This is a genomic window from Herbiconiux sp. FW305-C-125 (assembly GCF_058783455.1).
The window spans coordinates 1-49,191 of the sequence record NZ_JBYSYO010000016.1 but is presented as its reverse complement, the minus strand read 5'-3'; the positions used below and the strand labels follow the sequence as shown (position 1 = coordinate 49,191).

Genomic DNA, 49,191 nt, shown 5'->3' with positions numbered 1-49,191 from the left:
CTCGATCTCCCGCGACAACTCCGCGAACAGCGGGTTGCTGCTGTCCGGGAGGAGCAGGCCGAAGGTGCGGGTGCTGCCCCGCCGTAGTGCTCGAGCAACGGCATTCGGGCGATACCCGAGCACGGTGATGGCTTCGAGCACCTTGGCTCGGGCGTGCGACGAGACCGGCCGGTCACTGTCGTTGAGAACGTAGCTGACCACGGCCGGGCTCACACCCGCGTGGCGAGCCACGTCGGCGCGCGTGACCGCCATGCGTCGTGGTGCGGCTGGGTCTCTCGCCATACTCATCAACTCTAGGAGACGGCTTGCCGCGACGACGCATCGCTGAGGTGCGCCGGTGGGGAGCCGAGATCGGGAATGGTGAGACGCTCGCCGTTGCGGAGGGCCGACTCGTGCGCGATCACCCCCGGTAGGGTGAACCGAGCGGCGGTCCAGGCATTGATGGGCGGCAGGGTGCCTTCGTCGACGGCCGTCGCGAAGTCGTCGACGAGGAAGTGGTGTGCGCCTTCATGGCCGTTGGGGGCGTTCTCGAACTCCCGCGGGAGACGGGTGAGGTCGTGGATGGGGGCGTGCCCCGACACGAAGGCATCCCGGAGAGCTTCGGGAACTCCCGCCAGAGCGGGGTCGTCGAGACTCATCGAGGCGTGTGCGCGGAGGAGTTCGGAGACATCCGTGACCGTGTTCTTGTCCTGCCAGACCGACACCGTGGCCAGCTGCTCCAGCGAGCCTTCGGTGCCGAAGAACCGGAAACGCGACTCCTTGATGTGGGCGGGATACCCGACACGTCGCATCTCGTTGGTGCGCATGACCCCGCCGTCGGCGAGCTCGAAGAGGGCCGACGCGTTCGAGAAGTCGTTGTCGAACATGCTGACCGCTCGATCGAAGACGCCGTCGCCTCGCTGGTCGGACACACCGATGGCACTCACGGAGACGGCGTGGGTGGGCAGTGCTCCGAGCACTCCGCCGATGGAGTGGGTGGGATAGAGCAGCGGAGGGTAGCTCGCCGTCGTCTTCCACTCCTCGCCGCCGCTGTAGCGATAGGCGTCGTAGAAGCCGAGATCCATGTCGTGCACGTAGTCGCCTTCGGCGTAGAAGACGCGGCCGAACGCACCCTCCGCCAGTTTCTGTCTGGCGTACACGGTCGCCGGGTTGTAATAGCTGGTCTCGCCCATCATGTAGGTGAGTCCGGTCTCGGCGACCAGCCGGGTGATGGTCTCCATCTCCTCGACGGTGATGGCCATCGGCACCGCCGAGTAGACGTGCTTACCGGCCCGAAGCGCGCGCTCGACAATGGGACCGTGGGTCCAGCGCTGGGTGAAGACGGCGACCGCGTCGACGGCGCTCGACGCGAGCATGTCATCGAGGCTGCTGAACGTTCCCGCGAGCCCGAGGCGGTCGACCAGGGCCGCAGATCGTTCCGGCAGCAGGTCGGTGACGGTGATGTCGCCGACCCGGGGATGCAGGGCGAACAGCTTCGCGAATTGACCCGCGAACTGGCCGGCACCGACGAATCCAAGAGTGAATGGCATGTGTGTGATCTCCAGAGTGATGGCTGTCAGTGGGCCGCGAGGGCGGGCGCCGCGTCGAGGATGCGATCCAGGGCCGCCGCTGCGACCTCCGGAGGGCAGGCGAGCGAGATGAAGCGATGTGCGCCACCCGCCAGGGCGTGGAACGTCGTCCGTCCCGTCGCGTCGATCTCGACCCTGCCGGGCGCGCTCAAGCGGTACAACTCGGGGTCGTCGGTGATGGCCGCGTGCATGGCGAGCAGATCCCAGCTCTCCCGCCCGGTGCCGGCACCGTTGTACGCGCGATACGCGTCGCCGATCACGCCATCCTGCGTGGAGATCCGCTTCCCCGTCACGACCGGCGCCCCGACCTCCCAGCCGAGGAAGTCGACCGGCGTGGGCCAGGTGTCGACGAACGCCTGCGCGGCCGGGATGTCCTCCGTGATGTTGTACTCGTGACCGGTCGGGAAGTAGCCGCCCATCACGACGGCGCGTCGGACCTTCTGGCCGACCAGCTCGCGACCGTCGAGCGGGCTGTGCTCGTCGGGTGCCGACTCGAGCAGATCGCGGAGGTTGTTCAGAAATCCCAGCGAGACGACGGTGACACTGCCGTCGTCGCTCTCGCTGAGCGCCCGCCGGTGCACCTGCACCGCCGGGAGAGGCTCCGTGCGCTCGCCCTCGGTCGCGTGCGTCTCCGCGATGATCTTGGCGTAGTCCAGCTCGAAGACGGAGTCGTCGAGCGGGAGCAGACCGCCGACCGGAATCCCGGGTCGCCCGTACCACCGGTTGACCACCCTCACCGTCTGACTTCCGAACCGGCTGGGCGTGTTGACGCCGATCGCGATGATCTCGCATCTGCCGATGTCAGCGAGGTGGTGAGCGACGGCGAGCGCCCCGACGTCGTCGACGTCGCCGAAGACATCCGTCTCGACGAGCAGGCGAGCATAGCTCTGCATGAATTTCTCCTTCGAAGTACGCAACTCGTGTCATCTAACCATATGGAGCGCCCAATGCGCACAAACACTGAAATGAATTCGAGAGTTGTGATTTCTACGCAACTCGTGTCACTATCTGTTCCAGTCAACTTCGACTCGACCCGCAGCGCTCAAAGGAGATCGTGAATGTCCACAGCCAGACGAACCGCCGCCCTTGCGGCCGGTGCCGCCACCGCCCTGCTCCTGGCGGGGTGTTCTTCCTCGAGCGGCAGCGCCGCCACCACCGATTGGTCGATTCCCGACACCGATCCCACCGCCACGGTGACGGTGGTCAGCATCGCCGGCCTGGGTGACGACACCGACGGCATGCAGCACGTGGTGGACGCCTTCGAGGAAGCGCATCCCACGATCACCATCGACTGGCAGACCGTGCCGGGTGACCAGCTCAGCAGTGTTCTCGAGACCCGGCTGGGCAACAAGGAGACCTCGCTGGACCTGTACTGGGCCGACCAGCCCCGCATTCCGGCTCTTGCTTCGCGCGGTTACGCGCTCGACATCAGCAAGCAGTTCGGCGAGCTCTCGGATGCGTGGCAGCCGCCGGCGACGGAGGGCTCCTCCTTCGACGGCAAGCTCTACGGGGCACCGCTGGCGACCAGCACCCAGCTGCTCTACTACAACAAGGCCCTGCTCGACCAGGCAGGTCTGCCGGCCCCCTCGGCCGACCCGGAGACCCGCATCACCTGGGAGGAGCTGACCGCCGACGCCAAGAAGGCTCAGGCTGCCGGCGCCACCTACGGTCTCACCTTCGGTCAGGTGAACACCTACTACCAACTCGAGCCGCTGCCGGTGTCGCTCGGTGGCGGACCCGGTGCCGACGGCGACGGCAACCTCACTCCGCAGCTCACCAACGACGGCTGGGAGAAGGCCATGACGTGGTACGGCTCCCTGTTCGCCGACGGCGTCGCGCCGCGAGGTGTCACCGACAACGCATCCGATTTCCTCGCCGGAAAGACGGCGTACTTCGTGGAGGGGAACTGGATGCTCGACCGCCTCGCCGCACAGGACTCCGTCGATTGGGGGGTCGCCGCGCATCCGATGTTCGAGGGCGGCGAAGCGGCCACCCCGACCGGCTCGTGGTCGATGGCCATGAACCCGTTCTCGGCCAACAAGGAAGCCGCCTCGATCTTCATGAAGTGGATGACCATCGATGACGGCGGCAACTACAGCCGTTACCGGCCGGCACCCGAACTCCCGGCGAACCCCGACGGTCTCACCACGTACCTGGAGAAGGACATCTTCCAGACCGACGAGGGCAAGAAGGCTGCGGCACTCATCGACTACGAGACCACGAACACCGGCGTCCCCCGTCTCCAGACCGTCGGCTACCTCGAGTTCGAGAGCATCATCGGCTCGGCGTTCTCCGACATCAGCAACGGCAGCGATCCGGCCGGCACACTCGAGAACGCCTCGGCCGAACTCGACAAAGCCTGGGCGAAATACCAGAAATAGGAACTGAATCCGTGCCAATCACGAGGCGCACATCGATGCGTCGGCGCGAGGTCATGTGGGCGATCGCCTTCCTCGCGCCGACGCTCGTCGTCATCATCACCCTGCGGCTGTGGCCGATCATCGGCGCCACCCTCACGAGCATGCAGTTCGGTCTGCCCGGGGGCCTCGTCGCTCCCGAATGGGTGGGGCTCGACAACTACGCCGGACTGTTCAGCGACCCGGCCTTCCTCGAGACCCTCTGGCGCACCGTCGTCTTCAACCTGATCATCAATCCGCTGCAGGTCATCCTGGCCCTCTTCCTCGCCGTCCTCCTGGTGCAGCGGGTCGCGGGCGCACGCTACTGGCGGCTGCTGATGTTCATCCCGTGCCTCATCCCGATCGCCGGCTCGTCGGTGGCCTGGGGCATCGCACTCCGGCCGGACGGGCCGGTCAACCTCATCCTGGGCGCCATCGGCATCGGGCCGCAGCCCTTCTTCACCTCCCCGTCCCAGGCCATGGGCAGCATCATCCTCGTCGCCTCCTGGGTCGGCATCGGCTACTGGATGATCTTCCTGATCGCCGGTCTCAACGCCATCCCCACCGAGTACTACGAGGCGGCGCGGATCGATCGGGCGGGACCCATCCGCACATTCGTGTCGGTCACGATCCCGCTGCTCCGGCGGCCGTTGCTGTTCGTCATCGTCGCCACCACGATCGCCAACTTCGTGCTCTTCGTCCCCATCCAGGCGCTCACGAACGGCGGACCGGAGAACAGCACGACCGTCCTCATGTTCGAGGCGTTCCGAACCTCCTTCACCTACGGGGACCGGTACACCGGCTCCGCTCAGGTCATGTTGCTCACCGTCGTGATGTTGATCTGTGTCGCACTCCAGTTCCGGCTTCTCCGAGAGGACGACGACAAGCGATGACGATCTTCCGATTCCCCCATCGCGCCGCGACCCTGAACGGCGGAATGCGGCGCCGATCCCGGCGACGCGTGAACGTTCCGCTCACCATCCTCGCGGCCGCGCTCGGTCTCCTCTTCATCGTTCCGGCGGTGTGGATCCTGTCCGGTTCGGTGCGGCCGTCCACCGAGATCTTCGGCAGTCTCACCTCGCTGAACTGGGGGATTCTCGTCCCCGGCTCGGTGACGTGGGAGAACTACGCCGGGATCCTGTCGACCGGGTTCGCCCGCGCGTTGGCGAATTCGCTGATCGTCTGCCTCGGCACGGTGGCGATCGGACTGGTGATCACGGCCACGGCCTCCTACGCGCTCGCGGTGCTTCGGTTCCCCTTCCGCAACCTGGTCTTCGGCATCGTCGTCATCAGCTTCATGGTGCCGTTCGAGGCCATCGCCATTCCGCTGGCGCAGCAGTTCTCCGACTGGAACCTCACGAACACCTTCATCGGGCTCATCCTGCCGGGTATCGGCAACGGCCTGGCGGTGTTCAACCTCCGTCAGTTCTTCCTGAGTGTGCCCCCGTCGCTGCGCGAAGCAGCTCTCATCGACGGGGCGTCCGAACCGCGGATCATGGCATCCGTCTACCTGCCCATCAGCGGGGCGGCCCTGGCGAACACGGCTCTTCTGCTCTTTCTCGGGCAGTGGGGTTCCTACCTCTGGCCGCTTCTCGTGGTCACGAACCCCGACATGCAATTGGCGCCCGTGGCGCTCACCAAGACCGTGTCCGAACACGCCACCGACTACGGGCAGAACTTCGCCGGCGTGATCCTCCTCACCATCGTCCCCGCTGTCCTCATGCTGTTCCTCCAGCGCTACTTCACCAGCACCACCCTCGCCGGCATCGAACGCTGACACCAAGGAGATCTCACTGATGCGATCCATCGTCACCGCCATCGCCGCCGTCGCCACCGTGGCGTCGGCGGTCGCCCTCACACCGGTCGCCGCCACGGCCGCCGTGAGCGGCACCGTCCAGACCGTCTTCCCGACGGCCACCGAGGTCGCCCCACGTAACCCCGACCAGGGGTGGACGCTCGTCGACTACGCCCTCCCCGCATCCGACGACGACAACCGCGTGTCGCTCGGCCCCTACTGGCAGCGCATCACCACTCACGAGCAGACGCTGCCCTCGGTTCCGAACGTCGCGATCGTCTCCACCTGGGACGAACTGGAGCCGAGCGACGGGGTCTACGACTGGGACCTCCTCGATCAGACGATGGACTACTGGTCCGAGCAGGGCAAGAAGATCCACTTCCGCATCAGCACCGAGCCGTACACCTACTCGCTCGAGCAGGGCGGAGAGCTGGTCTGGGACTACCACGGCGGGGCGCCCGACTGGCTGCGCGAGGCGAAGGGTGCGAACGGCGATCCCGCGAACATCGCCTACACCGTGCGGTCGGTCGACGCCGACTACTACTACGACCTCGGCAACCCCGTCTACCAGCAGAAGTTGACGGCCTTCGTGACGGCCCTTGCCGACCGGTACAAGGACGATCCGCGGGTCGCGCTGGTGGATCTGCGCGGGTACGGCACGTGGGGGGAATGGCACTCGGGCTACGACGGCTTCGGGAGCATCGCCGCACGAGAGGATGCACTCGCATCCGTCATCGACATCTGGACGGCGGCGTGGGGGTCGAGCAAGATCCTCGCCCTGTCCAACTCGTACGAGTTCCTCGACGGGCTGAACCCCGACGTCAACGACCCCGCCTCGCAGGCGGACTACGAGAGCTGGTCGGCGTTCGACCACGCGCAGACGAAGAGCAACCTGACGTTCCGGCGCGATGGGGTCGCCGGAGCAGTTCGACCCTTCGACATGGCCCTGCTGCAGTCGACCTTCGCGAATCGGCCGACCCTCCCGGTGATCACCGAGTTCTGGCGTGGGTACGACGAGTACAAGCAGCCGGGAGGGTACAACCGCTCGTACTCACCCGATACCGCCCTCGACGACGCTCTGAAGTACCGCCCCAACTACGTGACCCTGATGGGCTGGGATGCCGACTCGAGCGCCGACGAGTTCGTCTACGAACGCCCGGATCTCATCGCCCAGGGCACGGCCGGCATGGGCTATGCCCTGACGCCGACGCGGATCGCGCTGCCGACCACGATCGCAGCCGGCTCGTCGTTCACGCTGTCGAGCGACTGGATCAACACCGCTCGCGGCCGTGCGTTCCGGGATGCCGACCTCACGGCCTCCCTCACCGACACGAGCGGTGACACCGTCTGGTCCGGTGCCGACTCCTCTTTCGAGACCCACGACATCACTCTCGGGAGCCCGCAGAGCTTCACGTCGACCTACTCGGTTCCGGCCACCATCCCGCCGGGCACCTACGAACTGCGCATCGCCATCACCGATCCGTCGGGCCGATCCTCGATCGCCATCGCCGCTCAGGGCAGCGACGAACTGAACCGGCTCCGGGTGGGAACGCTCACGGTCACCGGCTCGTCCACGCCCGCTCCGTCACGACCGTTCCTCTCCGAAGACTTCGAGACGGCGCCGAGCTGGTCGGCGCTGAGCGGCACCGGGAGCTTCGTCACCGGCTCGAGCGCCCTCGCTGGGACGACGAGCGTTCAGGGTTCGACCGTCTCCGGGCAGGCGACCTTCCTCCGCACCGACAACGATCGCCTGCGCCTGCGCCCGTCCACCGGGTACACGGTGTCGTTCGAGCACGCCGTGACGGCGGCCGCGGGCGGGGCGCTGCAGCTCGTCGCGCGCAGTCCCCGCCTCGGCTCGGCCGGGGATGTCGTCGTCGCCACGGTCACGCAGCCCGACGGCACGACGAGCGCGTCGTTCACGACGGGCGCCGCCGACGACTACCTGCTCGAATGGCGAACCACGGGTCAGGCGACCGCGCGAGTCGACTCGATCGCCATCGTTCCCGCCAGCGCCCCCGGCGTCACGGGCCGGCCCGACACCGAGGGCTTCGAGTCCGGCAGCTTCGCCTCCTCGAGCTATGTCGCGGCGTCGCCGGCCGGGACCATCACGTCGGCCGCGTCGGAGGTCGTCGCAGGAGCTTTCTCGGCCAAGGGGAGCACGACCTCGGCGGGTTACACCGAGTACCTCTACTCCGATCCCGCCAAGATCGCGCTGAAGCCCCTGCACGACTACGAGGTCAGTTACGACTACTTCGCCCACGGCGCCGGAACCTTCTACTCGCTGGCACGGTCGGCGGGCGGCGGCTCGAGCCTGGACAGGGGGTTCACCCAACGCACCTTCGCCGCAGGCGATGTCGGATCGCAGACGTTCTCGTTCAGGACCGGAGATCGTTCGGACTACTTCCTCGTCTGGGGCATCCTGAACGGCGGAGACATCGCTGTCGACAACATCCGAGTGCGCGAACTCGACGTGATCCAGGCGGACTTCGAGTCCGGTTCGTTCGCCGGAAGCGGCTTCACGAACGGCTTCAACAACTACGGCACCATCACGAGCGGCAGCGATCGGGTCGCCGGTTCCTACTCCGTCTCGGGCGCGAACGACGGCAGTGTCGAGTGGTACGAGTTCCTCTACTCCGACCCCTCGGCCGTGAAACTCGACGGCGGAAAGCGCTACAAGATCGAGATCGCCTACCGCCAGCTGGAGGCCCCGCTCCCGGGCGGCGCCTACTACACCCTGGCCCGCACCCCCTCGGGCGGGAACGGCAACGACGTCGGATTCGTGCAGTGGTTCGACGAACCGGAGACGATGGGCATGACGACCACGCGCACCTTCACCTACGACCTCGAGAACTACAGCGACTACTTCATCATCTTCGGTCTCCACAACGGCGGGAAGCTCAGCATCGACGACATCACCATCACCGAGTATTGACGCCGCCGCTACAGCCAGTGGTTGCGTTTGAAGACCTTGTAGAGCAGCACCGCCATCACCACCATCCCGGCGAGCGCCGCCGGGTACCCCCATACCCAGTGCAGCTCGGGCATGTAGTCGAAGTTCATGCCGTAGATCGCGGCGATCAAACTCGGCGCGAACAGGATGGCCGCCCACGCCGAGATCTTCTTCACCTCGTCGCCCTGCTTGATGCTCGCCTCGGAGAGCTTCCGGGTGTCCTCGGCGAGCGTGAGGTTCGCCTCCGAGATGCGGCGCATCTCCTCGTTCTGCTGCTGAGTGGTGAGCGTCGAATGAACCGTGAGCGCGTTCTGCAGCGTCGCCCTGAATCCGTCGGCGTGCCCGACGATGGCGAGCACGTGGTCGAGCACGTCGCGAAGGCCCCGCTGAACCTCGAGATCGACCCGGTACTTCTCGGCACCGCGCAACAGACCCTCGAGCATCACGGCGAGCGGATGCACGGCGCGCTGAAAATCCATCACCTCACCGATCAGGTCGTAGATGCGCCGCGACACGTCGAGGTCGCCGCCGAACAGCTGCTTCTCGATCTCGTCGATGTCGTTCTGCAGGCCCGACACCACCGGCCAGTACTCGTCGACCACCTCGTCGAGGATGGCGTAGAGCACCGCTTCAGGCCCGAGCGCGAGCAGCTCGGGGTTGCCCTCGAGGCGGTGCCGCACCGCGCCGAGGTTCGGCGACTCGGCGTGCCGAACCGTCACCACGAAGCCCGGGCCGATGAACACGTGCACCTCGCCGAACTCCACCTCCTCGGCGGCGTCGAGGTAGCGCGCGGGGCGCAGCACCACGAAGAGGGTGTCGCCGTACCGCTCGAGCTTGGCGCGCTGGTGCCCGATGAGCGCGTCTTCGATCGCGAGGTGATGCAGCCCGAACTCGGTCTCGATGGAGTGGATCTCCCGCGCATCCGGCCGGTAGAGCCCGATCCAGGCCATGCCGCCGAGCCGGCGCATGAGCTCGTAGGTCTCGTCGAGGCTCTTCGGGTCGTCGGTGCGGTGGCCGGCGACGTACACCGCGTTGTCGATGAGGGGCATGGATGCCGACCATACGACCGGTCGGTGAACGGATGGTGACAGGCGCGCCGCGGGCGGGCATCCGGCGGGCGCGCCGCATCGTCACGGGCTAGGTCGTGGCAGGCTGCCGGTTGGCGAGCACCGGATGCGGCACCGCACGATAGGCCGCCACGCAGGTGAAGGCGAGCCACGCCCAGCCGGCGACGACCGCCACCCAGAGGAGCGCCACACCCGCCGGCCCGGCCGAGAGCGCCCCGCCCGCCACGAACGCGACGATGACGAGGATGCCCGCCACCAGCGACCACACCGCGCCCGATCGTGACCCTCGGCGGCGGAACCAGCCCGACGCGACGATCGCCGCGACCCCGAGCGCGACGAACCCGATGCCGCCGAACGCGAGATGCAGGATGCCGCCGACCGTGGCCGTGCCGCTGCCCGGCCGGTCGGGCGCCGCGAAGGCGCTCAGCACCAGCCCGAGACCATAGACCCCGACCAGAATCGCGGCCGTGCGCGACCAGCCCGGCGTGCGCCACAACCCGACAGCGGCGACCACCGTCATGAGGCCCGCGAGCACGAGATTGAGTGCCTGCAGCCAGCCGGCATCGCCGAGCAACAGGATGCTCAGCGCGTCACGCCCGAGGTCGAAGCCGGGCCGCGTGAGGGCGAGGATGAGCCCGAAGACGAGGTAGAACGGGCCGGCCACGACGCCCCAGCCGAGCATCGAGCGGGTGACGGCTGCAGCACGGTCGAATCCGGTGGCGGTGGCTGCGGTCATGTCGACTCCTTCATGCACTGCTGAGTACAGTAATGCACTCATCAGTGCACGTCTTGTCAGTGCATAATGGCAGCATGCGCGGCACGACGGCAAGTGGGAGCGCGGCTCCGGCCGCACCCGAGCGCGCCGACCCTCGAGTGGTTCGCTCGCGCGAGCTCGTCCTCGACGCGGCGCGCGGCGAATTCCTCACACACGGGTACCTCGCGGCCACGGTCGACGGCATCGCCGAGGCGGCGGGCGTGGCCAAACGCACCGTGTACAACCTGTTCGTCAGCAAGGACGAACTGTTCCGGGCGGTCATCGGCCGCGCCACCGACACCGCCGAGCGGTTCGTCGCCGAGCGGGTGAAGGCGCCGGTGGGGGTGCGACCGGTCGAGGAGGAGATCCGCGACTTCGCCGTCGCCCACGCGCGCGCCGTGGTCACGCCGCAGGTCGTCGCGACGCGGCGGCTGCTGATCGGGGAGGCACAGCGCTTTCCGGAGCTCGCGGCCGAGTACTTCGAGCGGGTGCCGCACGCGGTGATCGTGGCCATCGCCGAGCGTCTGCGCCGGTACGACGAGAAGGGGTTGCTCGCGGTTCCCGACCCCCCCATGGCCGCGGACCACTTCGCCTACCTCGTGCTCGGCGCCGCCCTCGACCGCGCCCTGTTCGATCCCGCCGCCCTCGCGCCGGCGGCGCGCGATCGCGCCGCGCGGGCGGGTGCTGCCGCCTTCCTGCGCGCCTACGCCGTGCCGCGCCGGTGAGCCACCAGCAGGTCCGGCCGGTCAGCCGACGGCGCTGAGCGCCTCGGAGAGTTGCACGAACCGGCGGTGCCGATCGCGCACCAGCGGCACGAGGCGCGCATCGGGCTCCGCGAGCTCGGCTGACGCGGTGTCGGCGGCGGCGAATTCGTCCGCCCACGACGCGGCTTCGGCCGCGATCACGGCCGCGCCGAAGGAGGAGTCACGATCGGTGAACACCACCGTGCTCTCGAGCGCCGTCGCGATGACGGTGCGCCAGCGGGCACTGCGGCCGCCGCCCCCGCCGAGACGCACGGTGCCGTCAGCCGTGGGCAGTCCGCCGATCGCCGCGCCGAGGCGGGCCAGCTCGAACGCCACGCCCTCCATCGCCGCGTAGGCGAGGTGTTCCGCGGTGTGCTGCGCGGTCAGCCCTACGAACGAGCCCGGCGCACCGCCCGCCGCCTCGCGGTGGCCCTGGAGGTAGGGCAGGTAGATGGGCGAGTCGCGCGCACCGGCCGTCGTCGCGGTGAGCTGCGCCACCGAGGATCGCGTGATGCCGGCCAGCCAGGTGAGCGAGAGGCCCGCCGCGTGCGTGGAGTCCAACGCCAGCCACACGTCGTCGTAGGAGTGGCGGAAGGCGCCGGCCCGGGGCGCGCCGTCGCCCGCGAAGGCCACCCCAGAAGTGCCGAGCGACAGTCCGAGCGTCCCCGGTGCGGTCACGCCGAGAGCCACCGCCTGGGTGGCCTGGTCGCCGCCGCCGCCCACCACGGGCACGCCGGTGAGCAGGCCCAGCAGTTCGTCGTCGAAGGCGCCGGTCGTGGTGACGACACCGCTCACGGCGTGCGAGGGCAGCACCGCCGGCAAGATGCTCGCATCGACATCGGCTGCCGCAGCCACCTCCGCCGACCACGACCCGGAGCGCGTGTCGAAGAGGCCGGTGGCCGAGGCGTCCGCGGGTTCGGTGGAGACGCCGGCGCCGAGCCGGCGGCGGATGTCGTCCTTCGGGTTCAGCACGAGGCGCACCCGCGCGAAAGTCTCCGGTCGGTGCCGGCGCAGCCACATCAGGTGCGCCACCGTGAAAGCCGGCATCGGGGTGTTGCCGGTGATCTCCACGTAGTCGGGCACTGCATCCTGCAGCATCCGGCACTCGGCCACGGCCCGCTTGTCGCTCCAGAGCAACGCCGGATGCACGACCTCGCCGAACTCCCCGAGCAGTACGCTCGTGTGCATCTGGCCGGTGAGGCCGATGGTGGTGGTGTCGGGACCGATCACCGCTCCGGCGGCGACCAGGTCGGCGAGCAGACTCCGAGCGGCCTCCGTGACGGCGCGCCACCAGTCGTCGGGGTCCTGTTCGACGGCACCCTCGAACGGGATGGCGGTGGGGTAGGGCGACGAGCTGGCGAGGAAGACGCGGCCGGACTCGGTGAGAGCGGTGGCCTTGACCGAACTCGTACCGACATCGAAACCGATCGCGATGCGGCCGAGCCCCGCGTCGGCCGCCTGGCCCGCTGGGCCACTCACCACAGGGTGTACCCGCCGTCGATCACGATCACCGAGCCGGTCATGAACGACGACGCCTCTGACGCCAGGTACAGGGCGGTGGGAGCGATCTCCTCGACCGAGCCGTACCGCTGCATCGGCACCTCGTCGCGCCAGTAGTGGCGGTAGTCCTCGTACTCCGTCGACGCGATCTCGGTCTGCACGTAGCCGGGAGCGATCGCGTTCACGCGCACGCCCTTGGTCGCCCACTCGGCCGCCAGCGAGCGGGTGAGGTGGTGCACCGCCGCCTTGGAGATGCCGTAGGGCGAGTGCCACTGCGGACGGTTCACGATGAGCCCCGACATCGAACCGACGTTCACCATCGTGCCGGAGCCGTTCGCGGTCATGGTGCGGCCGAAGATCTGGCTGGCCTTCCACACCGCGTCGAGGTTGGTGTCGAACAGGCGCCGCCATTCGGCGTCGTCGAGTTCGAGCGCGTCGGCGTGGAAGCCGATGCCGGCGTTGTTCACGAGTACGTCGACGGTGCCGAAGCGCTCGACGACCTCGTCGTGCAGCGCCTGCAGCGAGTCGCGCTCGCTGACATCGGTGGCGATGGCGACCGCCGCTCCGCCCGCGGCCTCGATCTCGGCGACCGCCTCGGCCGACTTGGCCTCGTCGCGGGCCGCGATCACCACCTGGGCGCCGGCATCCGCGAAGCCGTCGGCGATGCCCCGGCCGATGCCGCGATTGCCGCCCGTGACCACGGCGACCTTCCCGGCGAGGGAGAACTTCTCGAAGATGGACATGCTGTTTTCCTTCTGGCTAGATGCGACAGTGCAGGCGGTGGATCGGGGCGATCAGGGCGTGGCGGGCAGGCGCAGTGCCGACGCGACATCCGTGCCCGGCAAGGCGCCCGTCATCACCGCGACGACGTCTTGCATGGAGGTGACCTTGGGGTCGACGACCGCCTCGCGGCGGCCCAGGCGGTGGATGTGGATGCGATCGGCCACCTGGAAGATCTCGGGCATGCTGTGGCTGATCAGCACCACGGGCAGCCCGCGTTCCTTGACCCGGAGGATGAGGTCGAGCACCTGCCCGGTCTCGCGCACGCCGAGCGCTGCGGTCGGCTCGTCCATGATGACGACGTTCCTCGCCCAGGCCGCCGCGCGCGCCACGGCCACGGCCTGGCGTTGACCACCCGAGAGGGTCTCGACCCGCTGCGTGATGGACTGCACCCGGATGCCCAGATCGGCCATGTGCTGCGCCGCTTCCTTGCGCATGCGGGCCTTGTCGAGGTTGCGGAAGAGCGCACCGCCGATGCCCGGCTTCCGGAGTTCACGGCCGAGGAAGAGGTTCGCGGCGATGTCGAGCTCGGGCGCCACGGCGAGTTCCTGGTAGACGGTCTCGATGCCGGCGTGCCGGGCGTCGAGCGGAGTCTTGAACTGCATCCGTTCGCCGTTCAGCCGGATCTCGCCCGCATCCGGGATGAGTGCTCCGGTGAGCGCCTTGATCAGGCTCGACTTGCCCGCTCCGTTGTCGCCAACCACCGCCAGCACCTCGCCTTCGGCGAGCTCGAAGTCGGCGCCGCCGATGGCGGTGACGTGCCCGTACTTCTTCTTCAGCCCGGTCGCCTGGAGCACGATCCCGTCGGTCATGTCCGCTCCTTCCGTCGCACGATCTGGTCGACCAGCACCGCGATGATGACGAGCGCGCCGGTGGCGATCTGCTGGTAGAGGGAGTCGATGCCCGCCTGCGTCAGTCCGTTGGTGAGCACGACGACGATGAGCGTTCCGATCAGGGTGCCGATCACGCCGCCGCGCCCGCCGAACAGGCTCGTGCCGCCGATGACCACCGCGGTGATGCTGTCGAGGTTGGCCGTCTGGTAGGCACTCGGATCGGCGATCGGGGTGCGGCCCATGGCCTGCCAGGCGGCGAGTGCGTAGATGAGGCCGGCCACCACGTAGACCGAGAAGAGCACCCGGCCCACCTTGATGCCGTTGAGCTTCGCGGCGTTCGGCGAGTCGCCGACCGCGTAGACGTGTGTGCCCCACGCGGTGCGGGCGAGTACGTAGGCGACGCCTGCCGTGAGACCGAGCCAGAGCAGCATGCCCCAGGTGACGGTGAAGCCGCCGAAGCTCGGGCCCTGGCCGAGCACCGTGAGGAGTCCTCGTTCCACCGGCAGCGACTGCGAGTTCGTGAGCAGGCGCGCCGCGGCGGTGAGGATGGTGAGCATGCCGAGCGTGACGATGAACGGGGGCAGCTTCCAGCGCGAGACGATCCAGCCGTTCAGGGCGCCGGCGGCCGCGCACAGCACGAAGCCGAGCAGCAGCGCCACCACCACGTTGCCGCCGGAGGCGAACTGCGCGATGACGATGGTGCCGAGCACCATGATGGCGCCGTTGGCCAGGTCGATGCCCGAGGTGAGGATGATGAGCGTCTGCCCGATGGCGAGCGTGCCGATCACGACCGACTGCTGCAGCATGAGCGAGAAGTTCGGCGCCGTCAGGAAGGTGTCGGTGGCGACCGAGAAGACCACCACGGCCACCACGAGAGCCACCAGCGGACCGGCTAGCTGCGTGGCGAAGAGCGCCCGCGACCGGTCGCGGAGGCCCTGTCTCTGCGTCGACGGCTCGGGGCCGGGGCTGCCGTGCGGCCCGGCGGCCGCGGGCCGGGCTCCGGCGGGAGTGGTGCTCACCAGGTGCTCCTTCGTTCGGGGTGGGACGGGAGCCGGCCGCGCACGTCGCGGCCGGCCGGTCGGGCTACTCGCCCCAGCAGTTCTGCAGGCCCCACTCGCTCGTCTCCGACTCCACGCCGTCGACGGGCTGGTCGGTGATGAGGGTGGTGCCGGAGTCGACCACGCCGCTCGGCTTGGTGCCGTCGGCCACGTAGTCCATGATCGCCTGCACGGCGAGTTCGCCCATCTTCGACGGGAACTGCATCACGGTGGCGCCGATCTCGCCGTCGGCGACACTCTGCACGCCCGAGCAGGAGCCGTCGATCGACGTGATCTTCACCTGATCCTGCTTGCCGGCGTTGCTGATGGCGATGTAGGCGCCCTGCGCGGCGGGCTCGTTGATGGTGTAGATCGCGTTGATGTCGGGGTGGGCCGACAGCAGGTTCTCCATGGCGCTCTGGCCGGTCTCGACGTTCGCCTTCGTGAGCGCGGTGCCCACGATCTCGGGCGAGTCATCCGTGAGCCCGAAGCCCTTGAGGAAACCGTCGTGGCGGGCGCCCGCCGTCTTGTCGGAGAGGTCGTAGTCGAGCATCGCGATCTGCGGCTGCTCGTCGCCGAGGGCGGCCTTGGCCCACTGGCCCATCAGCTCTCCACCGGCGAGGTTGTCGGTCTCGAACGAGCCGTCGGCGGCATCCACCGGGTCGAGCGAGGTGTTGACGGTGACGACCAGGATGCCGGCGTCGCGCGCCTTCTGCACCACGTCGACGAGCGCGCTCGCGTTCGCGGGGTCGAGCACGATGCCCTTCACGCCGCGGGCGATCATGTTCTCGATGGCGGCGACCTGGGTGGCGGAGTCGCCGGCGGTCTTCGACTCGGCGGTCATCACCTCGAGGCCGGCGTCTTCGGCGGCGGCCTTGGCGGCCTGCTGCAGCTTGGCGAAGAAGGGGTTGGCGAGCTGCTGCTCGACGATGCCGATGGTGTAGCCGTCTCCGTCGCCCGCCGCAGCGGTGGAGTCGGCGTCGCCGCCCCCGGAACATGCGGTCAGGGCCAGACCGGTGGCCAGGACGGCGGCGGATGCGAGGCCCAGGCGCAGCGTGCGGCGCGCCCTCGATGTGCTGCGAAGCGTCATTGCTTTCTCCTTACGTCGTTGTGGTGCAGGGTGCGTGATCGGCACCAGCCTCCCATCACTTATGCAGCTTGTCAAACCTTATGGGGCTTCGTTATGTAAATGGGTTTACCATAGCTAGACTCCTGGTCACGGAGTCTGAGCAGCGCCGCTGGGAATGGAACAGACGTGAACGACAGGCAGATCCCCTCGACCAACGCGGGGCCGGGGGCGGTGCTGGCCACCATCATCCGGGGCGAGGCGACGACCAAGTCGGCCATCGAGGCCGCGACCGGGTTGTCTCGCCCGACCGTGGCCGAGCGCGTGCGAACTCTGACCGAAGCCGGCCTGGTGAAGCAGACGAACCGGCGGATGTCGTCGGGCGGCCGGCCGGCCACCGTACTCGAGTTCGACCCTCGGGCAGCGGTGACGCTCTGTGCCGACATCGGGGAGGAGCGGACGCGGGTGGCGATCGCCGACCTCCGGGCGAGCATCATCGTCGAGACGGTGCTCGAGGTGGCCGTGGGAGAGGGGCCGCAAGCGGTTCTCTCCGCCATCGCCGCCGCGGGGCGGACCCTGCTCGGCGACGACGAGGTGCGCGGTGCACCCCTGGCCGGCGTCGGCGTCGGGCTGCCCGCTCCCGTCGACTTCGGCACCGGGCGCACGGTGGGCTGGTCGGTGATGGCGGGCTGGGACGGCTACGGCGTCAAGGAGCACTTCGCCCGCGAGTTCGGCGTGCCGGTGTACGTCGACAACGACGTGAACCTGCTCCTGCTGGCCGAACAACGACTCGACTGGCCGACGCAGTCGCACCTGCTGTTCGTCAAGATCGGCACCGGCATCGGCAGCGGGCTCGTCGTCGACGGGCACATCAACCGGGGAGCGTTGGGTGCGGCCGGCGACATCGGGCACGCGCACGTCTCGGGCTACGGCGACCCGCTCTGCCGCTGTGGCAACCACGGCTGCCTGGAGGCGCTGGCCGGCGGCTGGGCGCTGGCCCGCGATCTGCGCAGCCGCAACCCGCAGTACGCGGGCGTGACGAGTGCCCGCGACGTGGTCGCGACCATCCGCCGAGGCGATCCGGATGCGGTGGCCCTCATCCGTGAGGCCGGGCGCATGCTGGGCGAGGCAGTCGCCTTCGCCACCAGCCTGCTCAACCCCCAGGTGATCGTGGTGGGCGGCGAGCTGGCGAAGGCCGGAGATCAGCTCATGGCGGGCGTGCGCGAACTCGTCTACCAGCGCTCTTTGCCGCTGGCCACGAAAGACCTCGTCATCGCACCGAGCCGCCTCGGCGAGGAGGCCGGCGTGATCGGCGCCGCCTTCCTGGTGTCCGACGCCCTGCTCGATCCCGACCGCATCGACCGGATGCTCAGCGTCGCCCGACCGTGAGGATCGCCTCCCGCACCCGGTCGACCGTCATACCGCGCGCCGCGAGCGCCTGATCGGCCGGGGCGGACAGGCCGAAGCCGTCGATGCCGACGATCACGCCCGCCGGACCGGCGACGTCGTGCCACCCGAAGGGTGTTGCGGCCTCCACCACGACGCGTGCGGTGACGGCGCGGGGCAGCACCTCTTCCCGGTAGCCGTCGCTCTGCTCGTCGAACCACTCCCGGCAGGGCATGGAGACCACGCGCACCCTGCTGCCGCTGGCGCGCGCCTCGGCGGCTGCCGCCCGCGCGAGCGCGACCTCGCTCCCCGTGGCGACGACGATCACGGTGAAATCGTCGTCCTCGTCGACGACGTGCGCGCCGCGCCGCACCCCCTCCGCGACGGCGGCGCCGGATGCCATGGTGACCGACACGGCCTGACGAGCCAGCACGATCCCGGCCGGCCGGCCCCGCTCCAGCACGGCGAGCCACGCCGCACCCGTCTCGGCGGCATCGGCCGGGCGCACCACGGCGAACCCGGGCAGTGCTCGGAGCGCTGCCAGATGTTCGATGGGCTGATGAGTGGGCCCGTCGCTGCCGAGGGCGACCGAGTCGTGGCTCCAGAGGTGCACGACCGGTAGCTGCATGAGTGCGGCCAGACGCAATGCGGGCTTCTGGTAGTCGCTGAAGACGAGGAAGGTGCCCGCGAACGCCGGCGCCCGGCTCGGGCCGGTGGCGAGGGCGATGCCGTTGAGGGCCGCCGCCATGGCGTGCTCACGCACACCCCAGTGCACGTTGCGGCCCGTGCGCGACTCGGGGAGGAAGCTGCCGGCGTCCGCGATGGCGGTGCGGTTGGGTTCGGCGAGGTCGGCGGAACCGCCCCAGAGGCCCGGCAGCGCCGCGGCCAGCGCCTGGATGCTCGCTCCGGAGGCATCCCGGGTGGACACCGACTGCCCGGCCTCGTACCGGGGCAGCACGGCGGCGAGCTCGGCGAGATCGTCGGGGCCGAGGGGGCGGCGCTCGCGATCGACGGCGGCCGCAGCATCCGGATCGGCCTCCGCCCACGCCGCGCGCACAGCGCTCCAGCGCTCGTGCTCAGCGCGGCCGCGTTCCCGGGCACGGCGCGCGTGCGCCACCGCCTTCTCGTCGAGGGCGAACGGAACCGGGCTCGCCCCCAGAGCCTCGCGTACGAGCGCTGCTTCGGCACCGCCGAGCGGAGCGCCGTGAGCGGCCGCGGTGTTGCGGGCGTTGGGTGCCGGCCACGCGATCTGCGACTTCAGCACGACGAGCCGCGGCTTGCCGGCTTCCCGGGGTGCGGCGAGCACCTCCGCCAGACGGGCGAGGTCGACGTCGCCATCGGCCGCGAGCGCCACGTGCTCGACCTGCCAACCCTGCGCGGCGAATCGCGCCCCCGTGTCCTCGGCACTCGTGAGCGACGTGTCGCCGTCGATCTGGATGTCGTTGTCGTCGTAGACGACGGTGAGGTTGTCGAGTCGGTGGCGGCCGGCGAGCGCTCCGGCCTCGGCCGAGATGCCCTCCTGCAGGTCGCCGTCGCTCGCGAGCACGTACACCTGCTGGTCGAACGGGGTCGGTGCCTCCGGATCGATCGCCGCCGGGGCTCCGGGGGCGAAGCGGGCACGGTCGCGGGCGAACGCGAGCGCCATGCCCACGGCGGTGGCGAAGCCCTGACCGAGTGGTCCGGTGGTGGTCTCGACGCCCGGCGTGTGACCGAACTCGGGGTGGCCCGGCGTCAGCGAGTCGAGGGCGCGGAAGCGCTTGAGCTCGTCGAGTGGCAGCTCGTACCCGGTGAGGAAGAGCTGGGTGTAGAGCAGGATGCTGGCGTGCCCGCAGGAGAGCACGAAGCGATCGCGTCCGGCCCACCCGGGGTCGGCGGGGTCGTGTCGCAGCACCCGCTGGAACAGCAGGTGGGCCACCGGCGCGAGGGCGATGGCCGTGCCAGGGTGCCCCGAGCCCGCCTCCTCGACCGCGTCGAGGGCCAGCAGCCGGGCCTGCACGATAGCGGCGGCGTCGAGTTCGGCATCGCTGCGAGGGGTGTTCTGGTGGGCACGGTCGTTCGAGGTCATGGCACCGACGGTAGGCGACTCATCATGACGTCATAATGAATCAAGACGACTGGCCTGGGGGTGACGGATGCGCGCGGGACTCGCGAAATACGTCGCCGTTCGCGAGGCCCTCGCCGAACGGCTGCGATCGTTGCCGGTCGGCGAACGCCTGCCGGCCGAGCCGGTGCTGTGCGCCGAATACGGCGTGAGCCGCATCACCCTCCGGCACGCCGTCGATGCGCTGGTCGACGCGGGCCTGGTGCGGCGGGAGCACGGGCGAGGCACCTTCGTCGCCGGCACGACCGCTGTGGTGCGGTATCCCGAGCGCTTCGCGCGCGGAGTCACCGGGTTCCACACGCAGCAACGTGCCGAGGGGCGAACGGTGCGTTCGGTGGTCGACCGGCAGCACGTGACACCGGCGTGGCCGGAGATCGCCGCAGCGCTCGACCTCGCGCCGGGCGCCCCCGTCGTGGCGCTCGAGCGACGTCGCAGCGTGAACGGGTCGCTGCATCATTTCGCGCGGAGCTTCGTCGCGGCCGACCGCTTCCCGGCCATCGCGACGCATGACTTCACCGACGCGAGCCTTCTGGAGTTCCTGCGCGCCGAGTACGGTGTCGCACCGCAGCGCAACGACGTCGTCGTGTCGCTCGGAACCATCGGCGCACGCGAGTCCGAGGCGCTCGGAGCCGAGGTGGGTGCCGCGGTGCTGGTCGCGCGGTCGACGGTGTTCGACGCCGCCGGCCCCTTCCTGCACGGCATCGCGTCGTTCGCCTCCGGCAGCAGTCAGTTGGCCTTCGGCCTCTCGGTGGATTGACCTCCGGCGCGCGCGGGCGCCCGCCTCATCGCTGCGCCACGAGCTTGGCGGAGATCGTGTCGCGAAGGGCTCGGGCATCCGGGTCGGCCGGGGAGAGCTCGACGATGCGGTCGAGGGTTGCGAGTTCGGCCGTGAGGTCGCCCTGTGCATCCTGGGCGGCGGCCAGCGCCCGGAGCGACGGGATGGAGTCGGGCGTGAGCGTCAGCGAGCGTTCCGCCCAGGCTGCGGCGAGCGCCGGGTCGACGCCGGTCTGCAGCGCCGCGTTCGCGAGCGATTGCGCGGCGATGGATGCGACATCCGCGTCCCATGGGCGCAGCGTCGCAGCGACGTCGAACGCGGATTGCGCGGCAGCGCCGTCGCCGCTCGCAGCCGCGACGACGCCCTGCTGCAGCGGGATCTCGGCCACCGCCGTGATGGTGAGCGCCAGCGCCCAGAGCGCCAGCGCCCAGAGCGCCAGCAGCGAGGTGCGCACGAGTGCGGGAACCCGCCGTCGGGGCGCACTCGGTGTGCCGGCCGGCTGCGTCAGCCCGTCGGCCGCCGAGCGGGTGGGGGCCGCGACCAGCACGCCGGCCAGCACTGCGCCCAGGATGCCCGTCGCCGGCACGGTGAAGCTCGTCAGGAGGGCCACCGCGAGTGCCGTGAGCGCGGCGAGGGCGCCGGCCAGAACGGTGGTGTGCGCACCCGCTCGGTCTCGTGCGGGATCGCCGCGGCGATCGTCTGCCGCACCGCGCGCGGGCAGGGTGCGCCACCAGGCGCGCGCGCCGACGGCGAGCACGGCGACGCCCAGTGCGACCACCGCGAGCGCCAGCAGCACCCCACCGCCGAGCGCGGCCTGGAGCACCACATTGTGCGGCGAATCGAGCACCGTCTGGCTTCCCACCACCTCGAACCACGCCACATCGTGAACCGCCGGCACGGCGTCGACGAAGGAGTTGGGGCCGAGTCCGGTGAGCGGTCGCTGGGCGAGCAGGATGATCGCGTCGCGCCAGATCGCGACGCGGTCGGACACGCTCTGCGCCGAGAACGCGTCGGTGCCGAGCAGCCGCTCGCGGGTCGCGGGGAGGGCGAGCGCCGCGGCCACGACGACGAGCAGCCCGCCGACGGATGCGCCCAGCATGGCGAGCATCCGCGCGACGCCGCACGACACGGGGGCCGGCGCGGCGCGGCGCAGCCGCAGCACCTCGAGCACGATCAGCACCACCGCGCCTGCCGCGAAGCCGAGCAGCGCACCCCGCGACGCCGAGAGCACCACCGACACCACGCCTCCGGCCGCGCCGGCGACGGGGAGCAGCCAGCCCGAACCCCGCGGCCGGCTGCCGCGAGCGGGTGTCGCCGCCACCCGCGCGACCACGACCCGCACTGCGACCGGCGCCAGCACGAGCGCGAACGCGGCGCCCACGGCGCCCTGATCGGTGGCGCTGCCGAGCAGCGCACCGGGCCGATCGAGGTTCGTGGGGATGGGCTGGAGCCCCAATGCCTCGAGCACCCCCACGACGCCCAGCAGAACGGAGGCGGTGGCGACGGCGGTGTGCCAGGTCATCCGCCGCCCGGCGCTCGCCCCCGGGCCGAGGAGTCGCGCACCCAACCACGCTGCACCGATGTAGACCGGAAGCGTGACCGCGCCCTCGTAGCGGGGCCACCGACCCCAGAACGCCGCCCACGGGGTGTCGGAGAAGGCGACGCCCACGAGCAGGAGGGCTGCGACAGCGGCGAGGGCGCCGACGAACCATCGCGGCAGCCGGCCGGCGCCGAGGGCGAGGCTGGCCGCGACCACGGCGAAGGCGGCAACGGCGTCCTTCGGCAGATACCAGCGGGTCATCGCCTCGGGCAGGAAGACGATCAGCGATGCCACCACGAGCCAGAGCCCTGCCCGCGCCCAGGCGAGGTCCCGCGGATGCTCGGCCACCGAGCCGCTCGCGCGTTGCGTCGAGGAGCGGCCGGGCGCCGAAGACGAGCGACGGCTTCGCGGCGGTGCCCCAGCGGGCGACGGAGCACGCTTGGGGGAGGGCGAGCGCGAGGATGCGCGTGCTGCCATCGTCGCCTCCCCCGGTGCCGTGCGGTGCTCGTCGCCGCGGCGCGCAGCCGGCGCGGTGTGGCGCCGCACGAGAACGCTACACGCTCCGCCCGCGCGCGAGCGCGCCCCCATTTGGGCGGGCAGGCGCTGGATCGTCGCGGTCAGGCCGCCACGCCCGCGCCGGTGACGGTGAGGGCGATGAGCACGACGTTGAGGGTGACGATGAGAGCGACCACCGTCCACGCGACGATGCGCACGGGCATCCGGTCGGCGAACTCGCCCATCAGCGCCCGGTCGCCGGTGAGCCGGATGAGCGGGATGAGTGCGAACGGGATGCCGACGCTCAGCAGCACCTGGCTGAGCACCAGCGCCCAGGTCGGGTCGATGCCGGCGCCGAGCACGATCAGCGCCGGCACGAGCGTCACCACCCGGCGCGCCACGACCGGAATGCGAACGCGGAGCAGGCCCTTCATGATGACCGATCCGGCGTAGGCGCCCACCGAGGTCGACGCGAGGCCCGAGGCGAGGAGACCGATTGCGAAGATCGTCGCGATGACTGGCCCGAGCGCGCTCTGGATGGCGGCGTAGGCGCCCGGGATCGTGTCGGTGCCGTCGACCCCGCGCAGGCTCGACGCGGCGAGCAGCAGCATCGCGATGTTGACGGCGCCGGCGAGCACGAGCGCGATCACGACGTCGGCGCGGGTGGCGCGCAGCAGCCGGCGCAGCCGCGGCGCCGACACGTCGAGCTGCGGCGCGACCGACGGCGCGTTCGTGAAGTCGGTGGTCTCGGCGAGGGCGGCGAACTCGACGTGGTGGCGGTCGCGCGCGAGCGCCGAGTGGAGGTAGATGGCGTGCGGCATGACCGTCGCGCCGAGCATGCTGGCGGCCAGGAGCACGGTGGGGGCGCCGTCGAAGCGCGGCACCAGGCCGTCGGCGGCGGCGGGCCAGTCGACGTTCGAGACGAAGACGCCGGCAAGGAAGCCGAAGGCGATGACGGCGAGCAACCCGATGATGAGGAACTCGAAGGTGCGCTGCCGCCGGGCGTTCTGCACGAGCAGGAGGGCGAGCGAGACGACGCCCACGATGAGCCCGCCGAGCACGAGGGGCACGCCGAACAGGAGGTTGAGCGCGATCGCGCCGCCCAGCACCTCGGCGATGTCGGTCGCTGCGGCGACGATCTCGGCCTGCACCCAGTACGCCCGGCGCCCCCAGCGTCGCGTGCGCGCGCCGACGTGCTCGGGCAGGGTCTTGCCTGTGACGATTCCGAGCTTGGCCGACTGGAACTGGATCAGCACCGCCATCGCGTTCGCCAGCACCAGCACCCACACCAGCAGGTAGCCGTACTGCGCGCCCGAGGTGAGGTTGGCGGCGACGTTGCCGGGGTCGACGTACGCGATCGAGGCGACGAAGGCCGGCCCGAACAGCGCGAGCGCGTGCCACCAGCGGGGCCGCGCGCCGGCAGGGTCGCCTGCCCGCCCCACCCGCGGCGCCGTCGCATTTTTAGGCATGCCTAAAAGTAGCACAGCAGCGCTATCGATCCGTCACGTGTGGTTGGTATGAGCGGCCGATTCCAACCACACGTGACGGGTCGGTGCATCCGCTCGCTGCGATACTGGCGGGATGGAGCTGCTGACCGACGAGGGCATGGAATTCGTGCGCGATCGTCACCTCGCGACGCTGTCGACCCTGCTGGCGGATGGCTCGCCGCACGTGGTGCCGGTCGGGTTCACCTTCGACGGGGAGACGGTTCGCATCATCACGAACGGCCCGAGTCAGAAGGTGCTCAACGTGCGGCGTGACCCGCGCGCGAGCGTGTCGCAGCTCGACGGCGGACGCTGGGTGACGCTGAGCGGGCGGGCGCGCATCCTCGACGATCCCGCCTCCGTGGCCGACGCGGTCGCCCGGTACGCTGTGCGCTACCGCCAGCCGCGCGAGAATCCGCTGCGCGTCGTCATCGCCATCGACGTCACCCGCGCGATGGGGTCGGCCGGCCTCGTGCTGCCGCGCTCGGGGCGGCCGCAGTCGGCGGGCACGGCCTAGGCTGGAGCGGTCATGTCGAGCCCAGCATCCGCATCCGGTGCCCCCCGTTTCGTCGCGGGCCGGGATGTCGCGGCCGAGAACTACCTCAAGACCATCTACGCGCACACCGAGTGGCAGCCCGACCCCATCACGCCGTCGGTGCTCGCGGCACGGCTGGGGGTCGCGCCGTCGTCGGTGACCGAGATGGTGAAGAAGCTCGCGGCGGGCGGGTTGCTGGCGCATGTGCCGTACGGTCCGCTGACGCTGACCGAGGAGGGGCGGATGCGCGCCACCGGCGTGGTGCGCCGGCACCGTTTGATCGAGACCTGGCTCGTGCGCGAGATGGGATACGAGTGGGACGAGGTGCACGACGAGGCCGAGGTGCTCGAGCACTCGATCAGCGACCGGTTGCTCGACGCGATCGACGAGCGGCTGGGGCGGCCGGCGCAGGACCCGCACGGTGATCCCATCCCCACGGCGACCGGCGAGGTGCCGGTGTTCGCGGCGGTGCAGCTGACGGATGCGGCGCCCGGCCACGAAGGACGGGTGGTGCGCATCGCGGACCGCGATCCGGCGTTGCTGCGGCACCTCGCGGGGTGCGGGGTCGGGCCCGGCACACGGGTGCGGGTGCTCGGCGCGGGCGCCGGTGCGGGCGCGGCGCGGGCCGTTGAGGTGCTGGGCGATGGGCCGGAGCGGGTGCTCGAGGTGGTCGAGGTGTCGGCTCCCGAGGCGGTGTGGCTGAGCGCGTGATGCCGCCCGCTGCTGGCGGCGCGACGCGCTGAGGGCGCGAGACCGGAGTCCGAGCTGGATTGGCCGCGCTGCAGATCAGGTTGGCGACGGGACGATCCCGCGAGCCCAGAACGCGCGAGCGATGGAGCGCGCTGAGGGTCAGGGTGCGGGCGGGTCGGCGTCCGACGCCCGGAGGGCCGCGAGGGCGCGCGCGAGACCGGTGAGCTGGGCGGCGCGGGTGGCGTCCTCGCGGTGGAAGACGGCGAGCGCCTCATCGGCCCGACGACGGTCGGCCTTCGAGTCGGGGCGGGCGAACGCGGTGCGGGCCAGCTCCGTCATGCGGGCCCGGTCGGCGTCGCGGGCGGCCGGGTCGTCGACGCGAGCGAGGTATTGGCGGAGCACGCCCACGGCCTCGCCCGGTCCGTCGTAGGCGGCCACGAAGGTCGCGCGCGCGGTCGCAGAGCGAGTCACCGTGTCGAGCGCCGAGCGCGCGGCACGAACATCCACCGCGGCCGTAGCCGGCCCGGCACCCCGCGACCCGACCGCGTCACCCACCGCCCCGTCCGACGGCGGGTTCTGGCCCGTGGGCGATACGACCGCACCGCCTTCGCCGCCATGCGTCGCTGCCGCCAGGGCCACTCCGGTCGCCGCCCGTCCATGCGCGAGCCCGTCCGTCCCAGACGCATTCGGATCGGACATGCTCCGATGCTAAGCCGCGCCGTCATCCCTCCTACCCTCAGCCACCAGTCGTTCACCGAGGCTTCGCCCAACCGATGCCCGCGCCCACCCGCGAGGGGCGGGGAGGGGCGAGGCGAGGTGCGCGCGGGGTCAGCGGAGCGCCGCGAGCGCAGCGACGGACTCGCGCAGCGCGTGCGCGGCGGCGGCGAGCTCGTCGCGCGTCGTGTCGGGCGTCAGCGTGAAGCGCACCGCCGTCTGCGCGACCTCGGGCGCCAGCCCGATCGCGAGCAGCACGGGCGACGGGTCGTCGCTGCCGGCCGCGCAGGCCGAGCCGCTCGACACGATCACGCCGCGCTCCTCGAGCTGCAAGAGCACCGCCTCGCCGCTCGTGCCGGGAAAGCAGAACGAGGCCACCGAGGGCAGCCGGAGCTGCGGATGCCCGGTGAGCCGCGCATCGGGAACCTCGCGCAGCACCACACCGATGAACTCGTCGCGCAGCGCACTCGTGCGGGCGGCCGCAGCCGCGACGAGAGCCGGTGACGCCGCGCGCACGGCCGCCGCGAGCCCCACCGCGAACGCCACGTTCTCGGTGCCCGAGCGGCGCCCCCGCTCCTGGCCGCCGCCGTGCACGACGGGCTCGAGCAGCAGACGTTGCCGCACCGCGAGCGCCCCGACGCCCTTGGGCGCGCCGAGCTTGTGCCCCGAGATGCTCAGCGCATCGACGCTGAGCGAGTCGAGCCGGACGTCGAGCCACCCCGCCGCCTGCACCGCATCGCTGTGGAACGGCACTCCGGCGGCCCGCGCGATCTCGCCCAGCCGCGCGATCGGCTGCACCGTGCCGATCTCGTTGTTCGCCGTCATCACCGTCGCGAGCGTCGTGTCGGGGCGCAGCACCTCGGCGAACGCATCCGGGTCGACCTGCCCGTACCGGTCGACCGGCACCACCGACACCGCGAACCCGTGCACCCGCTCGAGGAATTCGACCGATTCGACGACGGCCGGATGCTCGACCGCACTCAGCACCACGTGCCGGCCCCGAGGGTTCCCCAGCGCGATCCCCTTCACCGCGAGGTTGTCGGCCTCGGTGCCGCCGGAGGTGAAGACGACCTCGGCGGGCCGGCAGCCGAGCCACTCGGCGAGCGTGCGGCGGGCGTCGGCGAGCGCCCGCGACGCCGACTCGCCTACGCCGTGATGGCTCGACGGGTTGCCGAACTCACCGGTCAGGTAGGGCCACATCGCCTCGAGCACCTCGCGCTTGACGGGGGTCGTCGCGGCGGCGTCGAGGTAGATCATGGCGCGAAGCCGATGTCGAGCCCGAGGTCGAGCGAGCGCACACTATGTGTCAGGGCGCCCACCGAGATGATGTCGACGCCGGTGGCCGCGATCGCCGCCACCGTGTCGAGGTTCACCCCGCCGCTCGCCTCGACGAGTGCGCGGCCGGCCACCTGCACGACGCCTGCCCGGAGGTCGTCGAGGCTGAAGTTGTCGAGCATGATCGTGTCGACGCCGGCGGCGAGCACCGCCTCGATCTGGTCGGGGCGGTCGACCTCCACCTCGAGGTGGGTGGTGTGCGACATCCGTGCCCGCACCGAGCGGAGCGCCGCCGTCACGTCGCCGCCGTGCTGGGCGGCGAGCACCGCGAGGTGGTTGTCCTTCGCCATCACGGCGTCCGACAGCGAGTAACGGTGGTTGTGGCCGCCGCCGTCGCGCACCGCGGCGCGTTCGAGGGCGCGGAGCCCGGGCGTGGTCTTGCGGGTGTCGACGATGCGCGCAGCCGTTCCCGCGACGCGCGCGACGTACTCGGCGGTGAGCGTCGCGATGCCGCTCATGCGCTGCGTGAGGTTGAGCGCCACCCGCTCGCCGCGCAGCATGCCGCGGGCCGGGCCGGTGACCGTGGCGAGCACGGCGCCGGCCTCGAACGGCGCACCGTCGGGCTGGTGCAGGGTGGTGCGGATGCGCGGGTCGGCCGCCGCCATCGCCGCCGCGAACACCGCCCCGCCGCTGAACACGCCGGGCTCACGCGCGTCGAGGGTGGCCTCGACCTCGGCGTCTTCGGGGATGAGCAGCTCGGAGGTGATGTCGCCCCAGGGCGCGTCCTCGGCGAGGGCTCGGGTGACGACGTCGTCGATGAGCTGGGCGGTGAGCATCACGCGGGAACCTGTTCGTCGGGGGTGGGAGCGAGCGCGGACTCCAGCGTGCCGGTTGCCGAGGCGGGCGATGCGGTCGGAGCGGTGGGGACGCGAGAGAAGCGGGGCACGGAGGCGCTGGCGGCATCGGGCGCAGACGCGAATGCGAGCGCCGGCGCGGGAAGGTCTGAACGCGTTCCCGCCGGCCCGTGGGCCGTGAGGTGGTGGGCGAAGCGCGGCTCGGTGGCGGGGTGGTCGGCCCGGAAGTGGGCGCCGCGCGACTCCTCGCGGGCGAGCGCGGCGTCGACCAGCACGCGGGCCAGCTGCAGCAGGTTGGCAGTCTCGCGGCGGTCGACCGGCGAGCGCTCGTCGAGCGAGAGCTCCCAGCCTGCCAGCACGTCGCGGGCGTCGCGCAGCCCGGCGGCGTCTCGGTGTACGCCGGCGGCGCGCCACATGAGCGCGTGCAGCTCGGCTCGGGTGGGTTCGGTGGTCTCACCGCGCCGCGCCCGCTTTGAGCGCGTGCCCGACAGCAGCGCGACCGAGTTCGGCAGTCCGGCCCAGGTGCCACCGGCGACGGTCGAGCGCCCCGCGTCCGCGTCGATCGCGGCGGCGCAGCGGTGCGCGAACACGAGCGACTCGAGCAGCGAGTTCGACGCCAGCCGGTTCGCCCCGTGCACCCCTGTGCACGCGACCTCGCCCACCGCGAACAGGCCGGGCACCGAGGTGCGCGCGTCGAGGTCGGTGGCGACCCCGCCCATCCAGTAGTGCGCCGCGGGCGCCACCGGCACCGGCTCGCGCGCCCAGTCGAAGCCGTGCTCGCGGCTCGCGGCCGAGATCGTGGGGAACCGCCGCTCCAGCTCCTCGGCCCCGATCGCGGTGGCGTCGAGCACGACCGGCGCACCGGTGCGCTCCATCTCGGTCGCGATCGCTCTGGCGACCACGTCGCGCGGCGCCAGTTCGGCCAGCGGATGCTCGCCCACCATGAACCGCTCCCCCGCCGCGTTGCGAAGCACGGCGCCGTCGCCGCGCACCGCCTCCGACACCAGGAAGGCCCCCGGCACCGCGAGCGCGGTGGGGTGGAACTGCACGAACTCGACGTCGGCGAGCACAGCGCCGGCGCGGAAGGCCGCCGCAGCACCGTCGCCCGTCGTCACGGCGGGGTTCGTGGTGTGCGGGTAGAGCTGCCCGATCCCCCCGCTCGCCAGCACGACCACATCGGCCTCGAGGGTCTCGGCGCGGCCGTCGCGCAGCACCACCACACCGGTCGCGTGCCCGTCGCGCACCACGATCTCGGCCAGGAACGTGTGCTCGAGCATCCGCACCGCCGTCGCCCGCACCGCACGCACGAGCGCCCGTTCGACCTCGAAGCCGGTGGCGTCGCCGCCCGCGTGCAGGATGCGGTGGAACGAGTGCGCTCCCTCGAGCCCGGCGTCGAACGCGTCAGGGTCGTCGGCCGCACGGTCGAACTGCACGCCCCAGGCGATCAGATCCCGGATGCGCGCCGGCCCCTCCGTGCAGAGCACCCGCACCGCCTCGGGGTCGCTGAGCCCGGCGCCGGCGGCCAGCGTGTCGGCGATGTGCGACTCCACGCTGTCGCCGGGCATCACGGCAGCGGCGATGCCGCCCTGGGCGTACCGCGTGTTGCCCTCGTCGATCGTCGACTTCGTCACGACGGTGACGTCGTGCCGCTCGCCCAGCGTCAACGCGGTCACGAGCCCCGCGACACCGCTGCCGACGACGACCACGCGCATCCGCCGCGCCCCGGGCCCGCGGCCGACTGCATCGGCGCTCATGGGCGGGCCGCGAGCATCCGCTCGAGCGCCACGCGCGCCGGCACCGCCACGTCGTCGCCGACCGTGATCTGATTGACGACCCGGCCCGCCACGAGCTCCTCGAGCACCCAGGCGAGGTAGCCGGGGTGGATGCGGTACATCGTCGAACAGGGGCAGATCACGTCGTCGAGGCAGAAGATGGTGTGCTGCGGGTACTCGTTCGCGAGGCGCTGCACCAGGTTGATCTCGGTGCCGATGGCGAAGGTCGACCCGGCGGGTGCCGCCTGGATGGCCTTCACGATGAAGTCGGTCGACCCGGCCGCGTCGGCGGCGTCGACCACGGGCATCGGGCACTCGGGGTGCACGATCACGCGCACGCCGGGGTGCTCCGCCCGGGCCTTCTCGATCTGCGCCACCGAGAAGCGCTTGTGCACCGAGCAGAACCCGTGCCACAGGATGACCTGCGCGTCGACCAGCTCGTCGACGCTCGAACCGCCGAGGGGCTTGCGCGGGTTCCACATCGGCATGCGCTCGATCGGCACACCCATCGCCTTGGCGGTGTTGCGGCCGAGGTGCTGGTCGGGGAAGAACAGCACCCGCTGCCCGCGCTCGAACGCCCACTCCAGCACGGTGGCCGCGTTCGACGAGGTGCAGACGATGCCGCCGTTGCGGCCGCAGAAGCCCTTGAGGGCGGCCGAGGAGTTCATGTAGGTGACCGGGATGAGCGGCACCCGGCCCTCGGCATCCGGCTCGGTTCCGTAGATCTCCTGCAGCTGCGCCCACGCCTCCTCGACCGAGTCGATGTCGGCCATGTCGGCCATCGAGCAGCCCGCCGCGAGGTTCGGCAGGATGACCGACTGCGACGGCTTCGCGAGGATGTCGGCCGTCTCGGCCATGAAGTGCACCCCGCAGAACACGATCGCCTCGGCCTGCGGCACGGTCAGCGCGGCATTGGCGAGCTGGAACGAGTCGCCCACGAAGTCGGCGTACTGCACCACCTCGTCGCGCTGATAGAAGTGGCCGAGAACGACGACGCGGTCGCCGAGCGTCTCTTTGGCGGCACGGATGCGCGCATCCAGTTCGTCTTTCGACGCCGTCTTGTACTCCTCGGGCAGCTGGCCCTGGCGCGGCGCCTCGGCGGGGATGGGGTCGGCCATCGAGGCGCCCGGCCCGTAGGAGGGCATCGGGAGGGCGTCGAACACCCACGGGCCGTCGGCGAGGTCGGGCGTGCACGCCTCGGCGGTGACGGCGGGGTCGCCGGCCACGATGAGCTGGATCTCGGTGTCGACCGACATCGTCGCGGGAGTGTTCATGAGAGTGCGGCTTTCTCGCGGAGGGGTGATGCGCCGACGGGCCCGCGGGCGAGCGGGTCGAGGGCGCTGTTGTAGCGGTAGAGCTTGGGCGGGCGGTGGCGGGTGCCGGCGACGACGTCGCCGGTGGGCACGATGGCGCCCGCCGATTCGAGCTGGCGACGGAAGTTCGCCGGGTCGAGCGAGCGGCCGAGCACCGCCTCGTGCACCTCGCGCAGCGCCGCGAGGGTGAACGTCTCGCCGAGGAAGGCGTGGGCGATGCGGCTGTACTCCACCTTGTTGCGCAGCCGCCAGACGGCGTACTCGACGATGGAGTTGTGGTCGAAGGCGAGCGGTGGCAGATCGTCGACCGAGAACCAGGCGACGTTCTCGCTCGAGTTGCTGCCGGCCGACTGCGTGACCTCCGCCGAGTTCACCAGGGCCCAGTAGACGATCGACACCACCCGTTCGCGCGGCTCAGGCGCCTCGCCGGGCCGCTCGTCGAGCGGCGAGCGGTCGAGGGTGCCGAACGCGTAGAGCTGTTCGAGGTAGCTCGGCGCGAGCGCGGTGGTCGCGGCGAGGGTGCGGGCGGCCGAGGTCTCGAGGTCTTCGTCGGCTCGCAGCGGCCCGCCGGGCAGCGCCCAGTGCCCCTGATAGGGCGGCCGGATGCGCCGCACGAGCGGCACCCAGAGCGACGGCAGCGCGGTCGGCCGGTCGGGCCGGAGCGCGAAGATGACCGTCGAGACGGCAAGTGTCACGCCGGCGTCGTTCGCGGTCATCGCGCTCTCCGATCTAAAGGTTGTTCTGACTATAACCCTTAATGTCGTTCGCACCAAAACCACGCAAGCTGCGATAGGCGCGTCCTTATCTCGGGTTAGCTTGATAACCCGAGATAGCGACGCACCGCACGGCGCGCTGGAGTTGTCAGTGCCGGAGGTCGCTCAGCAGCCGGGCCCGTAGGGCGGAAACAGCTCCTGGTGGGTCTCGCCCGTGACAGGGTTGGTGGCCTGCGTCGCCTGGTGGAAGCCCTCGACGTCGGCGGCGATGCGGGCCTCGTCGACGGGAGGCGAGGCCTGACTGGCGGCCGGACCGCTCGCCTGCGAGAGCTGCACCACGTTCACGTCTCGCTCGAGGGTCTGCGTCGCCACGTCGAGCTGCGTCCGCGCCTCGACAGGCGCCAGACCGTCGGTGCCGCCCACGAGCTGGTGCCCCGCCTGCACCATTGGCGCGGCGAGCGGGCCGGCCGCGCCCGAGAACTCTGCTCGCTCAGGTGGCCGCTGTACCCTGGACACCAGCCGGGTGAGAGCCGGGCACGAGCGGGAGGAGTTGCTGATGGCGGGGCGCGACGAGATCGAGTGCTGGCTCACCGACATGGACGGCGTGCTCGTGCACGAGAACCAGCCCATCCCGGGGGCGGCCGAGCTCCTGCAGCAATGGCGCGACCAGGGCAAGCCCTACCTCGTGCTCACCAACAACTCCATCTTCACGCCGCGCGATCTCTCGGCGCGGCTGCGGGCATCCGGTCTCGAGGTGCCGGAGGAGTTCATCTGGACGTCGGCGCTCGCCACCGCCGCCTTCCTCAAGGACCAGATGCCGGGCGGCAGCGCCTTCGTCATCGGCGAGGCGGGCATCACCACGGCCCTGCACGAGGCGGGGTTCATCATGACCGAGACCGCGCCCGACTACGTCGTCATCGGCGAGACGCGCAACTACTCGTTCGAGGCGATCACGAAGGCCATCCGGCTCATCGGCAACGGGTCGCGGTTCATCGTCACCAACCCGGATGCGACGGGGCCGAGCTCCGAGGGCCCACTGCCGGCCACCGGGGCGATCGCCGCACTCATCACCAAGGCGACCGGCCGCGAGCCGTACGTCGTGGGCAAGCCCAACCCGATGATGTTCCGGTCGGCGATGAACCGCATCGGTGCCCACTCCGAGAACACGGGCATGATCGGCGACCGGATGGACACCGACGTCGTGGCGGGCATCGAGGCGGGGTTGCACACCATCCTCGTGCTCACCGGCATCAGCGACCAGGCCGAGATCAACCGCTACCCGTTCCGCCCCGACGAGGTCATCGACTCGGTCGCCGACCTCGTGCTCCCCTTCCCGCTCGAGACCGAGCTCTGACGCGGGCCACCCGCACCGCCGCGGGCTGCGACTCGGCGCTCGGCGCAGCCCGCGGTGGGGGCGAGGTCAGGGGCGCGTGAGGGCAAGGGCGAATCCGCCCGCCGGCACGCGGATGCTCGTGGGCGACGTGATCGTGCGCTCCGACACGAGCGCGCCCGCGGCGTCGTAGGTGCGCAGCGTCTGCGTCGAGCCCGACACGCCCACGGTCACCCGCTGCGGCACGGCGAGCACGTTCTGCGCGAGCTGCGCCGACGCGCCCCCGCCCGACGCCGAGAGAGTGCCGACGGCGGGCCGCACGAGCAGCGCGTCCACGTCGAGCTCGCCGGCGAGCGCCCGCACCTCCACCGAGCTGCGCGACGCGGGCACCGGCACGGTCAGCCGCTGCGGCAGCAGGGCTCCGGATGCTGCGGTGATGCCCTGCTCACCCACCGACGACGAGAGCACACCGAGCGGCAGCAGCCTCGCGTGCCAGAGCGAGACGGGCGTCGGCGCCGTGCCCTGTTCGACCTGCCAGATCACCGGCTCGACCACCCGCGGCACTCCGGGAGTGCCCGCGCCGAGGTCGAACCTCGCCTTCTGGCCCTTGCTCAGCGCGAGGTACGAGCCGCTCCACGACGACTCCTCGGTCCAGCTCGACTCGGGCGTGACGACACTGCCGGTGGTCGACGTCGCATCCTCGGCCTCGACGACCCGCAGGCCGTCGCGCGCGTCGAGGGTGGTCACCGACTGCGCGATCGCCGAGACCTCCGGATGCGCATCCAGCGCCAGCATCGACAACAACCCGTGGATCGTGCTCTCCGCCCCCGAATTGCGGTTGATCGACCCGTCGGGCTGGATGCCGTCGAACGTCACGCCCGTCGCGGGGTCGTACATCGGCTCGCCGGCCGGGTTGAGGCCGAAGTACCAGGCCGCCTGCAGCCCCGCGAGGTCGGCGAGCCCGGGCAGCTGGGCCGCATCCGCCGTGGCGAGCAGGTTCTGCAGCCGCGAGTCGGCGCCGTAGGCGATCTGCACCCGTTCGGTGGGCGAGGGGTACCAGGCGTTGTCGGGGCCGCCCGCGGTGAGCAGCGTCGGGGCGAACTGCGCCGACTCGGTCACCGCCGGCTGCAGCAGTTCGGCGTCGTCGAGAGCGACGGATGCGCGTGCGAGCGCCCCGGCCATCTGCGACGACCACGCGTGCCACATCGACCGCGACTCGGCCCACGGCAGAATCGCCCCGTACGGCCAGGCCGCGGCGGCTGTCCGCCCGACGAGCGGTGCGCCGCCGCCGAGCCCGCTCGCGTCGGCCGCCGCCGCGGCCCCCGCGCTCGCATCCGCGCTGCCCGCACTGCCCGCACCCGCAGCGTCCGCGGCCGGGTCGGCCGGCGCGGCAGGCTTCGCACCCGAGCCCGGCCCCGCGGGGTCGGTGGTGGGCGACGCCATCGCGGCGACACCCTCCGCGAGCTTCGCCAGCGTGTCCCGCGTTCCCGCGTCGTCGGGGGCGGCCGCGGTGTAGGCCGCGAGTCCGAGCACGGCCTCGGCCGTCGCATCCGCGCCGTCGACGATCAGCCAGGCCGGAACCTGCACGCCGTCGGCGACCGCGTAGCTGCCGTAGGCGTCGAGGACCTCCCGGTCGACGGCGCCGACCCCGAGTCGCAGCCGCTCCTGCAGGAACGACGCGAACGCCGGATCGGCGTCGCGGAACGCCGCATAGCCCTCCCCGAACGCCCACAGCGAGCGCGCCAGCCAGTAGCTCTCGGCCGAGTCGCTCGGGTCGGGCAGCTCGACGGGCTCGGCGCTCGGGTTGAGCAGACCGTCGGGCTGCATCCACAGCACGACGTTGCCGGCGTCCTCCCCGGTCGTCGTCTGGAAGTACGCCAGCGCGCGCAGCACCTCGTAGGCCTTGTCGCGACTGGCCGCCGAGCCCGTCAGCTGCCAGTGCCGCAGGTACACCACCGCGGCCCGCGCGACGTCGTCGCTGTTGAACGCGCCCTGGGCGTAGTGCCCGGTGCTCGCATCCAGCGGGCCGCCGCCGACCCGCTCGAAGGTGCCGCCGTCGCGGGCGTCGGCGTAGGTCCAGGGCAGCGTGAGCGCGGGCTCGGTGTCGAGCCGGTACGTCGTGCGCCCCGGCACCGCCGCCGGCGAGACGTCGTCGAGCAGGAAGTCGAGGTGCGCCGTGTTGGTGAGCGGCGCGGGCGCACCCGTGTCGGTCGGCGCGCCGGCTGCGGAGGCCGCGCCGGCCGCCCCGATCGAGACCGATGCGACCACGAGGGCGAGGCTGGCGGCTGAGGCGGCGATCCGCCGGCGGAATGAGTTCATCGTCGAGCTCCTGTTCGAGGGCGAGTGCGGGAAGGCGGCGCGGATCAGGTGTGCACGAGGCGCGCGACCCCGATCTTCGAGTCGGCCATGCCGTAGAAGACGTAGTGGGTGCCGTCGATCTCCTCGATGGCGGTCGGGAAGACCACGTTCGGCACGATGCCGCTGCGCTCCTCCTCGGTCTCCGGCGCGAGCAGCGGCTCGGGCGTGCGGGCGATCACCCGCGACGGGACGTCGGCGTCGAGCAGAATGGCGCCGGCGGCGTAGTTCACCTTCTGCTGCTGCGAGAAGGCGCTGTCGATCACCCCGGTCACCCCGTGGTGGATGAGCAGCCACCCCTCCGGCACCCGCAGCGGCGCGGGGCCGCCGCCGATCTTGAGCTCCTCGAACGGGAACTCCGGTCCGGCGAGGAAGCGGTGCCGCGTCCAGCGGGTGAGCTCCGCGATGTCCCGTTCGACGGCGGCGACCGGCACGTAGCTGATCCAGATGCTCTGCCGCGCATCCGTCACCCCGGCCGGCAGCCGCACGCCCTCGCCGGGCTTGGTCTCGCCGAGATCCCACATCGGCCGGTGCAGCACCGCGAACGACGGCGTGCCGTCGGGCGCCGTCACCGGCTCCGGGAAGAACACCGTGTCCTTGTTGTGGAACAGACCGAGGTCGATCGACAGCGCGTCGTCGTAGGCGAACGTCGCCGGGCCGAGCCGGGTCCACTCCCGGAGGTCGGACGAGACGGCGACGGCCGTTCGCGGCCCGAGCGGCCCGTACGCGACGTAGGTCATGACGTGCAGCCCGAGCGCGGGGATGAACGTCACCCGCGGGTCTTCGACCCCGGAGTTGTGCGCTCCGCGCTCGAACTCGCGGTCGGGCGCCAGCACGACCCCCTCGCGGTCGACGCCGGTCGGGACACCCTCGGGGGAGAGCAGCACCCGCGCGAGACCGACTCGCGACACGTTTCCGGATGCGACGAGTCGCGGCAGCAGGTACAGCGTGCCGTCGGGGGTGCGGCCGGATGCCGGATTCAGCACCCCCTCGGCCTCGAGCTCGTTGCCGGGCTCGGGTTCCATCACGATCCCAACCCGCTCGAGGCGGTAGGGCACGGTGGACACGGTGGTGGTTTCGGGGGTCATCATTATCCTTTCACTCCCGATCCGAGGTCGTTCGAGACGAAGTAGCGCTGGAACACGATGAACAGCACCACGACCGGAGCCGCGAGCACCACCGCGCCGGCGAGGATCGCCCCGAACGGGTTGTCGGTCGACGCTGCGACCGTTGAGATGTAGTTGGCGAGGGACACCGCGAGCGGCTGCAGGGCCGCATCCTTGGTGATGAGGAAGGGCCAGAGGAACTCGTTCCACGGGCCGATGAAGGTCAGCAGCACGGCGGTCACGAGCGCCGGCCGCACGAGCGGCAGCGCGATGCTCCAGAGCAGGCGGATCTCGCCCGCCCCGTCGATCCGAGCGGCCTCGAACAGCTCTTTGGGCAGCTGCAGGAAGTACTGCCGGAAGATGATCACGGCCGTCGAGTTGATGGCGAACGGCAGGATCATGCCGACGTGCGTGTCGGCCAGCCCGTAGTCGCGCGCGATCAGCACGTAGAGCGGGATCTGCAGCAGCTGGAACGGGATGACCTGCACCAGCAGCGCCAACGCGAACGTCGCCTTGGCACCGCGCCACTTCAGCATCGCGAGGGCGTAGCCCACCAGAACCCCGAAGACCACGGTGCACAGCAGCACGCCGCCGGTGAAGATGCCCGAGTTGATCAGCCCCGTACCGAGGTTGATCCGCTCGTTGACGTTGACGAAGTTGTCGAAGGTGAGGTTCGACGGGTTCGGGAACGCACCCGCGATGGTGGGGTCGGGGTCTTTCTGCAGGGCCCCGATGACCATGTAGTAGAAGGGGAACAGGAACACGATCGCCCCGAGCCCCAGCACGACGCCGCGGATGACGGTCTGCGTGCGCGACCAGCCCGTCGGCCGGGTGTGGCGCATCCGGCCGGCGCGTTCTTCGGTGATCTCGGCCATCAGTCCCTCTCCCCCACCAGTCGGTTCTGGATGAATGCGACGATCAGCACGCCGATGACGAGCACCACGCCGATCGCGGACGCGACATCCGGTTGCCCCTGCTGGATGCCGAGCTGGTACATGAGCAGCACCGGGCTGGCGGATGCGCCGTTCGGGCCGCCGCCCCCGGTGAGCAGGTACGGCTCGGTGAACAGGTTGGCTCCCGTGACGGTCGAGACGAGCAGCACCAGCAGGGTCGCGGGCCGCACGCCCGGCACGGTGACCGAGAAGAACTGGCGGATGCGCCCGGCGCCGTCGGTCGCGGCCGACTCGTAGAGCTCTTTGGGCACGTTCTGCAACGCCGCGAGGTAGAGCAGGATGTAGAAGCCGAGCTGCTTCCAGGTGACGTAGATCGCGATCACCGGCATGGCCAGGTTCTCGTTGATCAGCCACGACGGGTCGGGCGCGAGCGGCCCGAGCACGGTGTTGACGAGACCGTTGCCGTTGAACAGGAACAGCCACACCGCCACCACGGCGACACTCGCCGTGACGTAGGGCACGTAGAAGCTCACCCGCAGGAAGGTGCGGGCGTGCACCACCTTATTGAGCGCGCTCGCGAGCAGGAGCGACAACACGACGGTGAGCGGCACGTTGATCAGCAGGAAGATGCCGACGTTGCCGAACGAGCGGATGACCGCGGGGTTGCTGAACGCATTGATGTAGTTGTCCAGGCCCACGAACGGCCGCTCGGGGTTGGCGCCGGGGGCGGCGAAGAAGAAGTCGTGGAACGAGATCCAGACCGAGTAGACGATTGGGAAGGCGAAGACCGCGATCACGAACACCAGGTAGGGCGAGCTGAACAGCAGGCCGAGCGGCTGGCGGCCGAAGATCCGGTGCGAGAGCCGGCGCTTGGCGCGCGGCCCGGAGGCGGGGGCGGTGGAGCCCGGCCCCGGGGCCCCGGCGCGTGCGGGCGCCGGGGCTCCTGGGCTGTCGACGGCGGAGGTCATCGCACGGCCTACGGCTGCGACGCCAGCTGGTCGATCTTGTCGGCGGCATCCTGCAGCGACTGCTTCACGTCGCCCTCGCCGAAGATCACCGACTTGCCCCAGGCGTCCCGGAACGCCTGCATGATCTGCACCGTGTTCGGGCCGCCCGGCACCTCGACGGTGCGGCTGGCCTGGTCGCCGAAGGCCTGGTAGTCGGGGTTGGCGGCGAAGTAGTCGGCGTAGACGGTCGGCAGGTCCTGGCGCAGCGGCATCTGCCCGGTGGTCTCGAGGAACTTGCCGTCCTGCTCCTGGCTGGTGGCGAACTTCAGCACGTCCCAGGCCGTGCCCTTGTTCTTGCAGGCACTGAACAGACCGATGTTCTTCGCGTCGCTGAACGTCCAGACATCCTTCGGGTCGGTGGCCTCGGGCGTCGGAACCGGCACGGAGCCGAAGTTCACCCCGTCGTAGACCGAGATGGCCCACGGCCCCACGATCGCCATGGCGGCCTGGCCGTCGGCGAAGGCATCGCCCTGGTACTGCTCCTGGCCGGCGAGCTTCTGGTCGTACATGTCGCGCCAGAACTGGGCAACCTCGTCGCCGGCGTCGTCGGCGAAGGTCGCCTTCCCGTCTTCGATCAGCGGGGTACCGCCGGTCGCCGCGGCGTACAGCGGCATGAAGTCGAACTGCATCTGGAAGAACTCGCTGGTCGGCGCGGGCTGGATGGCGTAGGGCGCGACACCCGAATCCACCAGCGTCTTGGAGGTGGCCAGGAAGTCGTCGTAGGTCGACAGCTTCGGGTTCTCGGGGTCGAGGCCGGCCTTGGCGAAGAGGTCCTTGTTGTAGAAGATGACGACGGGGTTCGACTTCCACGGGAACTGGTAGTAGTCGCCGTCGGCGTTCTGGTACTGCTTCGCCAGGTCGCCCGAGCGCTCCTCGATGTAGGAGGCACCGTCGTCGAAGTCGGAGAGGTTCACCAGCCCGCCCTGCTTCTCGAACTGGCCGACCGCGCTCGGCGCGGTGTTCAGCACGAGGCAGGGTGCGTTGCCCGCCGTGATCGCGGCGCCGATCACCTCTTCGCTCGACTTGCCGGCCGGGATCTCCTGCGCCGTGATCTTCTGGTCGGGGTTGGCCGAATTCCAGGCCTCCACCATCTGCTTGCCCCACTCGAGCTCGGCGGGGTTGTTCGAGTACCAGAGGTCGATGGGCCCGGTGGCGGTGAGGTCGCCCGAGCTGCTACCTCCGCCTCCGCCGCCGGAACAGGCGGCGAGGGCGATTCCGGCGGCGACGGCGACGGCTGCCGCCACGATGCGCTTCGACCTCTTCACTGAGGGTGTCTGCACGATGGTGCTCCTTTCGATGGCGGTCGGCTGACCGCGGCTGGTCAGGCCCGTACGGGCCCGGTCGAGGCGCGCGTGATGACGCGCGCGGGTTCGAGGTCGACGTCGTCGGCGTGACCTGTGGTGGTGAGGCGGAGGAGGGTGCGCGCCGCCGCCTCGCCCCAGAGCAGCGGATCGGTGCGCACCGACGTGAGCGAGGGGTAGACGAAACGCGCGAGCTCGGAGTCGTCGAAGCCCGTGATCGAGAGGTCGTCGGGCAGACGAAGGCCGCGCTCGTGGGCGACGCCGATGGCCGCGATGGCCATCGGGTCGTTGCCGAAGACGATGGCGGTGGGCCGGTCGGCGAGATCGAGCAGGTGCTCGGTGGCGGATGCGCCTTGCGCGGCCGTGAAGTCGGTCTCGACCACGAGGTCGGCCGGCAGGCCCGCGGCGCGGAGGGTGTCGACGAAGGCGGCGTTGCGGCGGGTCGCGTGCAGCATCCGCCGCGGCCCGATCACATGCGCGATGCGACGGTGACCGAGGTCGATGAGGTGCTGCACGGCGGCCACGACGCCGGGGGTGTCGTCGAGGGACACCGCGGGGTAGGGCGCGTCTGCGGGCTCGGACCCGCTCGTCTCGGGGTGGCCGAGCGTGACGGCGGGCATCCCGAGGCGTTGGAGCAGGGGGATGCGCGGGTCGTCGTGCCGCAGATCGGTGAGGAAGACGCCGTCGACGCGGGCATCGGCGGCGAGGCGCTGGTAGGCCGCGGCTTCGTGCTCGTCGTCGCCCACGACACTCAGCACCAGCGCTTGGCCCTCGGTCAGCAGGGCACGTTCGACACCCGCGATGAACGAGGGGAAGAAGGGATCGGCACCCAGGATGTCGGGGTCGCGGGCGATCACGAGACCCACGGCGTAGGAGCTGCGGGTGGAGAGTGAGCGAGCCGACACCGAGGGCTGGTAGTCGAGCTCCCGCGCGACGGTGAGGATGCGGTCACGGGTCTCGGTGGAGACGCCGGGCCGGTCGTTGAGGGCGAAGGAGACGAGGCCCTTGCTGACCCCCGCCTCGCGGGCGACGTCGTTGATGGTCGCCTTGCGCTTCATCGTCGCCTCCTTGCGTCGGGCGGCTCCGCCCGTTGTCTGAACCGGTTTAGGAGAATCTATACCGGTTTAGAACCCCCCGCAAGGGGGGCACCTGTTCAGGGGCGCCGGTCGACGTCACGGACTGGCAGGCGGCGGTAGCCGTCGCGGACGACGTCCCGGATCGTCGCCGCCACGCCGATCGCCGCCAGGGAGCCGAAGAGGATCATCGCAAGAGTCATGGCAGTAACGCTATGTTCAGCGTGAAAGCGTCGCGAGCGGGTCGCATGCCGTCGTTCGTCGAATTCCTGCCAACATGGTCTGTGACCCCTCCCGGGGATTCTGGGAAAACCCCCGGTGGACGCCGAAATGCGTCGGCTATGCTCATCCGTCGACACGGTGCGTGCCCACCCGAGGCCGCTCCCGACCCCGAAGGACTTCCGTTTGACCGACTTCCACGAGCGCCCGTCGCGGCACAGCACCGGCCCCATCCGGCACGGCCGTCAGCACACGCCCTCGTCCCTCGGGGCGATCGTGAAGACGCTCGCCGTGGTGCTCGCGGTGGCCCTCGTGAGCATCGGGTCCGTGGCCGCGTACGCCATCAACAACATCGCGCAGCAGGTCACGGCGAACGCGGTCGACCTCGGCGGGAACGACGCCACGCCGCTGCCCGCACCTCCGGTGCTCGGAGCGTTCGAGGGCGGCTTCAACCTCCTGGTGGTGGGCACCGACAACGACCCGAACCAGGGCGACAGCTTCGGCGAGCGCGACGCCACCCTGAACGACGTCAACATCCTGCTGCACGTCTCGGCCGATCACAAGAACGCCGTGGTGGTGAGCTTTCCGCGCGACCTCGTGATCGCGCATCCGGAGTGCACCGACCCGAACACCGGCGAGGTCTTCGACGCCATGAGCGCTCAGCCGCTCAACGACGCTTGGGAACGCGGCGGGCTCGCCTGCGTGAACTCGACCATCGAGAACCTCACCGGCCTCGACATCAACTACGCCGCCGCCACCTCGTTCGACGGCGTGATCGAGATGACCAACGCGGTCGGCGGGGTGCCGGTGTGCCTCAACGAACCCATCTTCGACGCCGACTCGGGGCTCGACCTGCCGGCCGGCACGAGCGTGATCGAGGGGCAGATGGCGTTGTCGTTCCTCCGCAACCGGCACGGTGTGGGCGACGGCAGCGACCTGGCGCGCATCGCCTCGCAGCAGCAATACCTGTCGTCGATGGCGCGCACGTTGAAGAGCGCCAACACGCTCACCGACATCACGAAGCTGTACGGGCTCGCGCAGGCCGCCGCCCAGAACATCAAGCTCTCGACCTCGCTCTCGAGCCTCGACTCGATGGTGTCGCTCGCGCTCACCATGAAAGACGTCGACCTCAACAACATCGTGTTCGTGCAGTACCCGTCAGGCGCCTCCTCGGCCGACCCGAACAAGGTCGTCCCCTCGCAGGATCTCGCCGACGCCCTGTTCGCGAAGATCCAGGCCGACCAGCCCTTCACCCTCGCCGAGGACTCGACCGGTACCGGCTCGACCGTCGTGCCGACCGACCCGACGACTCCGACCGATCCCACGACCCCCTCGACGGATGCACCCGCCACGGATTCGCCAGGCACCTCGGTCGAGGCCGCCCCCGAGGTCATCGACGGCCTGAAGGGCCAGACGGCAGCCGAACAGACCTGCGCGAGCGCCTTCACCGACTGACCCGGGCCCGCCGGCCCCGGGTTCGGCGCCCTCGCGCCGGTTCGGCCTGAATCAGCGCGCGCGGACTCGTGCTGGGGTACCACGAAGATGAGCCCGCGGTCGGATGCCCGCCACCGCCCCTCTTCGTAGCGTTGAACCATGACGAACGACACCCCCACCCCCGAGACCCCCACCCCGGCCGACACCGCCACCACCCCCGCCACCGCCGGCCCCGCCGACACCGCCGCCACCCCCGCCCCGGCCACACCCACCGCGGCCACCGCGGCCCTGCCCGGGTACCCCGCGGGCGGCACCACGACGCTGCCGCAGTACCCGACCGCCGCCACCGCCACGCTGCCCGGATACCCGGAGGCGCAGGGCCCGCAGGCCCCCCAGTACGCGCCGGCCGCCGCCGCACCCGCCTACGGCACTCCGGTCGCACCGCAGCCGGCGCAGCTGTACCCGCCCCAGCCGAAGACGAACGTGCTCGGCATCCTGACCCTGGTGCTCGGCATCCTCGGGTTCGGCCTGATCCCGGTGATCACCGGCCACATCGCGCTGAGCCAGATCAAGAAGTCGGGCGAAGACGGCCGGGGGATCACCCTCGCCGGCCTCATCCTCGGCTACGTCACTCTCGCCGGGTGGCTCCTCGTGGCCTTCTTCTGGGTCGCCGTCGCCGGCTTCGCCCTCATCGGGGCGGCGGCGAGCAGCTACTGACCCCAGCGGGATCCGGGGACTCGGCGGCGGAGCGGTCTGGTCAGGTCAGACCCCTCCGCCGCCGCCACCTCCGCCACCACCGCCCGAGAAACCGCCGCCGCCCGAGAACCCGCTCGAGCTGCTCGACGAACTCCCCGAGTACGATGACGCGGCGCTCGTCGACATCGCACCGATACTCGACGCGAACAGGTAGGCGTTGAACGTCCCCGAGCTGCCGCCGTACCAGTCGGGCTGACTGCCGAGGCTCTCGTAGTAGGTGCCCAGCACCTTCGCCCACTCGGTCTCCTGGCCGAGAAGCACCGCGTACGGCAACAGCTTCTCGTAGAGCTTCACCACCTGGCCCCAGTCGGGCGCGTTGATCCCCGTCTTCAGCGCCCCCTCCGGGCTCTGCAGCATCTTGTACCGGTCTTCTTCGGCCCAGTCGATGTACATCTCGACACCACGGATGTAGTCGCGCAGCTCGGCCCCCTTCGCGGTGAGCGGGTTGCGGAACGCGATGGCTCCCACCGCGAGCACCGCCACGACGAGCACCGGGATGAGCAGGATGGGCAGCCCACCACCGAGATCGTCGTTCGCCGAGTTGAGCCCGCTGACGACTCCGACCACGGCCAGCACGATCGTGAGCGCCAGGAGCAGACCGCCGACGCGGCGCACCCCCGACCGCAGGTAGCCCTCGGTGAAGGCGCGCTTCTTCGTGGCCTGCATCACCGCGTAGACCGATTTCGACAGCGTCGTGTCGTTCTTCTTCAGTTCACGCCAGGTTCCCGGCGTGAGTTCGGAACCGAACAGCACCCGCGCGAACTCGATCTCGCTCGGATTCAGCCCCTGCCAGGTGAGCAGGCGCAGCCAGTACGCGGTCTTCGGCCCGAAGATGGCATCCTGTTCCTGCTCGACGATCTGGATGTTGTGCCGCACCGCGTAGTCGACGAAGGAGGCGGCGGCCGCGCGCGACGTCTTCTTCATCACCACCGAGGCGATGAGCAGGTCGGCGCCCGGCGGCGGCGTGTACTCCGGCACGATGACCGGCCGGCCCGGCGCATCCCGCAGCCCGAGGATGCGGTAGACCACCGCCAGCACGACTGCCCCGAAGGCGAGGATCACGCTGATCAGCTGCACCCAGCTCGACGCCGCCGAGAGATACGACGTGTCGCGCTCCGCGAAGGCGTGCGGCTCGAACGCGATGCCGATGGTGACGTTGTCGCCCGGCGCGAGGTTCTCGTTGCGGGTGGTGAAGACCGCCACATCGCCGTCGTCGCTCTGCTCGATCGTGCACGGTTCACCCGACCCCTCGGGCCCCACGAAACAGGCGTTGCTGCCCGTGAGCGCGCCGGTGAGACCCGCCGGCACCGTCGTCGTGGTGGTGTGCACGGCGAAGGGCTGGCGCCAGAGCGTGCCGTTGGTGTCCCAGTAGAACTCGTCGTCGTCGGTGTCGGGGAAGTAGGCCGTGACGTCGCGCTGCGTGTAGTGCAGCACATAGCTCTGCTCGCCGTGCACGAACTCGTCGCCGGCGATCGTGACGATGAGGTTCTCGTCGTCGGTCTCGGTGCTGTATTCGCGGGGAGCTCCCGTCGCATCCGTCACCGAGGTGAGCGTGAGGTCGGTCGGATGCCCCTGGTAGCGCAGCGGGATCGCGCGCTGGATGCCGTGGTTCTGATCGAAGTCGGGGAACTCGGCGACGAAGGTCTCGGTGGTGTCGAGAGTGGAGTGGCCATCGTCGGCGACGCCGAGGTCGTAGCGGGCGTCGAAGGAGGCGAAGGTGAAGTCGTTGACGTCGCCCGGCACCGCGGCGAGCGCCCCGCGGCTCGACACAGCACCGGCAGCCGATGCGGCGGGCGCGGCGCCGATCGACGCCGCCAGCAGCACGAGCGCGAGCGCGGCGAGCACCCCGAACACGGGGACGCGGAGGAGGCGGGCGAGCGGAGTCATCGCGTTCACTCTATCCGGCACCCTCCGACATCGCAGAGGAAACCTCACCCCGCCGGCGTCGCGACGAGCGTGCCGCCGAGCGGCTCACCCGAGGTGCGCGAGAAGAAGCAGAAGTAGGAGCGGTCTCCGCTCGCCCAGCGACTCTCATCGGCGGGGTAGGCGGCCTGCCACTGGATGTCCGGAACCGCCTGCGCGGCCGCGTAGTCGAGCACCCCCGGAGCCGTGCACAGCAGGTTGAGCCGCGAGATCAGCTCGGCTTCACCGGGGTACGGCGCCGAGGCGTCCTCGGCGAACGCACCGCGCGACACGAGCTGAGCGGTGTGGTCGCCGGCGCAGTCGACCACGGTGTACTGCGGCTCCCACGGCGAGCTGTACCCGCTCAGGCACTCGCCGCCGTGCAGCGCCTCCCAGTCGTGCACGCCGGGCGCGAGCGGCCCGGGCGGCGCGGCCGCGTCAGCCGAGGCGTCGGCCCCGGCATCCGCTCCGGCCCCGGGCGACGTCGGGCTCGCCGTCGCGGCACCCGCCGGCGATCCGTCCCCCGCCGGGCTCCCGGATGCACCCACCCCGTCGCCCGCATCCGTCGCCGACCCGAGGCGCGCCGCTTCGCCGCCGTTCCCGCCGTCGCCCGCCGCCCCCATCCGCAACCCCACGAAGAACAGCCCCACGATCACCGCCAGCACCACGACGCCACCGCCCACGAGCCACCACCGCGATCCCGACGGCGCGCCCGCGTGCACCGGGCCCCCGCCCGGGCCGCTCGCCGCGCGATGCGCCCCCACGTACCGCCCGCGCGCCGCATCCGCACCGCTCCCGGCGCCACCACCCCCGCCGCGCTCGACCCCGTGGGCCGCCGCAGGCCGCCCCGTCGCGGCCGGCCGCGCGGCGCCGTCGCCATCGCGGCTCGGCGAGTCGTTCGGGGAGTCGCTCATGTCACTCCAGACCGAGGTCCGCCAATCCGATCGCGTAGTGGTAGGGGTAGCCCGCCTCCTCGATGCGCTCGCCCGCGCCCGTGCTGCGGTCGACCACCACGGCGACGCCCGCGATGATCGCGCCCGCCTTCTCCAGCGCGGCGATCGCGGCGAGCGGCGAACCGCCCGTGGTGGAGGTGTCTTCGAGCACGATCACGCGCTTGCCCGCCACATCCGGCCCCTCGACCTGCCGGCCGCGCCCGTGGTCTTTCGGCTCCTTGCGCACCACGAAGGCGTCGTACGCGAGGCCGCGAGCGGCGCCCTGGTGCAGCACGGCGGCCGCGATGGGGTCGGCGCCCATGGTCATCCCACCCACCGCATCGACGTCGCGGATGCCCGCGATGAGGTCGAGCATCACCTGCCCGATGAGGGGCGCGACCCGGTGGTCGAGGGAGACCCGCCGCAGGTCGACGTAGTAGGAGGCCTTCTTGCCGCTCGTGAGCGTGAAGTCGCCGTGGAACACGGCATCCGTCTTGATGTACTCGATGAGTTGGCTGCGCGCGTCGGTCACGGGCCCAGTTTATCCGGGGCGCGGAACACGCTTAGCTGGTGGGGTGACCACCACCCCTTCTGTTCTCGCCCTCGCAGGCCTCTCCACCACGGCCGAGCAGATCTACCTCTTCGTCATCCATCGCGGCAAGACGCTCCTCGCCGACGTCACCGCGCGGTTCGAGCTCGACGAGACGGCCGCCGCCGCCGAGCTCGAAGCGCTCCGGCACCTCGGCCTGATCTCGCGCGAGCGCAGCGACGCCGGGTTCTACGTGCCGGTCGATCCGCGGTACTCGCTCACCTCGATGGTGGAGCAGCTGAGCGACGGCGTGGGCCGCATCCGTCAGCTCATCCCCACCCTCGCCGACCAGTTCGACAAGAGCACGACGAGCATCGAGGACAGCACCGAGACGCGCATCCTGAGCGACCGCGACGCCGTGGCCAGCTGGTACGTGCGCCTGCAGCACCAGGCCACGCGCGAGTTGCTCGTGTTCGACCGGCCGCCCTACGTCTCGTCGTCGCTCGAGCCGCTCGAGGCCGTGGTGCTCGCGCGCGGGGTCTCGTGGCGCGCGGTCTACACCGCAGAGAGCTTCACCCGCGAGGGCAGTTGGGAGGAGGCGGAGCGGCTCGCCGAGCACGGCGAGCAGGCGCGCATCATCGCCGATCTCCCGGTGAAGCTCGCCATCGCCGACCGCACCACGGCGCTCGTCTCGCTGAGCGTGGAGGAGGGGCGGAGCGACGCCATCGTCACCGAATCGGCGCCGATGGTGGCCGCGCTCTGCGACCTGTTCGAGTTCAACTGGGCACGCGCCCTTCCGCTGCCCGAAGCGCGCGAACGGATGCACGCGACCACGCACCCCGACCCGGCACCGCCCACCGCACCGACCGCGGCGGTGCCCTCGCGGCGCATCACCCGGGAGGAGCAGGCCATTCTGGCGCTGATCGGGGCCGGGCTCAAGGACGAGGTGATCGCTCGCCGCCTCGGCATGTCGACGCGTTCGTTGCGCCGCAGAAGTCACGAGCTGATGGTGGAACTCGGCGCCGACAACCGCTTCCAAGCGGGCGTCGAGGCCGCCCGCCGAGGCTGGGTGTGACCGCGGTGTGACACCCCCGTTACGGGCACGTTTCAGAAAGTGGCAGCCTGCGGCCAGCGTCCGCTGAAGGCCACGAACGGCCATCCCGCTCCCTCCACACTGGGAGGCGCCGCGCTCTGCGGCACCGTTTCCCTTCGGAGGTCTCCCCCTGTGATCGGCTCCTCGAACCGCACCCCTCGCTCGCTCGGCGCCCAGCGCCCGCGCCACCCGCGCCGCCTGGCCGGGGTGCTCGCCGCCGTCTCCTCAGCCGCCCTCGTCGGCGTCGGCTGTCTCCTGCCGTCGGGAGCCGCCCTCGCCGCGCCGGCGCCCACCTCCGCACCCGCTGCCGCCGGTGCATCCGGCGCCCCCGCCTTCGAGACGCCCGGCGCTCCCACGGGCGGCTACCAGGCCGGGCACTACATCGTCACCCTGAAAGACCCCGCGGTCGCGAGCTACTCCGGGGGCATCGCCGGCCTCCGCGCCACCCGCGCCCGCGACGACTCCGACCTCGACACCACCTCGCGGGCTGTGCAGAGCTACGCGGCCCATCTGACCTCGACGCAGGATGAGCTCGCGGCCGGGGTCGGCGCATCCGTCACCACCTCCTACACCCTCGCCACCAACGGCTTCTCGAGCGAGCTCACCGCCGAGCAGGCCGAGAAGCTCGCCGACAACCCGCGCGTGGCCGCCGTGGTGCCCGACGAGATCCTGCACCTCGACGAGCCCGAGTCGTCGACCCAGTTCCTCGGCCTCGACGGCGACGACGGGGTGTGGGCCGCGATCGGCGGCGTCGAGAACGCCGGCAAGGGCGTGGTGCTCGGCATCATCGACACCGGTATCGCCCCCGAGAACCCGTCCTTCGCCGGTGACCCGCTCGGCACCACGCCGGGCGACGCGCCTTACCGCGACGGCGACACCATCGTGTTCGACAAGGCCGACGGGTCGCAGTTCCACGGCACCTGCGTCGAGGGCGTGCAGTTCACGGCCGACGACTGCTCCACCAAGATCGTGGGCGCGCAGTACTTCGTCGACAACTTCGGCGAGGCCAACATCGGCGACCCCGGCATCGGCGAGTACCTCTCGCCGCGCGACGGCGCGGGCCACGGTTCGCACACCGCCAGCACCGCCGGCGGTCGGCACGACGTGCCGGCGACCGTCGCCGGC

At 70.8% G+C, this 49,191-nt stretch carries 44 protein-coding genes; 14 read left to right on the top strand and 30 right to left on the bottom strand.

The window, feature by feature from the left end:
- The 3 genes from AC3WLB_RS23465 to AC3WLB_RS23455 form a co-directional block, all read right to left on the bottom strand.
- Positions 1-282 (bottom strand): LacI family DNA-binding transcriptional regulator (locus AC3WLB_RS23465; protein WP_492510281.1); only part of this gene is annotated, 282 nt, incomplete at its 3' end.
- Between the two features lie 11 nt (positions 283-293).
- The gene (locus AC3WLB_RS23460; RefSeq protein ID WP_492510279.1) at positions 294-1,529 is read right to left on the bottom strand and encodes a Gfo/Idh/MocA family protein; all 1,236 of its coding nucleotides are present in this window, start codon (positions 1,527-1,529) and stop codon (positions 294-296) included.
- Between the two features lie 26 nt (positions 1,530-1,555).
- Positions 1,556-2,461, bottom strand: a complete 906-nt coding sequence (locus AC3WLB_RS23455; protein ID WP_492510277.1) for a nucleoside hydrolase — start codon at positions 2,459-2,461, stop codon at positions 1,556-1,558.
- Positions 2,462-2,626: 165 nt separating this feature from the next.
- On the opposite strand from AC3WLB_RS23455, the gene AC3WLB_RS23450 reads away from it, so the two are divergent.
- From AC3WLB_RS23450 to AC3WLB_RS23435, 4 genes are read left to right on the top strand one after another with little or no spacing between them, the layout of a single operon-like run.
- On the top strand, positions 2,627-3,949 hold the full coding sequence (locus tag AC3WLB_RS23450; RefSeq protein ID WP_492510275.1) for an ABC transporter substrate-binding protein: 1,323 nt from the start codon (positions 2,627-2,629) through the stop codon (positions 3,947-3,949).
- A 35-nt stretch (positions 3,950-3,984) separates the two neighbouring features.
- On the top strand, positions 3,985-4,857 hold the full coding sequence (locus AC3WLB_RS23445) for a carbohydrate ABC transporter permease (RefSeq protein WP_022897855.1): 873 nt from the start codon (positions 3,985-3,987) through the stop codon (positions 4,855-4,857).
- On the top strand, positions 4,854-5,741 hold the full coding sequence (locus AC3WLB_RS23440) for a carbohydrate ABC transporter permease (protein WP_492510273.1): 888 nt from the start codon (positions 4,854-4,856) through the stop codon (positions 5,739-5,741). Before AC3WLB_RS23445 ends, AC3WLB_RS23440 begins: the two co-directional genes overlap by 4 nt.
- Before the next feature lie 19 nt (positions 5,742-5,760).
- Positions 5,761-8,691 carry a beta-galactosidase gene (locus AC3WLB_RS23435; protein ID WP_492510271.1) on the top strand — a complete coding sequence of 977 codons (2,931 nt, stop codon included), beginning with the start codon at positions 5,761-5,763 and terminating at the stop codon, positions 8,689-8,691.
- Positions 8,692-8,699: 8 nt separating this feature from the next.
- On the opposite strand, the gene AC3WLB_RS23430 is transcribed toward AC3WLB_RS23435, so the two are convergent.
- On the bottom strand, positions 8,700-9,758 hold the full coding sequence (locus AC3WLB_RS23430; protein ID WP_022897038.1) for a magnesium and cobalt transport protein CorA: 1,059 nt from the start codon (positions 9,756-9,758) through the stop codon (positions 8,700-8,702).
- An 88-nt stretch (positions 9,759-9,846) separates the two neighbouring features.
- Complete coding sequence (locus AC3WLB_RS23425; RefSeq protein WP_492510269.1) at positions 9,847-10,512, bottom strand: DUF998 domain-containing protein; 666 nt, start codon at positions 10,510-10,512, stop codon at positions 9,847-9,849.
- 74 nt (positions 10,513-10,586) lie between these two features.
- Here AC3WLB_RS23425 and AC3WLB_RS23420 point away from each other — a divergent pair, with 74 nt between their 5' ends.
- The gene (locus AC3WLB_RS23420) at positions 10,587-11,255 is read left to right on the top strand and encodes a TetR/AcrR family transcriptional regulator (RefSeq protein ID WP_492510267.1); all 669 of its coding nucleotides are present in this window, start codon (positions 10,587-10,589) and stop codon (positions 11,253-11,255) included.
- Positions 11,256-11,276: 21 nt separating this feature from the next.
- Here the strand turns inward: AC3WLB_RS23420 and AC3WLB_RS23415 are convergent, their stop codons facing one another.
- The 5 genes from AC3WLB_RS23415 to AC3WLB_RS23395 all read right to left on the bottom strand — a co-directional run bounded on the left by AC3WLB_RS23415 (position 11,277) and on the right by AC3WLB_RS23395 (position 16,513).
- Positions 11,277-12,752: an FGGY family carbohydrate kinase gene (locus tag AC3WLB_RS23415; protein ID WP_492510265.1), complete on the bottom strand. Its 1,476-nt coding sequence runs from the start codon at positions 12,750-12,752 to the stop codon at positions 11,277-11,279.
- The gene (locus AC3WLB_RS23410) at positions 12,749-13,516 is read right to left on the bottom strand and encodes an SDR family NAD(P)-dependent oxidoreductase (RefSeq protein WP_492510263.1); all 768 of its coding nucleotides are present in this window, start codon (positions 13,514-13,516) and stop codon (positions 12,749-12,751) included. Before AC3WLB_RS23410 ends, AC3WLB_RS23415 begins: the two co-directional genes overlap by 4 nt.
- 51 nt (positions 13,517-13,567) lie before the next feature.
- Positions 13,568-14,365 carry an ATP-binding cassette domain-containing protein gene (locus tag AC3WLB_RS23405; RefSeq protein ID WP_492510261.1) on the bottom strand — a complete coding sequence of 266 codons (798 nt, stop codon included), beginning with the start codon at positions 14,363-14,365 and terminating at the stop codon, positions 13,568-13,570.
- On the bottom strand, positions 14,362-15,405 hold the full coding sequence (locus AC3WLB_RS23400) for an ABC transporter permease (protein ID WP_492510259.1): 1,044 nt from the start codon (positions 15,403-15,405) through the stop codon (positions 14,362-14,364). Before AC3WLB_RS23400 ends, AC3WLB_RS23405 begins: the two co-directional genes overlap by 4 nt.
- 64 nt (positions 15,406-15,469) lie before the next feature.
- Complete coding sequence (locus AC3WLB_RS23395) at positions 15,470-16,513, bottom strand: substrate-binding domain-containing protein (RefSeq protein WP_492510257.1); 1,044 nt, start codon at positions 16,511-16,513, stop codon at positions 15,470-15,472.
- 165 nt (positions 16,514-16,678) lie between these two features.
- On the opposite strand from AC3WLB_RS23395, the gene AC3WLB_RS23390 reads away from it, so the two are divergent.
- Positions 16,679-17,878, top strand: coding sequence for an ROK family transcriptional regulator (locus AC3WLB_RS23390; protein WP_492510255.1), 1,200 nt, complete (start codon positions 16,679-16,681; stop codon positions 17,876-17,878).
- Here the strand turns inward: AC3WLB_RS23390 and AC3WLB_RS23385 are convergent.
- Positions 17,859-19,940 (bottom strand): transketolase family protein, encoded by a 2,082-nt coding sequence (locus AC3WLB_RS23385; RefSeq protein ID WP_492510253.1) that lies wholly within the window; start codon positions 19,938-19,940, stop codon positions 17,859-17,861. The genes AC3WLB_RS23390 and AC3WLB_RS23385 overlap by 20 nt on opposite strands.
- A gap of 67 nt (positions 19,941-20,007) precedes the next feature.
- On the opposite strand from AC3WLB_RS23385, the gene AC3WLB_RS23380 reads away from it, so the two are divergent.
- Complete coding sequence (locus AC3WLB_RS23380) at positions 20,008-20,733, top strand: GntR family transcriptional regulator (protein ID WP_492510251.1); 726 nt, start codon at positions 20,008-20,010, stop codon at positions 20,731-20,733.
- A 25-nt stretch (positions 20,734-20,758) separates the two neighbouring features.
- On the opposite strand, the gene AC3WLB_RS23375 is transcribed toward AC3WLB_RS23380, so the two are convergent.
- Complete coding sequence (locus AC3WLB_RS23375; protein WP_492510249.1) at positions 20,759-22,837, bottom strand: O-antigen ligase family protein; 2,079 nt, start codon at positions 22,835-22,837, stop codon at positions 20,759-20,761.
- A gap of 71 nt (positions 22,838-22,908) precedes the next feature.
- Positions 22,909-24,255 (bottom strand): Nramp family divalent metal transporter, encoded by a 1,347-nt coding sequence (locus AC3WLB_RS23370; RefSeq protein WP_492510247.1) that lies wholly within the window; start codon positions 24,253-24,255, stop codon positions 22,909-22,911.
- A gap of 112 nt (positions 24,256-24,367) precedes the next feature.
- Here AC3WLB_RS23370 and AC3WLB_RS23365 point away from each other — a divergent pair, with 112 nt between their 5' ends.
- Together AC3WLB_RS23365 and AC3WLB_RS23360 are read left to right on the top strand one after the other, a co-directional pair.
- Complete coding sequence (locus tag AC3WLB_RS23365; protein ID WP_492510245.1) at positions 24,368-24,787, top strand: PPOX class F420-dependent oxidoreductase; 420 nt, start codon at positions 24,368-24,370, stop codon at positions 24,785-24,787.
- 12 nt (positions 24,788-24,799) lie between these two features.
- Complete coding sequence (locus AC3WLB_RS23360) at positions 24,800-25,516, top strand: metal-dependent transcriptional regulator (RefSeq protein WP_492510243.1); 717 nt, start codon at positions 24,800-24,802, stop codon at positions 25,514-25,516.
- Between the two features lie 138 nt (positions 25,517-25,654).
- Here AC3WLB_RS23360 and AC3WLB_RS23355 read toward each other — a convergent pair whose 3' ends face one another.
- The 7 genes from AC3WLB_RS23355 to AC3WLB_RS23325 all read right to left on the bottom strand — a co-directional run bounded on the left by AC3WLB_RS23355 (position 25,655) and on the right by AC3WLB_RS23325 (position 32,652).
- Positions 25,655-26,194 carry a hypothetical protein gene (locus tag AC3WLB_RS23355; protein ID WP_492510241.1) on the bottom strand — a complete coding sequence of 180 codons (540 nt, stop codon included), beginning with the start codon at positions 26,192-26,194 and terminating at the stop codon, positions 25,655-25,657.
- Between the two features lie 129 nt (positions 26,195-26,323).
- Positions 26,324-27,466, bottom strand: coding sequence for a cysteine desulfurase family protein (locus AC3WLB_RS23350; protein ID WP_492510239.1), 1,143 nt, complete (start codon positions 27,464-27,466; stop codon positions 26,324-26,326).
- Positions 27,463-28,320 carry a carboxylating nicotinate-nucleotide diphosphorylase gene (gene nadC, locus AC3WLB_RS23345; protein WP_492510237.1) on the bottom strand — a complete coding sequence of 286 codons (858 nt, stop codon included), beginning with the start codon at positions 28,318-28,320 and terminating at the stop codon, positions 27,463-27,465. The genes AC3WLB_RS23350 and nadC overlap by 4 nt, the downstream gene beginning before the upstream one ends.
- A complete protein-coding gene (nadB, locus tag AC3WLB_RS23340; RefSeq protein ID WP_492510235.1) occupies positions 28,320-30,092 on the bottom strand; it encodes an L-aspartate oxidase in 1,773 nt (590 codons plus the stop codon). Before nadB ends, nadC begins: the two co-directional genes overlap by 1 nt.
- Positions 30,089-31,384, bottom strand: a complete 1,296-nt coding sequence (gene nadA / locus AC3WLB_RS23335) for a quinolinate synthase NadA (RefSeq protein ID WP_492510233.1) — start codon at positions 31,382-31,384, stop codon at positions 30,089-30,091. Before nadA ends, nadB begins: the two co-directional genes overlap by 4 nt.
- Positions 31,381-32,139 (bottom strand): NUDIX hydrolase, encoded by a 759-nt coding sequence (locus AC3WLB_RS23330; RefSeq protein ID WP_492510231.1) that lies wholly within the window; start codon positions 32,137-32,139, stop codon positions 31,381-31,383. Before AC3WLB_RS23330 ends, nadA begins: the two co-directional genes overlap by 4 nt.
- Before the next feature lie 162 nt (positions 32,140-32,301).
- The gene (locus AC3WLB_RS23325; protein ID WP_492510229.1) at positions 32,302-32,652 is read right to left on the bottom strand and encodes a hypothetical protein; all 351 of its coding nucleotides are present in this window, start codon (positions 32,650-32,652) and stop codon (positions 32,302-32,304) included.
- A gap of 40 nt (positions 32,653-32,692) precedes the next feature.
- Here AC3WLB_RS23325 and AC3WLB_RS23320 point away from each other — a divergent pair, with 40 nt between their 5' ends.
- A complete protein-coding gene (locus AC3WLB_RS23320; RefSeq protein WP_492510227.1) occupies positions 32,693-33,490 on the top strand; it encodes an HAD-IIA family hydrolase in 798 nt (265 codons plus the stop codon).
- A 66-nt stretch (positions 33,491-33,556) separates the two neighbouring features.
- Here AC3WLB_RS23320 and AC3WLB_RS23315 read toward each other — a convergent pair whose 3' ends face one another.
- The 7 genes from AC3WLB_RS23315 to AC3WLB_RS23285 form a co-directional block, all read right to left on the bottom strand.
- Entirely contained in the window at positions 33,557-35,785 is a 2,229-nt protein-coding gene (locus AC3WLB_RS23315; RefSeq protein WP_492510225.1) for a hypothetical protein, read from the bottom strand.
- Positions 35,786-35,829: 44 nt separating this feature from the next.
- Complete coding sequence (locus AC3WLB_RS23310) at positions 35,830-36,909, bottom strand: glycoside hydrolase family 130 protein (protein ID WP_492510223.1); 1,080 nt, start codon at positions 36,907-36,909, stop codon at positions 35,830-35,832.
- Positions 36,910-36,911: 2 nt separating this feature from the next.
- The gene (locus AC3WLB_RS23305) at positions 36,912-37,769 is read right to left on the bottom strand and encodes a carbohydrate ABC transporter permease (RefSeq protein ID WP_492510283.1); all 858 of its coding nucleotides are present in this window, start codon (positions 37,767-37,769) and stop codon (positions 36,912-36,914) included.
- 32 nt (positions 37,770-37,801) lie between these two features.
- Positions 37,802-38,788 carry a carbohydrate ABC transporter permease gene (locus tag AC3WLB_RS23300; RefSeq protein WP_022896676.1) on the bottom strand — a complete coding sequence of 329 codons (987 nt, stop codon included), beginning with the start codon at positions 38,786-38,788 and terminating at the stop codon, positions 37,802-37,804.
- Between the two features lie 8 nt (positions 38,789-38,796).
- The gene (locus AC3WLB_RS23295) at positions 38,797-40,107 is read right to left on the bottom strand and encodes an extracellular solute-binding protein (RefSeq protein WP_492510221.1); all 1,311 of its coding nucleotides are present in this window, start codon (positions 40,105-40,107) and stop codon (positions 38,797-38,799) included.
- 41 nt (positions 40,108-40,148) lie between these two features.
- On the bottom strand, positions 40,149-41,186 hold the full coding sequence (locus AC3WLB_RS23290; RefSeq protein ID WP_492510219.1) for a LacI family DNA-binding transcriptional regulator: 1,038 nt from the start codon (positions 41,184-41,186) through the stop codon (positions 40,149-40,151).
- A 95-nt stretch (positions 41,187-41,281) separates the two neighbouring features.
- Positions 41,282-41,404, bottom strand: a complete 123-nt coding sequence (locus tag AC3WLB_RS23285) for a hypothetical protein (RefSeq protein ID WP_492510217.1) — start codon at positions 41,402-41,404, stop codon at positions 41,282-41,284.
- 202 nt (positions 41,405-41,606) lie between these two features.
- On the opposite strand from AC3WLB_RS23285, the gene AC3WLB_RS23280 reads away from it, so the two are divergent.
- Both AC3WLB_RS23280 and AC3WLB_RS23275 read left to right on the top strand, forming a co-directional pair.
- Positions 41,607-42,875 (top strand): LCP family protein, encoded by a 1,269-nt coding sequence (locus AC3WLB_RS23280; protein WP_492510215.1) that lies wholly within the window; start codon positions 41,607-41,609, stop codon positions 42,873-42,875.
- A 138-nt stretch (positions 42,876-43,013) separates the two neighbouring features.
- The gene (locus AC3WLB_RS23275; RefSeq protein WP_492510213.1) at positions 43,014-43,571 is read left to right on the top strand and encodes a DUF4190 domain-containing protein; all 558 of its coding nucleotides are present in this window, start codon (positions 43,014-43,016) and stop codon (positions 43,569-43,571) included.
- Between the two features lie 45 nt (positions 43,572-43,616).
- Here the strand turns inward: AC3WLB_RS23275 and AC3WLB_RS23270 are convergent, their stop codons facing one another.
- Genes AC3WLB_RS23270 through pyrE form a run of 3 tightly spaced genes read right to left on the bottom strand, consistent with a single transcriptional unit; the run spans position 43,617 to position 46,976 of the window.
- Positions 43,617-45,497 (bottom strand): DUF2207 domain-containing protein, encoded by a 1,881-nt coding sequence (locus tag AC3WLB_RS23270; RefSeq protein ID WP_492510211.1) that lies wholly within the window; start codon positions 45,495-45,497, stop codon positions 43,617-43,619.
- A gap of 44 nt (positions 45,498-45,541) precedes the next feature.
- Entirely contained in the window at positions 45,542-46,426 is an 885-nt protein-coding gene (locus tag AC3WLB_RS23265; RefSeq protein WP_492510209.1) for a hypothetical protein, read from the bottom strand.
- 1 nt (position 46,427) lies between these two features.
- Positions 46,428-46,976, bottom strand: coding sequence for an orotate phosphoribosyltransferase (gene pyrE, locus AC3WLB_RS23260; RefSeq protein WP_492510207.1), 549 nt, complete (start codon positions 46,974-46,976; stop codon positions 46,428-46,430).
- A 43-nt stretch (positions 46,977-47,019) separates the two neighbouring features.
- Here pyrE and AC3WLB_RS23255 point away from each other — a divergent pair, with 43 nt between their 5' ends.
- Positions 47,020-48,048: a hypothetical protein gene (locus AC3WLB_RS23255; RefSeq protein ID WP_492510205.1), complete on the top strand. Its 1,029-nt coding sequence runs from the start codon at positions 47,020-47,022 to the stop codon at positions 48,046-48,048.
- A gap of 150 nt (positions 48,049-48,198) precedes the next feature.
- Positions 48,199-49,191 (top strand): S8 family serine peptidase (locus AC3WLB_RS23250; RefSeq protein ID WP_492510203.1); only part of this gene is annotated, 993 nt, incomplete at its 3' end.

Coding starts and splice junctions, on each gene's coding strand:
- nadA (WP_492510233.1), bottom strand. CDS start 31,384: ATGAACACTCCCGCGACGATGTCGGTCGACACCGAGATCCAGCTCATC.
- AC3WLB_RS23405 (WP_492510261.1), bottom strand. CDS start 14,365: ATGACCGACGGGATCGTGCTCCAGGCGACCGGGCTGAAGAAGAAGTAC.
- AC3WLB_RS23290 (WP_492510219.1), bottom strand. CDS start 41,186: ATGAAGCGCAAGGCGACCATCAACGACGTCGCCCGCGAGGCGGGGGTC.
- AC3WLB_RS23330 (WP_492510231.1), bottom strand. CDS start 32,139: ATGACCGCGAACGACGCCGGCGTGACACTTGCCGTCTCGACGGTCATC.
- AC3WLB_RS23420 (WP_492510267.1), top strand. CDS start 10,587: ATGCGCGGCACGACGGCAAGTGGGAGCGCGGCTCCGGCCGCACCCGAG.
- AC3WLB_RS23430 (WP_022897038.1), bottom strand. CDS start 9,758: ATGCCCCTCATCGACAACGCGGTGTACGTCGCCGGCCACCGCACCGAC.
- AC3WLB_RS23270 (WP_492510211.1), bottom strand. CDS start 45,497: ATGACTCCGCTCGCCCGCCTCCTCCGCGTCCCCGTGTTCGGGGTGCTC.
- AC3WLB_RS23445 (WP_022897855.1), top strand. CDS start 3,985: ATGCGTCGGCGCGAGGTCATGTGGGCGATCGCCTTCCTCGCGCCGACG.
- AC3WLB_RS23300 (WP_022896676.1), bottom strand. CDS start 38,788: ATGACCTCCGCCGTCGACAGCCCAGGAGCCCCGGCGCCCGCACGCGCC.
- AC3WLB_RS23460 (WP_492510279.1), bottom strand. CDS start 1,529: ATGCCATTCACTCTTGGATTCGTCGGTGCCGGCCAGTTCGCGGGTCAA.
- AC3WLB_RS23350 (WP_492510239.1), bottom strand. CDS start 27,466: ATGATCTACCTCGACGCCGCCGCGACGACCCCCGTCAAGCGCGAGGTG.
- AC3WLB_RS23380 (WP_492510251.1), top strand. CDS start 20,008: ATGCGCGCGGGACTCGCGAAATACGTCGCCGTTCGCGAGGCCCTCGCC.
- AC3WLB_RS23360 (WP_492510243.1), top strand. CDS start 24,800: ATGTCGAGCCCAGCATCCGCATCCGGTGCCCCCCGTTTCGTCGCGGGC.
- AC3WLB_RS23285 (WP_492510217.1), bottom strand. CDS start 41,404: ATGACTCTTGCGATGATCCTCTTCGGCTCCCTGGCGGCGATCGGCGTG.
- AC3WLB_RS23365 (WP_492510245.1), top strand. CDS start 24,368: ATGGAGCTGCTGACCGACGAGGGCATGGAATTCGTGCGCGATCGTCAC.
- nadB (WP_492510235.1), bottom strand. CDS start 30,092: ATGAGCGCCGATGCAGTCGGCCGCGGGCCCGGGGCGCGGCGGATGCGC.
- AC3WLB_RS23410 (WP_492510263.1), bottom strand. CDS start 13,516: ATGTCCATCTTCGAGAAGTTCTCCCTCGCCGGGAAGGTCGCCGTGGTC.
- AC3WLB_RS23320 (WP_492510227.1), top strand. CDS start 32,693: ATGGCGGGGCGCGACGAGATCGAGTGCTGGCTCACCGACATGGACGGC.
- AC3WLB_RS23315 (WP_492510225.1), bottom strand. CDS start 35,785: ATGAACTCATTCCGCCGGCGGATCGCCGCCTCAGCCGCCAGCCTCGCC.
- AC3WLB_RS23370 (WP_492510247.1), bottom strand. CDS start 24,255: ATGCCTAAAAATGCGACGGCGCCGCGGGTGGGGCGGGCAGGCGACCCT.
- AC3WLB_RS23435 (WP_492510271.1), top strand. CDS start 5,761: ATGCGATCCATCGTCACCGCCATCGCCGCCGTCGCCACCGTGGCGTCG.
- AC3WLB_RS23425 (WP_492510269.1), bottom strand. CDS start 10,512: ATGACCGCAGCCACCGCCACCGGATTCGACCGTGCTGCAGCCGTCACC.
- AC3WLB_RS23385 (WP_492510253.1), bottom strand. CDS start 19,940: ATGACCTCGAACGACCGTGCCCACCAGAACACCCCTCGCAGCGATGCC.
- AC3WLB_RS23450 (WP_492510275.1), top strand. CDS start 2,627: ATGTCCACAGCCAGACGAACCGCCGCCCTTGCGGCCGGTGCCGCCACC.
- AC3WLB_RS23305 (WP_492510283.1), bottom strand. CDS start 37,769: ATGCGCCACACCCGGCCGACGGGCTGGTCGCGCACGCAGACCGTCATC.
- AC3WLB_RS23455 (WP_492510277.1), bottom strand. CDS start 2,461: ATGCAGAGCTATGCTCGCCTGCTCGTCGAGACGGATGTCTTCGGCGAC.
- AC3WLB_RS23310 (WP_492510223.1), bottom strand. CDS start 36,909: ATGACCCCCGAAACCACCACCGTGTCCACCGTGCCCTACCGCCTCGAG.
- AC3WLB_RS23355 (WP_492510241.1), bottom strand. CDS start 26,194: ATGTCCGATCCGAATGCGTCTGGGACGGACGGGCTCGCGCATGGACGG.
- AC3WLB_RS23265 (WP_492510209.1), bottom strand. CDS start 46,426: ATGAGCGACTCCCCGAACGACTCGCCGAGCCGCGATGGCGACGGCGCC.
- nadC (WP_492510237.1), bottom strand. CDS start 28,320: ATGCTCACCGCCCAGCTCATCGACGACGTCGTCACCCGAGCCCTCGCC.
- AC3WLB_RS23440 (WP_492510273.1), top strand. CDS start 4,854: ATGACGATCTTCCGATTCCCCCATCGCGCCGCGACCCTGAACGGCGGA.
- AC3WLB_RS23395 (WP_492510257.1), bottom strand. CDS start 16,513: ATGACGCTTCGCAGCACATCGAGGGCGCGCCGCACGCTGCGCCTGGGC.
- AC3WLB_RS23275 (WP_492510213.1), top strand. CDS start 43,014: ATGACGAACGACACCCCCACCCCCGAGACCCCCACCCCGGCCGACACC.